The 53797-nt window shown below is 69.8% G+C and carries 60 protein-coding genes and 2 pseudogenes (1 of these 62 cut by a window edge); 29 read left to right on the top strand and 33 right to left on the bottom strand.

Going from position 1 to position 53797, the window contains the following annotated elements; translation table 11 throughout:
* The 3 genes from ACFWUZ_RS28850 to tpg all read left to right on the top strand — a co-directional run.
* Window positions 1-672 carry the 3' portion of a ParB/RepB/Spo0J family partition protein gene (locus ACFWUZ_RS28850; RefSeq protein ID WP_384379087.1) on the top strand. It extends 294 nt beyond the left edge of the window, so 672 of the gene's 966 nt are visible here — the last part of the coding sequence; the start codon falls outside the window, past its left edge; its stop codon occupies window positions 670-672.
* A 154-nt stretch (window positions 673-826) separates the two neighbouring features.
* Window positions 827-3259 (top strand): telomere-associated protein Tap, encoded by a 2433-nt coding sequence (gene tap, locus ACFWUZ_RS28845; RefSeq protein WP_384379084.1) that lies wholly within the window; start codon window positions 827-829, stop codon window positions 3257-3259.
* Between the two features lie 9 nt (window positions 3260-3268).
* Window positions 3269-3823 (top strand): telomere-protecting terminal protein Tpg, encoded by a 555-nt coding sequence (tpg, locus tag ACFWUZ_RS28840; RefSeq protein WP_384379081.1) that lies wholly within the window; start codon window positions 3269-3271, stop codon window positions 3821-3823.
* Window positions 3824-4120: 297 nt separating this feature from the next.
* Here the strand turns inward: tpg and ACFWUZ_RS28835 are convergent, their stop codons facing one another.
* The 4 genes from ACFWUZ_RS28835 to ACFWUZ_RS28820 all read right to left on the bottom strand — a co-directional run bounded on the left by ACFWUZ_RS28835 (window position 4121) and on the right by ACFWUZ_RS28820 (window position 8982).
* Complete coding sequence (locus ACFWUZ_RS28835) at window positions 4121-4498, bottom strand: DUF6009 family protein (protein ID WP_384379078.1); 378 nt, start codon at window positions 4496-4498, stop codon at window positions 4121-4123.
* Between the two features lie 180 nt (window positions 4499-4678).
* Window positions 4679-6295, bottom strand: coding sequence for a phage/plasmid primase, P4 family (locus tag ACFWUZ_RS28830; RefSeq protein ID WP_384379075.1), 1617 nt, complete (start codon window positions 6293-6295; stop codon window positions 4679-4681).
* Window positions 6292-7398 (bottom strand): bifunctional DNA primase/polymerase, encoded by a 1107-nt coding sequence (locus tag ACFWUZ_RS28825; protein ID WP_384379072.1) that lies wholly within the window; start codon window positions 7396-7398, stop codon window positions 6292-6294. The genes ACFWUZ_RS28830 and ACFWUZ_RS28825 overlap by 4 nt, the downstream gene beginning before the upstream one ends.
* Before the next feature lie 921 nt (window positions 7399-8319).
* The gene (locus ACFWUZ_RS28820) at window positions 8320-8982 is read right to left on the bottom strand and encodes a lysophospholipid acyltransferase family protein (RefSeq protein WP_384379069.1); all 663 of its coding nucleotides are present in this window, start codon (window positions 8980-8982) and stop codon (window positions 8320-8322) included.
* A gap of 542 nt (window positions 8983-9524) precedes the next feature.
* Here ACFWUZ_RS28820 and ACFWUZ_RS28815 point away from each other — a divergent pair.
* From ACFWUZ_RS28815 to ACFWUZ_RS28800, 4 genes are all read left to right on the top strand, one after another.
* Window positions 9525-9713, top strand: a complete 189-nt coding sequence (locus ACFWUZ_RS28815; RefSeq protein ID WP_384379067.1) for a hypothetical protein — start codon at window positions 9525-9527, stop codon at window positions 9711-9713.
* Window positions 9710-10099: an NUDIX domain-containing protein gene (locus tag ACFWUZ_RS28810; protein ID WP_384379064.1), complete on the top strand. Its 390-nt coding sequence runs from the start codon at window positions 9710-9712 to the stop codon at window positions 10097-10099. Before ACFWUZ_RS28815 ends, ACFWUZ_RS28810 begins: the two co-directional genes overlap by 4 nt.
* 446 nt (window positions 10100-10545) lie before the next feature.
* Window positions 10546-11748, top strand: a complete 1203-nt coding sequence (locus ACFWUZ_RS28805; RefSeq protein WP_384379061.1) for a ParA family protein — start codon at window positions 10546-10548, stop codon at window positions 11746-11748.
* Entirely contained in the window at window positions 11745-12854 is a 1110-nt protein-coding gene (locus ACFWUZ_RS28800) for a ParB/RepB/Spo0J family partition protein (RefSeq protein WP_384379059.1), read from the top strand. The genes ACFWUZ_RS28805 and ACFWUZ_RS28800 overlap by 4 nt, the downstream gene beginning before the upstream one ends.
* Window positions 12855-12904: 50 nt before the next feature.
* On the opposite strand, the gene ACFWUZ_RS28795 is transcribed toward ACFWUZ_RS28800, so the two are convergent.
* On the bottom strand, window positions 12905-13339 hold the full coding sequence (locus ACFWUZ_RS28795; RefSeq protein WP_384379056.1) for an HIT family protein: 435 nt from the start codon (window positions 13337-13339) through the stop codon (window positions 12905-12907).
* Window positions 13340-13389: 50 nt separating this feature from the next.
* Window positions 13390-14118 carry a helix-turn-helix domain-containing protein gene (locus tag ACFWUZ_RS28790; RefSeq protein ID WP_384379053.1) on the bottom strand — a complete coding sequence of 243 codons (729 nt, stop codon included), beginning with the start codon at window positions 14116-14118 and terminating at the stop codon, window positions 13390-13392.
* Window positions 14119-14339: 221 nt separating this feature from the next.
* On the opposite strand from ACFWUZ_RS28790, the gene ACFWUZ_RS28785 reads away from it, so the two are divergent.
* From ACFWUZ_RS28785 to ACFWUZ_RS28775, 3 genes are read left to right on the top strand one after another with little or no spacing between them, the layout of a single operon-like run.
* Window positions 14340-15011: a DUF4097 family beta strand repeat-containing protein gene (locus ACFWUZ_RS28785; RefSeq protein ID WP_384379050.1), complete on the top strand. Its 672-nt coding sequence runs from the start codon at window positions 14340-14342 to the stop codon at window positions 15009-15011.
* 22 nt (window positions 15012-15033) lie between these two features.
* On the top strand, window positions 15034-16008 hold the full coding sequence (locus tag ACFWUZ_RS28780) for an ATP-binding cassette domain-containing protein (protein WP_384379047.1): 975 nt from the start codon (window positions 15034-15036) through the stop codon (window positions 16006-16008).
* The gene (locus tag ACFWUZ_RS28775) at window positions 16005-16790 is read left to right on the top strand and encodes an ABC transporter permease (RefSeq protein ID WP_384379044.1); all 786 of its coding nucleotides are present in this window, start codon (window positions 16005-16007) and stop codon (window positions 16788-16790) included. Before ACFWUZ_RS28780 ends, ACFWUZ_RS28775 begins: the two co-directional genes overlap by 4 nt.
* A 194-nt stretch (window positions 16791-16984) precedes the next feature.
* Here ACFWUZ_RS28775 and ACFWUZ_RS28770 read toward each other — a convergent pair whose 3' ends face one another.
* Window positions 16985-17764 (bottom strand): hypothetical protein, encoded by a 780-nt coding sequence (locus tag ACFWUZ_RS28770; RefSeq protein ID WP_384379041.1) that lies wholly within the window; start codon window positions 17762-17764, stop codon window positions 16985-16987.
* Between the two features lie 251 nt (window positions 17765-18015).
* Here ACFWUZ_RS28770 and ACFWUZ_RS28765 point away from each other — a divergent pair, with 251 nt between their 5' ends.
* Entirely contained in the window at window positions 18016-18291 is a 276-nt protein-coding gene (locus ACFWUZ_RS28765; RefSeq protein ID WP_384379038.1) for a hypothetical protein, read from the top strand.
* Between the two features lie 80 nt (window positions 18292-18371).
* Here the strand turns inward: ACFWUZ_RS28765 and ACFWUZ_RS28760 are convergent, their stop codons facing one another.
* The 4 genes from ACFWUZ_RS28760 to ACFWUZ_RS28745 all read right to left on the bottom strand — a co-directional run bounded on the left by ACFWUZ_RS28760 (window position 18372) and on the right by ACFWUZ_RS28745 (window position 20699).
* The gene (locus tag ACFWUZ_RS28760) at window positions 18372-18539 is read right to left on the bottom strand and encodes a hypothetical protein (RefSeq protein ID WP_384379035.1); all 168 of its coding nucleotides are present in this window, start codon (window positions 18537-18539) and stop codon (window positions 18372-18374) included.
* A gap of 263 nt (window positions 18540-18802) precedes the next feature.
* A complete protein-coding gene (locus ACFWUZ_RS28755; protein WP_384379032.1) occupies window positions 18803-19342 on the bottom strand; it encodes a hypothetical protein in 540 nt (179 codons plus the stop codon).
* Window positions 19343-19965: 623 nt separating this feature from the next.
* Window positions 19966-20421: a hypothetical protein gene (locus tag ACFWUZ_RS28750; RefSeq protein ID WP_384379029.1), complete on the bottom strand. Its 456-nt coding sequence runs from the start codon at window positions 20419-20421 to the stop codon at window positions 19966-19968.
* Between the two features lie 125 nt (window positions 20422-20546).
* Window positions 20547-20699: a hypothetical protein gene (locus ACFWUZ_RS28745; RefSeq protein ID WP_384379232.1), complete on the bottom strand. Its 153-nt coding sequence runs from the start codon at window positions 20697-20699 to the stop codon at window positions 20547-20549.
* A gap of 39 nt (window positions 20700-20738) precedes the next feature.
* On the opposite strand from ACFWUZ_RS28745, the pseudogene ACFWUZ_RS28740 reads away from it, so the two are divergent.
* A pseudogene (locus ACFWUZ_RS28740) lies at window positions 20739-21031 on the top strand (helicase); the annotation flags it as partial.
* 493 nt (window positions 21032-21524) lie between these two features.
* On the opposite strand, the gene ACFWUZ_RS28735 reads toward ACFWUZ_RS28740, so the two are convergent.
* Window positions 21525-22121, bottom strand: coding sequence for a hypothetical protein (locus tag ACFWUZ_RS28735; RefSeq protein WP_384379026.1), 597 nt, complete (start codon window positions 22119-22121; stop codon window positions 21525-21527).
* A gap of 739 nt (window positions 22122-22860) precedes the next feature.
* Between ACFWUZ_RS28735 and ACFWUZ_RS28730 the strand changes: the two genes are divergently transcribed.
* Both ACFWUZ_RS28730 and ACFWUZ_RS28725 read left to right on the top strand, forming a co-directional pair.
* Window positions 22861-23220 (top strand): hypothetical protein, encoded by a 360-nt coding sequence (locus tag ACFWUZ_RS28730; protein WP_384379023.1) that lies wholly within the window; start codon window positions 22861-22863, stop codon window positions 23218-23220.
* A 318-nt stretch (window positions 23221-23538) separates the two neighbouring features.
* A pseudogene (locus ACFWUZ_RS28725) lies at window positions 23539-23655 on the top strand (ATP-binding protein); the annotation flags it as partial.
* Window positions 23656-23908: 253 nt separating this feature from the next.
* Here the strand turns inward: ACFWUZ_RS28725 and ACFWUZ_RS28720 are convergent.
* Both ACFWUZ_RS28720 and ACFWUZ_RS28715 read right to left on the bottom strand, forming a co-directional pair.
* Window positions 23909-24193 carry a hypothetical protein gene (locus tag ACFWUZ_RS28720; RefSeq protein WP_384379020.1) on the bottom strand — a complete coding sequence of 95 codons (285 nt, stop codon included), beginning with the start codon at window positions 24191-24193 and terminating at the stop codon, window positions 23909-23911.
* 146 nt (window positions 24194-24339) lie between these two features.
* Complete coding sequence (locus tag ACFWUZ_RS28715; RefSeq protein ID WP_384379017.1) at window positions 24340-24969, bottom strand: hypothetical protein; 630 nt, start codon at window positions 24967-24969, stop codon at window positions 24340-24342.
* Between the two features lie 599 nt (window positions 24970-25568).
* On the opposite strand from ACFWUZ_RS28715, the gene ACFWUZ_RS28710 reads away from it, so the two are divergent.
* Window positions 25569-26213 carry a carbonic anhydrase gene (locus tag ACFWUZ_RS28710; RefSeq protein ID WP_384379015.1) on the top strand — a complete coding sequence of 215 codons (645 nt, stop codon included), beginning with the start codon at window positions 25569-25571 and terminating at the stop codon, window positions 26211-26213.
* A gap of 37 nt (window positions 26214-26250) precedes the next feature.
* Here the strand turns inward: ACFWUZ_RS28710 and ACFWUZ_RS28705 are convergent, their stop codons facing one another.
* From ACFWUZ_RS28705 to sigK, 3 genes are all read right to left on the bottom strand, one after another.
* Window positions 26251-26898: an L-threonylcarbamoyladenylate synthase gene (locus ACFWUZ_RS28705; RefSeq protein WP_384379012.1), complete on the bottom strand. Its 648-nt coding sequence runs from the start codon at window positions 26896-26898 to the stop codon at window positions 26251-26253.
* 258 nt (window positions 26899-27156) lie between these two features.
* A complete protein-coding gene (locus ACFWUZ_RS28700; protein WP_384379009.1) occupies window positions 27157-27906 on the bottom strand; it encodes an anti-sigma factor domain-containing protein in 750 nt (249 codons plus the stop codon).
* Window positions 27903-28502, bottom strand: coding sequence for an ECF RNA polymerase sigma factor SigK (sigK, locus tag ACFWUZ_RS28695; RefSeq protein ID WP_384379006.1), 600 nt, complete (start codon window positions 28500-28502; stop codon window positions 27903-27905). The genes ACFWUZ_RS28700 and sigK overlap by 4 nt, the downstream gene beginning before the upstream one ends.
* A gap of 379 nt (window positions 28503-28881) precedes the next feature.
* On the opposite strand from sigK, the gene ACFWUZ_RS28690 reads away from it, so the two are divergent.
* The gene (locus tag ACFWUZ_RS28690) at window positions 28882-29115 is read left to right on the top strand and encodes a chaplin (RefSeq protein ID WP_384379003.1); all 234 of its coding nucleotides are present in this window, start codon (window positions 28882-28884) and stop codon (window positions 29113-29115) included.
* 173 nt (window positions 29116-29288) lie between these two features.
* Here the strand turns inward: ACFWUZ_RS28690 and ACFWUZ_RS28685 are convergent, their stop codons facing one another.
* Both ACFWUZ_RS28685 and ACFWUZ_RS28680 read right to left on the bottom strand, forming a co-directional pair.
* On the bottom strand, window positions 29289-29426 hold the full coding sequence (locus ACFWUZ_RS28685) for a hypothetical protein (RefSeq protein ID WP_384379000.1): 138 nt from the start codon (window positions 29424-29426) through the stop codon (window positions 29289-29291).
* Window positions 29427-29618: 192 nt separating this feature from the next.
* Window positions 29619-30017: a hypothetical protein gene (locus ACFWUZ_RS28680; protein ID WP_384378997.1), complete on the bottom strand. Its 399-nt coding sequence runs from the start codon at window positions 30015-30017 to the stop codon at window positions 29619-29621.
* Between the two features lie 248 nt (window positions 30018-30265).
* On the opposite strand from ACFWUZ_RS28680, the gene ACFWUZ_RS28675 reads away from it, so the two are divergent.
* The 4 genes from ACFWUZ_RS28675 (at window position 30266) to ACFWUZ_RS28660 (ending at window position 34059) form a co-directional block, all read left to right on the top strand.
* The gene (locus ACFWUZ_RS28675; RefSeq protein WP_384378994.1) at window positions 30266-31843 is read left to right on the top strand and encodes a sulfite oxidase; all 1578 of its coding nucleotides are present in this window, start codon (window positions 30266-30268) and stop codon (window positions 31841-31843) included.
* A gap of 89 nt (window positions 31844-31932) precedes the next feature.
* Window positions 31933-32583 carry a fasciclin domain-containing protein gene (locus tag ACFWUZ_RS28670; RefSeq protein WP_384378991.1) on the top strand — a complete coding sequence of 217 codons (651 nt, stop codon included), beginning with the start codon at window positions 31933-31935 and terminating at the stop codon, window positions 32581-32583.
* A 59-nt stretch (window positions 32584-32642) separates the two neighbouring features.
* Complete coding sequence (locus ACFWUZ_RS28665; RefSeq protein WP_384378989.1) at window positions 32643-33131, top strand: hypothetical protein; 489 nt, start codon at window positions 32643-32645, stop codon at window positions 33129-33131.
* Between the two features lie 244 nt (window positions 33132-33375).
* Window positions 33376-34059 (top strand): helix-turn-helix domain-containing protein, encoded by a 684-nt coding sequence (locus ACFWUZ_RS28660; protein WP_384378986.1) that lies wholly within the window; start codon window positions 33376-33378, stop codon window positions 34057-34059.
* Window positions 34060-34336: 277 nt separating this feature from the next.
* Here ACFWUZ_RS28660 and ACFWUZ_RS28655 read toward each other — a convergent pair whose 3' ends face one another.
* Window positions 34337-35410 carry a hypothetical protein gene (locus ACFWUZ_RS28655; RefSeq protein WP_384378983.1) on the bottom strand — a complete coding sequence of 358 codons (1074 nt, stop codon included), beginning with the start codon at window positions 35408-35410 and terminating at the stop codon, window positions 34337-34339.
* A 277-nt stretch (window positions 35411-35687) separates the two neighbouring features.
* Window positions 35688-36422 carry a dienelactone hydrolase family protein gene (locus ACFWUZ_RS28650; RefSeq protein WP_384378981.1) on the bottom strand — a complete coding sequence of 245 codons (735 nt, stop codon included), beginning with the start codon at window positions 36420-36422 and terminating at the stop codon, window positions 35688-35690.
* A gap of 606 nt (window positions 36423-37028) precedes the next feature.
* On the opposite strand from ACFWUZ_RS28650, the gene ACFWUZ_RS28645 reads away from it, so the two are divergent.
* The gene (locus ACFWUZ_RS28645) at window positions 37029-40124 is read left to right on the top strand and encodes a hypothetical protein (protein WP_384378978.1); all 3096 of its coding nucleotides are present in this window, start codon (window positions 37029-37031) and stop codon (window positions 40122-40124) included.
* A 734-nt stretch (window positions 40125-40858) separates the two neighbouring features.
* Here the strand turns inward: ACFWUZ_RS28645 and ACFWUZ_RS28640 are convergent.
* From ACFWUZ_RS28640 to ACFWUZ_RS28625, 4 genes are all read right to left on the bottom strand, one after another.
* Entirely contained in the window at window positions 40859-41530 is a 672-nt protein-coding gene (locus ACFWUZ_RS28640) for an MMPL family transporter (protein WP_384378975.1), read from the bottom strand.
* Window positions 41531-41880: 350 nt separating this feature from the next.
* Window positions 41881-42288: a hypothetical protein gene (locus tag ACFWUZ_RS28635; RefSeq protein ID WP_384378972.1), complete on the bottom strand. Its 408-nt coding sequence runs from the start codon at window positions 42286-42288 to the stop codon at window positions 41881-41883.
* 100 nt (window positions 42289-42388) lie between these two features.
* Window positions 42389-42631 (bottom strand): DUF5713 family protein, encoded by a 243-nt coding sequence (locus tag ACFWUZ_RS28630; RefSeq protein ID WP_384379226.1) that lies wholly within the window; start codon window positions 42629-42631, stop codon window positions 42389-42391.
* 683 nt (window positions 42632-43314) lie between these two features.
* Window positions 43315-44061: a hypothetical protein gene (locus tag ACFWUZ_RS28625; protein WP_384378970.1), complete on the bottom strand. Its 747-nt coding sequence runs from the start codon at window positions 44059-44061 to the stop codon at window positions 43315-43317.
* A 270-nt stretch (window positions 44062-44331) separates the two neighbouring features.
* Between ACFWUZ_RS28625 and ACFWUZ_RS28620 the strand changes: the two genes are divergently transcribed.
* Together ACFWUZ_RS28620 and ACFWUZ_RS28615 are read left to right on the top strand one after the other, a co-directional pair.
* Complete coding sequence (locus ACFWUZ_RS28620) at window positions 44332-45168, top strand: hypothetical protein (RefSeq protein WP_384378967.1); 837 nt, start codon at window positions 44332-44334, stop codon at window positions 45166-45168.
* A gap of 39 nt (window positions 45169-45207) precedes the next feature.
* Window positions 45208-45618: a hypothetical protein gene (locus tag ACFWUZ_RS28615; protein ID WP_384378964.1), complete on the top strand. Its 411-nt coding sequence runs from the start codon at window positions 45208-45210 to the stop codon at window positions 45616-45618.
* An 89-nt stretch (window positions 45619-45707) separates the two neighbouring features.
* Here the strand turns inward: ACFWUZ_RS28615 and ACFWUZ_RS28610 are convergent, their stop codons facing one another.
* Window positions 45708-46025 carry a hypothetical protein gene (locus ACFWUZ_RS28610; RefSeq protein ID WP_384378961.1) on the bottom strand — a complete coding sequence of 106 codons (318 nt, stop codon included), beginning with the start codon at window positions 46023-46025 and terminating at the stop codon, window positions 45708-45710.
* Window positions 46026-46167: 142 nt separating this feature from the next.
* On the bottom strand, window positions 46168-47373 hold the full coding sequence (locus tag ACFWUZ_RS28605; RefSeq protein WP_384378958.1) for a HEAT repeat domain-containing protein: 1206 nt from the start codon (window positions 47371-47373) through the stop codon (window positions 46168-46170).
* Window positions 47374-47562: 189 nt separating this feature from the next.
* Here ACFWUZ_RS28605 and ACFWUZ_RS28600 point away from each other — a divergent pair, with 189 nt between their 5' ends.
* Together ACFWUZ_RS28600 and ACFWUZ_RS28595 are read left to right on the top strand one after the other, a co-directional pair.
* Window positions 47563-48387: an AAA family ATPase gene (locus tag ACFWUZ_RS28600; RefSeq protein WP_384379223.1), complete on the top strand. Its 825-nt coding sequence runs from the start codon at window positions 47563-47565 to the stop codon at window positions 48385-48387.
* Complete coding sequence (locus ACFWUZ_RS28595) at window positions 48384-48647, top strand: hypothetical protein (RefSeq protein WP_384378956.1); 264 nt, start codon at window positions 48384-48386, stop codon at window positions 48645-48647. The genes ACFWUZ_RS28600 and ACFWUZ_RS28595 overlap by 4 nt, the downstream gene beginning before the upstream one ends.
* Window positions 48648-48763: 116 nt before the next feature.
* Here ACFWUZ_RS28595 and ACFWUZ_RS28590 read toward each other — a convergent pair whose 3' ends face one another.
* Together ACFWUZ_RS28590 and ACFWUZ_RS28585 are read right to left on the bottom strand one after the other, a co-directional pair.
* Window positions 48764-49255 (bottom strand): hypothetical protein, encoded by a 492-nt coding sequence (locus tag ACFWUZ_RS28590; RefSeq protein WP_384378953.1) that lies wholly within the window; start codon window positions 49253-49255, stop codon window positions 48764-48766.
* Window positions 49256-49463: 208 nt separating this feature from the next.
* On the bottom strand, window positions 49464-49745 hold the full coding sequence (locus ACFWUZ_RS28585; RefSeq protein ID WP_384378950.1) for a hypothetical protein: 282 nt from the start codon (window positions 49743-49745) through the stop codon (window positions 49464-49466).
* Between the two features lie 209 nt (window positions 49746-49954).
* On the opposite strand from ACFWUZ_RS28585, the gene ACFWUZ_RS28580 reads away from it, so the two are divergent.
* On the top strand, window positions 49955-50866 hold the full coding sequence (locus ACFWUZ_RS28580; RefSeq protein ID WP_384378947.1) for a DUF6420 family protein: 912 nt from the start codon (window positions 49955-49957) through the stop codon (window positions 50864-50866).
* Between the two features lie 2 nt (window positions 50867-50868).
* On the opposite strand, the gene ACFWUZ_RS28575 is transcribed toward ACFWUZ_RS28580, so the two are convergent.
* A complete protein-coding gene (locus tag ACFWUZ_RS28575; RefSeq protein ID WP_384378944.1) occupies window positions 50869-51210 on the bottom strand; it encodes an STAS domain-containing protein in 342 nt (113 codons plus the stop codon).
* Between the two features lie 224 nt (window positions 51211-51434).
* Between ACFWUZ_RS28575 and ACFWUZ_RS28570 the strand changes: the two genes are divergently transcribed.
* The gene (locus ACFWUZ_RS28570) at window positions 51435-51662 is read left to right on the top strand and encodes a hypothetical protein (RefSeq protein WP_384378941.1); all 228 of its coding nucleotides are present in this window, start codon (window positions 51435-51437) and stop codon (window positions 51660-51662) included.
* Here the strand turns inward: ACFWUZ_RS28570 and ACFWUZ_RS28565 are convergent.
* Entirely contained in the window at window positions 51646-51957 is a 312-nt protein-coding gene (locus ACFWUZ_RS28565) for a hypothetical protein (protein ID WP_384378938.1), read from the bottom strand. The genes ACFWUZ_RS28570 and ACFWUZ_RS28565 overlap by 17 nt on opposite strands.
* 19 nt (window positions 51958-51976) lie before the next feature.
* Between ACFWUZ_RS28565 and ACFWUZ_RS28560 the strand changes: the two genes are divergently transcribed.
* Window positions 51977-52315, top strand: coding sequence for a hypothetical protein (locus ACFWUZ_RS28560; RefSeq protein WP_384378935.1), 339 nt, complete (start codon window positions 51977-51979; stop codon window positions 52313-52315).
* 49 nt (window positions 52316-52364) lie between these two features.
* A protein-coding gene (locus ACFWUZ_RS28555) for an IS5 family transposase (RefSeq protein WP_384378932.1) occupies window positions 52365-53203 on the top strand; the annotation gives its coding sequence in 2 pieces (ribosomal slippage) (window positions 52365-52728 and window positions 52728-53203; 840 coding nt in all).
* Here ACFWUZ_RS28555 and ACFWUZ_RS28550 read toward each other — a convergent pair.
* Entirely contained in the window at window positions 53200-53535 is a 336-nt protein-coding gene (locus ACFWUZ_RS28550) for a hypothetical protein (protein WP_384378929.1), read from the bottom strand. The genes ACFWUZ_RS28555 and ACFWUZ_RS28550 overlap by 4 nt on opposite strands.
* A gap of 91 nt (window positions 53536-53626) precedes the next feature.
* Window positions 53627-53797 (bottom strand): transposase (locus tag ACFWUZ_RS28545; protein WP_384379220.1); only part of this gene is annotated, 171 nt, incomplete at its 5' end.

Genomic DNA, 53797 nt, shown 5'->3' with positions numbered 1-53797 from the left:
CTCGGCCGGGCCCCGTACGTGGTCATCGACGGCAACCGGCGGCTGGCCGCGGCCCTGCTGGCGGGCCTGAAGTCGATGCACATCCACGTGAACGACTCCCTGGCCACCTCGGCCGCCGACATCCTCGAATCGGCGCTGATCGCAAACATCCACCGGGTCGACGTGGCTCCCATGGACCAGGCCCGCGCCCTCCGGGAGCTCGTCAAGGTGCACGGCTCCCAGGCCCAGGTCGCCAAGCGGCTGGGCAAGACGGCGGCCTGGGTCTCCCAGCGGCTGACCCTGCTCCAGCTCACCCCGGGGCTCCAGGACAAGGTGGAGTCGGGAGAGCTGAAGGTGGAACCGGCGCGGCGCATCGGGCGGCTCCCGCAGGAGGAACAGGAGGAGGCCGCGGCCGAGGCGACCGCCGGCACCCTCCCTACCCCCCGGCAGCGGACGCGGACGGACGAGACCGCCGCCCCGACCGTTAACGCCGTTAACGGCGTTGACGGCGTTGACGGCGTTGACGGTCGGGGCGGCGTCGACGCCGTCGGAGCCTCCGGCAGCCCGGCCGCAGACCCCCGACGGATCACGATCGGGTCCGACTCCCCGGAGGACATCGCGGAGGCCCTGGCCACCCAACTGTCCCCGGAGGACCTCAAGACCGTGACCGAACTCCTGATCAACAGGATCTGAGGCGCTTCCGTCGACTTGCCGTCGACTTGCCGTTAACGGCGTTAACGGCGTTAACGGCAAGTCGACGGGGGCGCAGACGCGGGCGGCACCCCACGTGCGTTTCATGTGCGTTCAACCGTGCGGTTCACATAGGCTGCTCTCGGAGGTGCCCCACATGCACGAGGAACAAGACGGCCTCTTCGCGGCGGTCGACGCCCTGCTCGAAGAGGCAGCGGCGCAGGACGCGCTGCCGCATCCCGACGAACGCAAGCGACTCCGCGAGGCCGCAGGGCTCAGCCAGGACCAGATCGCCAAGGCCCTGTCCGTCCGCCGGGAGACCGTCACGTCCTGGGAGACCGGCCGCACCGCTCCCCGCCCCCCGAAGCGCGCGGCCTACATCCGCCTCCTGGACGGCCTCGCCGCCCTCCATCCCGTCAACAGCGTCCACACCCCCGGCGCCCCCACCACCGAACCGCAACCGCAGCCCCCTGCGACCCCCGCAACCGTTAACGGCGTTAACGGCGTCAACGCCACGAGCGCCACCAGCGCCCCCGCCACCGAGCCGACACCAGAGACCCCTGCGGTCCCCCCGACCGTTCACGCCGCTGACGCCCCTGCCTCTGAGGCGAGCCCGAACGGGCCTGGGGCCCCCGCAACCGTTAACGCCGTTAACGGCGTTAACGGCAACGCCGCCCGCCCTCCGGCCGCCGAGCCGGAGGCATCTGCGGCCCCGGCAGCCATGAACGGCGTCAACGCCACCGGCACCCCCGCCGCTGAGCCGGAGCCGCCGCAGGCTGTGGCCACCAGCGCCCCGCCCGCCGAGCTGCGGCCGAAGGCGCCGGTCGGCGCCGCGCCCGTTAACGGCGTTAACGCCGTCGACGCCCCGGCGGCCCCACGCTCCCCCACTGCCCGGCCCGCCCCCTGGAGCCGATCCGCCGCCCTGGAAGGGAACGGGCCCCTCGCCGTCCTCGACGGCTCCGGCCGCGCCCACGCCGCCGGCGGGCTCATCCTCGACCACCCCACCACCGGCCTGCCCGACCTCGTCACGTGGGCGCTCGGCCCCGAGGCGCAGCTCCGCTCCCCCCGCCTCCACCGCAACGGCAAGGACGGCGATCCGCTCCTCGTCCTCACCGCCGAGGCCACGCAGGCCCTCGGCCTGCCCCTCACCCTCGACGACCGCCGCGGCCTGCGTCTGCCCGACGACCACCCGGTCCTGCGCCGGCTCGCCAAGGCCAAGTGGCAGCTCACCCGCCGCGGCTTCGGCCCCTGGCCCCGCATCTACCGCCCCACCCAGGGCGGGGCCCGCCAGTGCGTCCAGCTCGCGATCCTTCCCTGGGGCGCCCTCGACCCGCGCGCCTGGGGCGAGGACACCGCCGCCCTGCCCGCGCCGGAACTCGCCGAGCTGCTCACCTGCTACGCCACCCGGGTCCTCACCCCCCGCGGCTCCACCGCCGTCTCCGGCCTGGAGCTCATGACGGCCCTGCGCCCGCCCACCCGCGCCGCCCGCAACCCCGGCACCGGTGTCTGGGAGTCCGCACCCGTCGCCGGTTCCCTCACCCGCCCGGTCGACCCCGCGCCGCCGGAGGCCCCCGACGAGCACCCGGTGGTCGCGGCCCTGTACCCGCGCTCCCACCAGCGCACCCCGGACCAGGTCCTCGACGAGGAGGCGTACGACTGGATCCGCGATCCGGAGCTCCTCACCGATGATGAGTGCGCCCGTACCCACGCCGTCGGCATCGACGTGAACATGGCCTTCGCCGCGGCCGCGAACCGGCTGACCGTCGGCCTCGGCCCCGCGGTCCACACCGAGGCGCCCCGCTTCGACCCCAAGACCCCCGGCTGCTGGCTCGCCGACCTCTCGGGGCTGCGTCTCGACCCGCGCCTGCCCAGCCCCTTCACCCCCCACGGCCAGGCCCCCACCGGTCCCGCCTGGTACGCGACCCCGACCCTCGCCTACGCGCAGGAGCTCGGCCACGAGGTCCGCCCCACCCAGGCGTGGCTGCGCCCGGAGCACGGCCCGTACCTCGACGCCTGGTACACCCGCCTCCGCGACGCCTACCTGGCCACGATGGCCGACCTCGGCGTCACGCCCTCCCTGACCGAGGCCGGGTTCCTCGACGCGATGACCACGTACAAGGAGCAGGATCCGGCGCGGACGGCGGTGCTCTCCGCGATCAAGTCCACCGTCAAGGGCGGCATCGGCAAGCTCCGCGAACGCCCTCAGGGCGCCGGCTACCGCCCCGGCGAACGCTGGCCCGCCCTCGAACGCCCCACTTGGCGCCCCGACATCAGGGCCGCCGTCATCTCCACGGCCCGCGTCAACATGCACCGCAAGATGAACAAGCTCGCCACCGCCGCAGGCACGTACCCGATCGCCGTCCTCTCCGACTGCGCCGTCTACCTCTCCGACGGCCCCGGCCCGCTCGACTTCCTGCCCCGCACCCCCGAAGGCAAGCCGCTGCCCGGAGGCTTCCGTCTCGGGGTCAGCCCCGGCATGGTCAAGCACGAGGGCACCCAGCCCCTCCTCTGGGCCGTCCGCATGCTCGACGAACGCCACAACCCCGCCCGTCACATCAAGGGCCACGACGCCGCGGCCGACGGAGAGTAGCGACCAGCCATGCCCGAGATCAGCGACAGCCTCAGCCGCGCCGACGAACAGAACTTCACCCGCCCCGTCCCCAAGACGGCGGGCGCACAGATGCGCTTCCTGGTGAAGCAGCTCAAGTCCACGAAAGCCGTGGCAACCCTCCTCGCCGTCTCCCAGCGCACGGTCGAGCGCTACGTCAAGGACCAGATCAAGCAGCCGAAGCCGGCCCTCGCGACCCGCCTGGAGACCGAGGTACGCCGCCGCTGGCAGCCCCTGGTACGCAAACGGGCCCGGGACCGGGCGGCCACTACCACCGGACTCGTCATCGAGACGCGCGCCCGCTTCGGTTTCACCGCCGCGCCGGGGACGAGCGACGACGGCCGGATGCGCCGCATCACCCAGCACCTGCCGCCGGAGTACGCGAGCCGTCTCCTCGCCGCCCAGGAAGCCGGCGCCACCGAGTCCCGGCTCCGCGCCATCGCGGCGGAAGGCCTGCAGGAGGTCTATTTCAAGGACGGCGGCGCCCGGGCCCAGGGGCTCCTGGTCGAGTTCACCGACATCGACTACGTCGACTTCGCCTTCTAGCCGCGCACCGCCACGCGCCGGCTCCGCTCGTACCGCAGGGTCCGGAGGGACCGAAGGGACTGAATTTCGCCATTACGTTTCACATGGTTTTCAGCCACGCCATCCGCATCCGATGAGCAGGAAATAAGGACGAACAGGGCAGAACATCCCGAACGAAACCGCAGGAGCAAGGTGCCGAGGGACTGAGTCGCTGCGCCACGGAGCCACGCAGGCGGCGGAGGGACCGAGTCCCCGGAGGGACCGGAGCGAGCGCGTGACCGAACGGGTCGAAGGAATCGAAGGGACCGAAGGACCGAATCAGGCAACCGTCGGCGCGGACAGTCCTCGCTGAGAGCGTTCGGTCTTCCTGCCGACCTGCCGGGGCTCGATCGTGCGCGGGTCGACGGCCTCGCCCGGCGCGCCCTCCCGGTAGAGGCCGCCCGGCTCCGCGTCCCGGTCGTGGGGCAGCAGGTAGAAGACGCGCCGCTTCTGCAGACCGCTGTCGGGGTCCGCTTCCGCCGTTTCACCGAGCTCGGTGAAACCGATCATGCGCCCGTCGCGGTGGTAGCGCGGCCTCCCCCGGCGGCGGGGAGTCTTGTCCAGCGCCTGACGCACGTAATCGAGTTCTTCCGGATCCTCCAGCCACACCACTTTGTCCTCGTGGGTGAGATCGCTTGCTGTCAGTAGCGAGCTCATGGCCTGGGTCCTTCCTCGTTCACGTCGGCCCTTCCGGGCCCCTGGTTCGTCCACGCCGCGAGCGGCGCCGATGCCGATATGCGGCAGGGCCGTGGGGGCCGCCGTCGGCTGGTGGGTCTGTTCATCGTCCTTGTCCATCGTAGGCGTGCCCGCCCCGGGGCGGCGGCACACGTCGGCCGGTCACGTCGTGCTCGCCCTGTTCGCGTCACGCAGCGTCTGCTCCTCGTCGGCCAGGAGGGCCAGGCCGGGGTAGAACTTCTGCCCGTTCGAGCGGAGCATCTCACCGGGTGACGCGACGCCGACCTCGGCGCGGATGCGTGTGGCGAACGCGCGGGTGGTGGCGGGGCGCAGGCCCTCCCCGTCGAGACACCATGCACTGTAAGCCCGGTAGAGGGCCCCCTGCTCCACCTTGAGGTCCCGGGGATCGGGCAGGTCCACCCCGGTGGTGCAGCACTCGGCCAGGAAGCGCCCGATGTGGTCCTCGGTGGTGGCGTAGGCCTGGGTGGCGCTACGGACCACGCTGGGCCCGGTCAGGGCCGGCTTGGTCGCGAGGTAGGCCTTGGCCCCCTGGATCATCCAGTGCAGGATGCCCGGGCCCTCCTCCTGGACGAGCGCCTCCGCCAGGTTGTCGATCTTGCGGTGGTCGGGGACGACCTTCTCGAAGGGGATCAGCCGGATGCGGCGCCAGAAGGCGTGGCCGCCGGTGCCGACTTCGGGCCGGTGGTTGCCCAGCAGCCACAGCTTGTGCGTCGGCTCGAAGCTGAAGAAGTCCTGCCGCATCCGGCGCGCCTTGAGGCGGTCGCCGCCGGTGAGGAGCTTGACGCGGGCCTCGTCGAACTTGTCGTGCGGCTTGAGCTCGCTGCAGACGAACAGGCGCCGCCCGTGGAGTTCCGTCAGTTCGGTGGAGTGCTCGTTGAACTTCCCGCGTTCCATGAGGAAGCCGGGAGGCGCCACGTCCGCGTAGTCACCGAGGATCTTGATGACGACGTCGAGGAGGGCCGACTTGCCGTTGGCGCCGACGCCGTAGAGGAAGGGCAGGACCTGTCCGCCCACGTCGCCGGTGATGGAGTAGCCGAGCAGGAGATGAAGGAAGTTGATCATCTCCTTGCCCTTGTCGTCGTCGCCGAAGGTCTGGTGGAGGAAGCCGTGGAACCGGGGCGTGGGCATGGCCTCGGGGGCGAGGTGGGTGGCGCGCGAGTGCAGGTCCCGGGTGGGGTCGGGCTTGTGCAGGTCGCCGGTGCGCAGGTCCACGACCCCGGCCGGGGTGCACAGGGCGTACTTGTCACCGTCCAGCGTGTCCGGGTCCAGGGCGAGTTCGGGTGACGCCTTGGCCTGGGTGAGCATGGCCTTGACGCCCGAGGTGGACATGGCGCGCTTGCGGTGCTGGGCCAGCTCCCGGTCGGTGAAGACACCGTGCCTGTCGTGGCTGGGCATCTCCTCCGCCATGTCGCCGGCGGCCCAGATCGCGGCCTTCTCGCCGCCGGTGCGCTTCCACCGGTACTCGTCCCAGACGTACCAGCCCAGCCCCTCCACATGCCGGAACCGGTCGTGGTGGAGGTGGGCGAACAGCTTGGCGTTGCCCCGGTCGGTGAGGTTGCGCAGCAGCCCGGCCGAGATGAAGTCGTCCGCGGGGGCCGCAGCGGCGGGACCTCCGCCCTGCTGGGCGGGCAGGCGACGGCCTGGCTTGGCGGCAGCGGCATCTGCGGTGTCCGCGCCGTCTGCGGGCTCCGGGGTGAACGCGGCGAGCTGTTCCGCCGCTGCCTGGGCGTTGAACCCCGTGCTTCCGGCGCTGCTCATGGGCGTTCCTTGGGGAGGATCGGTCGGTCGCTTCCGGCGCGAAGCCCTGCTTCGACGATGAGGACGTTCCGGCGTGGCTGGTGGGGTCGGGCATGGTCGGCGGCTTCGAGCAGCAGCCGGCGGCACTCCCCCGCGTCCAGGTGGCCGGCAGCGGCCAGCCCTCCGGCGGTGAAGGCCGCCCGGTTGAGCTTCTCGCTGAAGGCCGTTCCGGCAGGGCTGGCCCCGCAGGCCCGTACGTCGCCGAGGAGCGAGGCCAGGACGCGCTGTCCGTCCCGCCGGGGCCGGGGAGCCCTCGGGCGTGCCACGGAGCCGCCTGAGGCCCCTTCAGGGCCCGTACGGGCCGCTCCGGCCGCTGGGCCGGTCTCCACGGCATGCCCCGTGCGGGCGAGTTCGGCGGTCAGCCACATAGGCAGGGGCGCGGGCAGCCGGGCTCCGGGCAGTGCCTCGTACACGCCGGCGGCCGTGCGCGTCGTGGGCGCCACGATGTAACCGCCGACGGCTCGGACGTCGACCTGCCAGGCGAGCGCGACCTTGGAACTCGAACCGCTGGAACACCGGAAGCGCGGGCCGTCCTCGGGCGCCCGGTACCAGATGTGCATCCCGCCGGACGGCGTGCGGACGCGCAGGGTCGAGGTGTCCGCACAGGGGTCGGGCTGGGAACGGTACGCGGCCAGGAGCGCCAAGGTGTCGAATCCGCTCTGCAGTCCGGTCAGGTCGACGCGCTCGTGGACGGGGATCCCCGGCAGCAGCTTCTGCCGGTCGGGCAGGGACTCGGCGTGGTCGTCGACGTCGATGACCACGAGCCCGGCAGGCCCGCAGGAGACGCCGATCCCGAAGTCGGGTTCGGCCTGCCACCACTGCCGCAGCGTGCCGAGGTCCGTGGTGGCCGCGTGGAAGCCGTGGCACCAACGCCCTTGGGCACGGCACGGGCAGTCCTGCGGGGAGTGCTGTGCGCTGCGGCAGTCGGGGCAGTTCGGGGCGGGCGTCTTGGTCCCCGGGGCCAGGGGGTGGACCGGGTAGCCGCGCAGGGCCAGCCAGGTCGCCACGTCCAGTGCCGTCCCGCCGCGCACTTCTTGCGGCGGGTACTCGGAATAGGCAGGCACTGGCTCTTCCTTGAGGCGTTGTGAGGGACAGATCCTCCGGCCCCCGGCCTGGTCCCTGACGTGCGCGTTTACCTCGCGCCTCAGGGACCAGAGGGACTGAAGATTCACTATGCCGGAGGTTACCCCAGAGACTGTGTCGGCTCGGAGTGAAATAGCACCGGTATCGAGAGTTCAGTCCCTTCAGTCCCTCGGTCCCTGGAGTTCTCACCCGGTTCCTCCGGAAAGGTTCCTTCTTCCAAGCTGGTACATCCCCGGGCGTGTCGCGCTAAGCGGACTCAGTCCCTCCCGGCCTGCGGGAGCAGTTGCTCCTCGGTCGGTCCTCCCGCTCGGTCCTCCTCCGGAGAAACCTGCCAGGAGAGCGGCGACCCGCCGGTCACTCCTCGGTAAGTCCCTTTCAGTCCCTGCACCCTGCCGAGGCTCCCAGAACGGTCCCAGAGCCCGGTCCACCACCCCAGGTACTGAACGGACCCGATCCCCCTTCAGTCCCTACTCCTTCAGTCCCTCGACAAACCTGCAGGTCAGAGAGGTCTCCCCAGGGACTCAGGGACTGAAGGGACTCAGAATCACTACTTCCAGCCTTTACGTGCGTGCGTGTATGCGCCCGCGTAAGTACTACTGGTAAAGCCTGGGTAGCTCATAACTAGCAAATTCAGTCCCTTTAGTCCCTGTCCGACCGAGAGCAAGCCCCTGAACTGCAGGTTTGTGTTTGGACTGAAGGGACAGGGACCGAAGGGTCCGAACCGGCCTTCAGTCCCCCTGTCCGGGGAGGGAGTACCGAGGGAGGGGGCCGCCCGGAGCGGGCTCAGGGACCAGGGACCGAGGGAGGGGGCCGCCCGGAGCGGGCTCAGGGACCAGGGACCGAGCGCGGGGCGCGAAGAACGGCCCGACTGCCTGTAGGGCGAGGCCCCCAGGAACTGAGATCTAGGCGGCCAGCGCGGCGGGCTCACCCAGGCGGGCAGCCGCCGTCCGCCAAGCGAGGGTCACCGCGGTCCTGGCCCGCGCCGTACGTTCCCGGTGGTCGCCGGTCAGCCGCAGCGGCGTACCCACGTGGACGTGAAGCTCCGGTCGGCGCAACGGTGCGGTGGCCAGTCCGGCGAACTGCTTGACGGCGCTCCCGGAGGTGATGCGGCGGGCCCCGGCCTGCCCCACGGGGACCAGGGGAGCGCCGGTGCGCTCGGCGAGGCGGGCGAGGCCGCTGCGGAAGGTGGCGGGCGCGGCCTCGGAGGCGTCCTTGCGGAGCGGCAGGCCGCCTTCGGCGTAGATGAGGACCAGCCGACCCCGTTCCAGGGCCTCCGCGGCGGCATCGAGGGCCGCCGCGGCCCGCTGGTCCCTGCGGAACACCGGGATGTGGCCCCCGTCCGTGAGGGCGCGGCCGAGGAGCGGGATCCGCCACAGGCCGGCGGCCGCCATGACGACCGGTTCCACGCCGAGCCGGTGCAGCGCGGCCAGCACGATCGCCGGGTCCGCGAGCGAGGTGTGGTTCGCGGCGAGGATGCTGCCCGGCGTGAGCGCGGCACCGGGGTCGGTGGTCACCGACAGGCGCCCGAAGAGGGGCACCAGCGTGGCGGCGGTGCGGCTGAGCATGGACGGTCTCCCCGGTCTCGACGGTTTCGATCTTCATCGTCGGTGCCGGCCGCCGCTGGGGCGTGAGTCGCCGTACTCATCTCGGTGCGTGTCGTACCCGAGCACGAGTGCCCGGGAGCCGAACGGCCCGCCCGTCCCTGAGCGACCGGCCGGACCCACCGCAGCCGGGTACGGGGTTGGGGCCGCCCGCGTAGTGGGTGGGCACGTTGCCGGTGATCGTGACGGTTCCGGCGTGGTGGACGCCCTCGGCAGCCGATACGGCGCGATCGCGGACGCCCTGGGTGCCGGTCAGGTTGACCCGTGCGCCCGCGTCGACGAAAAGGCCTGCACCGCTGCCGGACGCCTCGTTCTCGGTGATCCGACTGCGCTGGAAGGACACGCCCCCCGACCGGTCCCGCTGGTCGCGGCGCAGGCAGCGCCCCGTTGCCCTCCTGCGAGGTGTTCCCCTGGACGACGGCGCTGTCGACCACGGTCGGAGACGTCAGGAAGAGCGCGCCGCCGGGGTCGCGGCGGTGTTGTTTCAGGAGGCGACTCCTGCGGACATGGAGCCCATTCGAGTTGGAGCGGACGGTGACGTCGAGGAGGTCGACGGTCCCGTCGCTCCGGTAGAGGGCTCCGCCGTCCCCGGGGTGGAGTTGTTCTCCAGGACGGAGTTCCTGACCGTGACGGAGCCCGAGGAGGGTCCCCGCACCCTCGTCCGCGCCCGCGAGACCGCCGCCGGAGACGGATGACCTCCGCGGGCCGAGCTGGCCCACAGGAGCGCACCACGACCACGCCGTGGCTGTCCCCCGAGGAGTTCACCGCGACCCTGCCGAAGGCCGGTGGCTTCGGGGCCGTCTTCTTCACGGACGAGGACGACCGTCCCGTGCAGCTGCCCGCCACCCACACCAGCGCCCACCCCCGGCAGTGGCCCGGCGGCGTCGCCGACCCCGGCGAACGGCCCTGGCAGACCGCGGTCCGCGCGTGCCGGGAGGAGACCGGACTCGTCGTACCCGGCCCGCCGCGCCTGCTGGCGGCCGTCTTCGGACTGCCGGGCAAGGAGTGGCCGCTGAGCACCCGGCCCGGGACGAACACGACGAGGTCCACGCCCTCACCGTGCCGCAGTGGCGGGACCTGATGCCGGGCCGGCCCCACGCACGGCTCGAAGCGCTCACGGCCGCCCGCCGCACGGGCGCGCCCGGGTACGTCGACACCGGGGACTGGGAGGCGTAGACGGCCCGACACCGCCACGGGTGCTTACGGCGTAAGCACCCGGAGCACGACGGCGACACCGGACCGCCGCCGATCCCCCGGCGCCGCAGATCCGTGGGGCACGTGCTTACGCCGTAAGCACCCGAGCCTCCTGTCCTCCCGAGAAGTTGAGGCCCGCCACCGACCCAACGGCCCGTCATACGGGCCGTCTTCGGACCTACGCATCCGGGACAGACCGCGCAACCGAAGAGGCCTGCACCCCAGTTCAGACGGCCGGTCCAGCCCGTGGGCAAGTGAACTAACGCAACCCGCAGGCAAAACACGCCGAACAGCACACCAAGAACTCACCCCGGCGGCAGTATGCTGCCGTGCATGTCATCTCCGAACCCGGGAGGCGAGCGGGAGAAGCTGGTCTCCAAGCTGCCCGCCCATCTCCAGCAGGCACTCAAGGTCCGCGCAGCCCAACTGCAGACGGACATGCAGGACGCGGTCACCGCCGGCATCCAGGCCTGGCGCAGCTGCACGGACCAGCTTCCCACCGTCAACACAGCGGGCGCCGCGTCCTTCGGCACCTTCCTCCCCGAAGGCCTTTACGACGCCTTCAAGGAGGACTGCCGCGACCGCGGCGTCTCGTACATCCAGGGGCTGGCCCAGTCGGTCGCGCTCTGGCTCGCGGAACACCCGGCCGCCGACGCGCGACGGGTCACGCGTCGCATCGTCGTCTGCAACCAGAAGGGCGGAGTCGGCAAGACCGCCGTGTCGGCGGGCCTGGCCGAGGCCCTCGCCGAAGGCCCCGCCGAGACCGGCGCCGAAGCACTCGCCACGGCGATCGAGGCGGCGGCCGGCGGCCTGCGGGTCCTGCTGGTCGACTACGACGCGCAGGGTCACCTCTCCCACCAACTCGGCCTCAAGGCGATCCCGGCCGGGGAAGAGAGCCTCATCACCCACATGCTCCACCGCGAGCAGGTCAAGCACTCGCTGCTCGACCTGACCGTGGCCATAGGGGGTGCCCGGTTCGGCGGCCGCCTGCGGATCCTCCCCGCCGCGTTCGACGCCTTCCTCCTCGACTCCGGACTCACCGTCTTCCGCGGCCCGCGCGAAGCCACCCTCGAAAGGGCGCTCACGCCCGTCGAAGAGCACTTCGACGTCATCGTCATCGACTCCCCGCCCAGCCTCGGGCTGGCCATGGACGCCGCGCTCTTCTACGCCCGCCAGCGCGACGACGAGAAGCCCGGCTCCTCCGGTCTCGTGATCCCCGTCGAGGCCGAGGACACCTCCGCACAGGCGTACGGCATGCTCATCCAGCAGACCGACTCCCTGGCCCGCGACTACGACATCGCCATCGAGCAGATCGGCCTGGTCGTCAACAAGTTCGACTCCCGCCGCGGCTACATCGCCACCTCCTCCCTGGAGAAGTGGAAGTCCCTCGGCACTCCCCCGGTCCTGGCGGTCGTACCCGACCTCAAGGAGCAGCGCGAAGCCGTACGCAAGCAGCTGCCGCTCCTGGACTACGCGCCCGACTGCGACCAGTCGCACCAGATGCGGAAGATCGCCCGGGCGGTGAAGGCGACATGAGCAAGGCGGACATGCTGGGGGAGTCGGCGACGTTCGACGCGGTGGCCCAGCCGATCAGCAGCCGTGCGGCCGCCTTCGCCCGGTTCGCCAACCCGGAGGCCTCGGCTGCGGCGTCCACCTCCGAGGTCCCGGAATCGGGGCGCCTTCCCCTCCTGGCCCTCGCGCACAATCCGTACAACCCGCGCGAGGAGCTCAAGGAGGTCGAGGAGCTAGCCGACAGCCTCGCCGCCCGCGGAGTCATCCAGCCCCTCACCGTCGTCACCCGAGCCGCCTTCCTCCTGGCGCACCCCGGGCACGAGGAAGCGCTCGCCGACGCCCAGTACGTCGTCGTCGACGGCAACCGGCGCCTCGCCGCAGCCAATCAGGCGGGACTCGACGACGTGCCCGTCCACGTGGACGACTCCTTCGCCGAGGACGCGGACACCCTGCTGGAGACCGCCCTCATCGCCGCCGTCCAGCACGAGAGCCTCGACCCCCTGGACGAGGCCAAGGCCCTCCACCGCCTCGTCGGCGTCCACGGCTCCCAGCGGGCCGTCGCCCGGGCCCTGGGCAAGTCCAGCGGCTGGGTCACCCAGCGCATGGCCCTGCTCAAGCTCACCCCGGACCTCAAGCAGGCCGTGGAGGACCGGACCCTGCCCGTCGAAGTGGCCCGCCGGGTGGGTCAGATGCCCAGCGAGCAGCAGGAAGAGGCGGCGAACCTGGCCCTGGCCGAGCGCAGGGAGAAGAAGGAACGCCGCCCGGCACCCCCGCAAGGTGCTTACGCCGTAAGCACCCCGGCACCCCCGCAGGGTGCTTACGGCGTAAGCACCCCGGCGACGGCCGTACCCCCGGCACGCCCCTCCGAGGACCTGCCCACGACCCGAGAGACCGCTTTCAGCGCTGCCGTGCAGGAAGAACCCCTCTCGGCGGAACCGCACGCGGACCACGACGACGCGGACGGCTCCGCCCCGGGCGACGAGCCGTGGGTGATGGACATCCGCAAACTGCCCAGGGTGCCGTGGAACGACGGTGACGCGGTCGCCGACCTCGTCTTCGAGAAGATGGACGAAGCACAGCGCGGCGTCCTCCTGGAACGGCTCCTGGCCGCCCACGGTCAGGGCAACTGACACGACCTGTAGAGCACTCGGGCCCGTCCGGTCTTCCGGACGGGCCCGCGTCATGCTCTCTTCCCGGTGCCGGCCATGGCATCGGCGAGCCGGCTGACGGGGTCGCCGACGACCCGCTGACGGGACCGCTCGGCGGGCCAGGTGGAGAAGCCGTCGTCCGGCCAGCGGGGCACCACGTGGAAGTGGAGGTGCGGTACCGACTGCTCCGAGCCGGGGCCACTGGCGTTCAGGATGTTCACGCCCCCCGCCCCCAGCACCGTCCGCATCATTCCGGCGAGGCGCTGGACCAGAGCCATCGTGTGCGCCAACACCTCCGGAGGAGTATCGAAGACGTCCGCCCAGTGGGACGTCGGAACCACGAGGGTGTGCCCGGGCGCGAGGGGGTCCAGCGGAGCGAACGCACTCGCCTCGGGCCCTCGTACGACCCATCGGGCGGCGTCGTCCCGGATCAGATGACAGAAGGTGCAGTCCATGGTGCCGCCCATGGTGCCGGACCCCGGCGGACCCCGGCCACCCGGGCACGTACGGCGGCCCCTCAGGACGTGCCGGACGTCTTCGCCTTCGTATGGAGGATCTCCCGGGCCTGCTCCGCGGCACGGGTGATGCTCTCGGCGACGAAGTCGAGGAAGCGGGCGATGTTTTCGAGACGGTTCGCGGCGGGGGTGTCGGCACCGAGGATGCCGATGCCCTGCCGTGCGGTCTCGACGAGCTGGTCGTTGGAGCGGGCGCTGGCGATCATCGCCTGGTACCAGACGTCGTCGTCGACGACGTAGCGCTCGCGGCGGCGTTCGTCGCGTTCCCGGCGGACGAGGCCTTGGCTGTCGAGGAACGCCATGGCTTTGGAGACGGATGCCGGGCTGACCTGAAGGCGCTGGACGAGCTCGGATGCGGTGAGGCTGCCGGCGTCCGTGAGGGTGAGGCAGGTCAGTACCCGGGCCATCATCTTGGGCATGCCCGAGGCCATGAGGACGGTGGTGAACACCTCCTCGTACTCGCGCACGGCCTCGGCGTCCCGTCCGTGGGCCTGCGGGGGTGGCTCCGCTCCCTGGGGCGCGGCCTGCTTGCGGCGGTGGGTGCGGTGTTCGGTGGCGCGGTGGGCCAGATCGGCGCGGTAGGCGGTGGGGCCGCCGTTGCGCATCACCTCGCGGGTGATGGTCGAGGTCGGCCGGTCGAGGCGTCTGGCGATCTCCGCGTAGGCGAGGCCGTCGGCCAGTCCCAGTGCGATCTGCTGGCGTTCCTGCTGGGTGAGCCTGCCTCCCGGCATTGCGGTCTCCTTCGTCTCCAAGGTGCCCTCAGCATAGCGTTCACTCGCACTCTATTGCAACGCTGACCCACCCCACGTTGCATTAATTTTCTATCCATTGCAACATTTAAAGCCGTCTGAGCTGGTAAAAAGCAACTCGAACGCAACGAATGGATTGCGCAATCCATGAAGGCAACGTAGCGTTTCCAACGTCAGAAAGAAACGAGCTCAAGGAGAGCACCATGCAGAAGTTCGCCACCCCGGCCCCGATCTCCGCCGTCCTGGACATCCCCGCGGGAAGCATCCGGTTCATCGCGGCCGACCGGGCCGACACCACGGTCGAGGTCCTGCCCGCGGACGCCTCGAACAGCCGCGACGTGAAGGCTGCCGAGCAGATCACGGTCGAATTCGGCGACGGGGTCCTGCGGATCGGGGCCGCTCCGGCGAAGAACCGGATCCTCGGCTCCGCCGGCTCGGTCGAAGTGACCGTCCAGCTGCCCGCCGACTCCCGCATCGAGGCGAAGACGGCCAGCGCCGAGTTCCGGGGCGTGGGCCGCCTCGGCGAGGTCACCTTCGAGGGCGCGCAGGGCTCGGTCAAGCTCGACGAGACGGCGAGCGCCCACCTCGCCCTCATGGCCGGCGACATCTCGCTCGGCCGCCTGAGCGGCCCCGCCGAGATCAGCACCCAGAAGGGCGACCTGCACATCGCCGAGGCCGTGCGCGGCACCGTCACCCTGCGCACGGAGGCCGGCGACATCTCGGTCGGCGCGGCCCGCGGCGTCTGCGCCTCCCTGGATGCCAGCACCTCCCACGGCCGGATCCGCAACGCGCTCAACAACACCGAGGGCGCCACCGCCGGCCTGAACATCCACGCGACCACCGCCTACGGCGACATCACCGCCCGCAGCCTCTGACACCACAAGAAGGAGCACCGACATGACCAACGGAGCCATCGCGGCGAAGGGTCTGCGCAAGTCGTACGGCGACAAGGTCGTGCTCGACGGCATCGACCTGACGGTCCCGGCCGGCACGGTCTTCTCCCTCCTCGGCCCGAACGGCGCCGGCAAGACCACCGCCGTCAAAATCCTTTCCACCCTCATCACCGCAGACGCAGGCGACCTGCACGTCGGCGGTCACGACCTGACCGCCGACCCCCAGGCCGTACGGGCCGCGATCGGTGTCACCGGGCAGTTCTCGGCGGTCGACGGTCTGATCACGGGCGAGGAGAACATGCTCCTGATGGCGGACCTGCACCATCTGTCCAGGCGCGAGGGCCGCCGCACCGCGGCCGAACTCCTGGAGCGCTTCGACCTGACGGAGGCGGCGCGGAAGCCCGCCTCCACCTACTCCGGCGGCATGAAGCGCCGTCTCGACATCGCCATGACCCTGGTCGGCAGCCCGCGGATCATCTTCCTCGACGAGCCGACCACCGGCCTGGACCCCCGTTCCCGCCACAACATGTGGCAGATCATCCGCGAGCTGGTCACCGGTGGCGTGACCGTCTTCCTGACCACCCAGTACCTGGAGGAGGCCGACCAGCTCGCCGACCGCATCGCCGTACTGAACGACGGCAGGATCGCAGCCGAAGGAACAGCAGAGGAACTGAAGCGGCTGATCCCGGGCGGCCACGTCCGCCTCCGCTTCTCCGACCCCTCCGTTTACCAGGAAGCCGCCTCCACCCTCCGCGGCACCCGGGACGACGACTCGCTCACCCTGCAGATCCCCAGCGACGGCACCCAACGCGAACTCCGCGCCGTCCTCGACCACTTGGACTCGGCCGGGATCGAGGCGGACGAGCTGACCGTGCACACCCCCGACCTCGACGACGTGTTCTTCGCCCTCACCGGCGGCACCGACCAGCAGCGCAGCCAGCCCACCCTGCCCAGCCAGCCCAAGGAGTCCGTCCGATGAGCTCTCTCGCCCTCGCCGTGCGCGACTCGTCCACGATGCTGCGGCGCAACCTCCTCCACGCGCGGCGCTATCCGTCCCTCACCCTGAACCTCCTCCTCACGCCGATCATGCTCCTGCTGCTCTTCGTCTACGTCTTCGGCGACGTGATGAGCGCGGGCATCGGCGGCGGCGACCGCTCGGAGTACATCGCCTACCTGGTCCCGGGCCTGGTGCTCATGACCATCGGCAGCACCACCATCGGGACCGCGGTGTCCGTCTCCAACGACATGACCGAAGGGATCATCGCCCGCTTCCGCACCATGGCGATCCACCGCGGCTCGGTCCTCATCGGCCACGTCATCGGCAGCGTGCTGCAATCGCTCGCCAGCGTGGTCCTCGTGGGCGCCGTCGCCGTAGCCATCGGCTTCCGCTCCACGGACGCCACAACCCTGGAATGGCTGGCGGCGCTCGGGCTGCTGACACTGTTCGCCCTGGCACTCACCTGGATCGCCGTCGGGATGGGCCTGATCAGCCCGAACGCCGAGGCCGCCAGCAACAACGCGATGCCGCTGATCTTCCTGCCGCTCATCTCCAGCGCCTTCGTCCCGGTCGACGCGATGCCGGGCTGGTTCCAGCCCATCGCCGAGTACCAGCCCTTCACCCCGGCCATCGAGACCTTGCGCGGCCTGCTCCTCGGCACCGGGATCGGCCACAACGGATGGCTCGCGGTCGCCTGGTGCCTGGCCCTCACCACCCTCGGCTACTTCTGGTCTGCCTCGAAGTTCAACAGCGACCCGAAGTAACCGCCCCAAGCCCCCCGCACCCCACCCCGCCCAGGGCGGCGTCACCCGACCCCAAGTCGGCACACGCCGCCCCGCCGGCGTTCTCCACGACCGACCCCCCGAGTCAAAGCTGAAGGTCTCCACCTCCCGCCGCCGCCCCAGGAACCCCCACCCGGTAGCAGATGAGGGTGCAGGCAGGCTGTTGGTCGCACCCCTCAGCCGGCCGAAGTGTTCTGTGTCGCCTCGCGTGCCTCGGTGAGGGCTCGCTGCCGGAGGTTCTCGCCGAACAACTGAATCGTGGTGGCGGCCAGGATGTCATCCCTACCGATGGTCCGCCTGTCCCCCCTGCGGGCGGACAGGGCCCGGGGGAAATCCTTGTGGAAAGGGGGTGGGGCCGGTTCGACCGACATCACGAGGGTGACCGTACCGAAACGTTTGACCCCGCCCTCGCGGACGACCATGGCCGCGTCCCGGGCGAGGTCCGTCAGGAACACGCTCGCGATTCCGTCCAGGTCGCGGACCATCGCCGGGACGGCCGTCGCCCCCTGGCTCCACAGCAGCTTCTTGACCCCGGCCTTGAACCTGTGGGCGCCGACCACAGCACTCGGTTTGCGCGACCTGCTGCGCTGATGAGGAGGCCCGATGACACCCTCGGCGTCGCACTGCACACCGGTCAGACCTTTGAACGTCGGGCTGTGGTCGTACCATTTGTGCCCCACCTCGAGCTCGACGTTCCGGTCGATCGCCGAGAGAAGGTCCCCGGGAGTCAGTTTCTTCCGGGCCTCCTCCGCCGCCGCTCTCCTCGCGCCATCGATGATCTCCGTCAGCACTGTCCGCGTCACCGATGCGGCGGCCCACGTGGCCGACCGAGAGACGTGCATCGGGGTCACGTCCCTGAACACCGCTTTGACGAGAGAAGGCGTGAACGGCGAGACATCCATGACCGAGGCGGTCTCGGGACCGCTGCGCTCAGGGCGGGCGGGCTGTGCGGTCATCGGAAGAAACGCTCCCTGCTGTCGGAGTTATCAGAGGCCCACACTTCAGCCACCGCTTCGACGGAGGTTCTTCCACCGGCCCGCCGGGTCACGCTCATTGACGTAGAGATCACTGCCAGCGCGGTTGGTGATGACGATCCGGCGGATTGCAGGGAGGCCGCTGGACACCGCCCGGCTCTCCCGGTGTACGAGCGGCGCGAGCTCGGCCGGCGCGAGACGCAGACCACCGGGGACAGAGAGGGGGCTCCGTCGTGCCGGATGATGGCTTCCTTCAAGGCATCGGCGCCCAGGACGACGCAGTCGTCGACATCGGCGCCGTGTACCTGGGCAAGTGCCTGGCCCAGCTCGGTGCCGTCGCCCTGGCGGGCATGCAGCATCCCGAGCGAGGCCCCCTTGCCCGCGCCGGGTGGTCCCGGTTGTCCCGGTGGGCCGGGAGGGTGTGCGCGGGGTCGTGCTGGGTCTCCTCCAACGGCCGGGCCGCCATCCGCGCGATCATCTCCTCACGGTCGACGTCACCGGCCGCGTAGGCCGCAGGTAGGCGCGCAGTGACTGCATAGCGGTTTCCCTCTTCGTGGTGGTGTCTTGAGTCACGGCTGTGACTCCTCAATCAGTCGACGGGCTCGGCAGCGTACGTGCCGTCGCCGAGCGGGACGTCGGTGAGCTCGAAGCGCTGCGTGCGTCCGTCGACGTGGTGGGTGATGACGGTGCCGCCCGGCCGGGTGGTGTCGTACCGGCCCGGGCCGCTGGTGCGGAGCAGGGTGTACCGGCGGAGCATGCGTGCCCCCTCGGACGGGGCAGCGGTCGCGGGGACTTGACCACGTGCAGTCCAGCGGTTCCGCAGCCGGCGAGGAGCGGTGGTGGCTGCGGCCAGGAGTGCGGTGGAGCAGGTTGCGATGAGTGCGCCGGACAGGATGTCGGTGAGCAGTTCGGGGAACACGACGGGCCTTTCGCGGTCGGTGTGGTCCGCCTGTCCGGCGGGCCGCGCCGACTATCAAGGACGGCAGGGTTAGCCGCGCAACCCCCTTCTCACCTGGGCTCTTACCCGGGGCCGTCGAGGAGGGCGCGGGGTACGTCGTCACCGGCTCCCCAGCCCGGGGGCAGGTCGAACGCGGACGGCACGTCGTCGCCGCCCCAGGACGGGGCGGGGGCAACGCCCAGACGGGCGAGGGCGTCCCGGAAGACGAGGACGTTCTCCTGGTCCATCTGGTAGGCGATGTTCTTGTGCCAGCTGGGGTTGTCCGGGTCCCATACCGGGCTGATCGGGGCGCTGATGCCCTCCGGCCACCAGCCCTCGCGTACCCCGCGTGGGATCGCGCGGGACAGGGCGACGGTCGGGCCGTTGAGCTTGCCGAGCGTGCTGCGCAGCTGGTCGGCGTCGATGTAGCCGTTGCCGTCGAGGATGACCAGCTCGGCGAACCGGCGGGCGCCGGCGGTCAGGTTGCGGAGGTAGCGCTCGGCCCGGTCGACGGTCCAGTTGGTGTCGACGGTCGTGACGGTCAGCTCCGCGTCGTGCGCAGCGGCGAGTGCGACCAGCTTCTCGGCGAAGGCCTTGTCCGCACCCTCGATCGTGATCTTCACGTTGCCTCCGACAGATCGTTGCCCGGTTCTCCGGGGTCTCCACGAGTATGGCCAGCCGAACCTCTCCCCGTACAGGTCCCGGAAGAACTGGTCGGATTTCTCCATCAGTTCGGCTGATGTGGTGGCACGGTGCGACTCGGCTCGGGCCGCCCGCAAGGCCCTCAAGCCGCTCAAGCTCGACAAGGGCCGGCAGGCCCGCGGCCGCGGCAAGGCAGCAGTCATCTCCCCGGATGACGGTCTGGACATAGTCCCCGATCAGGCCCCCGAACTGAGAGGTGGTGCACGGGTAGGGCGGTTCCGGTCTTGGGCTTGGCAGGCCCGCATCGGTGTTGCGTATTCAGGGCGGATGCCCACGAGTCATGACGCTGGGTAAGTAGTCGGGCCGGGTGATTGAGGTCTGGCATGGTCGCGCGGTGAGTGATGCGAAGGTGCTGGCCGCGGAAGCGGTTGAGTTCCGGCGGTCACCGCGTGTGATCTCCAGGGGGCGGCCCAGGCGGAAGCCGAAAGGCTTCGCGGCGCAGCGCCACCCTGCTCGGACAGCACGGCCCGCGGGACCGCGGCACGAGCCGGGCCGTAGCCCGTGCCCGTGCCGCCTCGTGGTTGCCGGAGTAGGCGCGCTATACCTACGGCAGCTTCAGCCAGGGGCTCTTGAGGGGCATGGTCCCCGTCTGGCTGCCGGTCCACATGATGGACGTGTAAGTCGCGTACGCCCTGCCGGGCACAGCATTGTCACCGCGGAAGTCCGGTGCCGCGAAGCGCTGCATCCGAATTCCGCCCGAGGGGCAGTTGTAGGTCTTCGTCGACATCACCTTCGAGTCGCCCGTGCGCAGCACCCGGACGACGATCTTGCAGGCGGGGTGCCCGGAGCGCAGCGTGACGTAGGCGTCAGGACGTCCGATGCCCGCCCGCGGAGCGCTGAGGCAGGACTTCCAGTCCACGTAGGTGGCCCGCTCGTACCCCTCCGAGTACTGGGCACAGCCGCCACCGCTCGCGGCCTGTGCGGTGGGGGCCGTGATCAGTGATGAAGCAACGATTCCGGCTGCACCCAGCACGCCCACAGCTGTTCGAGACAATCTCATGGTTGAACTCCCCCGTACTATCCGCCGAGTTGGCGGATGATCAGGCAATGAAACTAGGCAACTGATCAACAGGCTGTCCATCGATTGGACGGCCTTCAGAGGATTACTTGAGGTAGCGCACGTCATCACCGACCCGCACAGTGCGGCGTGGCGGGCGGGCCAGGGACGCCGGTGATCTCCAGCAAGGCCAGCCGGTTCGCGGTCGTGGCCGTGTCCAGGAACGTGCCGTCGGGGAGGGTGGTGCGCAGGTGCTTCGCCTCGCTCTTGGTGGGCGGCACGTCGGACTGGGGTACCTGGAGCACTGCTGTCTTGCCGGCGCGCGGATCATCGTGCCGGTCTTCCTGGAGAGCCGAACGAGGACCCGACCGACATGGTCGCCAGCGCCTCGTTCCGCCCTCTGGTAGCGGTCCTCCAGGGCCTGCGTTCGCACGATGGACGTCTGGTCGAGCAGCTCGCCTCGCGCGCACTCACGAGCGGGAAGCACAAGGTCCACGTCCGGCGTGATGACGATGGGAAGATCGTCGGGGCCGGCGGCGAGGGCGACGGCGAGGACCAGGACGACGACCCACAGGCCGCCGCCGAAGCCGCCCTGCTCCACTTCGCCTCCCCGGTGGGGCTTGCCCACCCCTCGGGCCCGTGACCGGTGGCCGGTCGGCGCGCCGAGCATGACCGATCCACCTCCCCCGATCGGTCAAACGGCACGTCAGCGCCGTGACCGGTCCATGCAACCACCCGGGCCGGATCGGTCACTGGCCACGTTGGCTCCGGCGGCGTGGCGGCCTGAAGGCGGTCAGCTTCGGCGGCGGCTTCCTCGCGGGCGACGTCGTCGGCGTGGCAGGTGCCGCACACGGCCACGTCCCCGGCCGACCACGCGCCGCCGCTCGCGGTGAAGCACTGAATGACACGGGCGCATTCCACCTGTCACCCCCCACCACAGACCTCAGCGAGTTGCTGAGCGTAGGCGGCGGCAGCCTGCACCCCCTGCCCGAATTGCTGCTGGACCTTGCCGCGTTCGCACTCGCTCAGGTGTCGGGGTACTCCTGTGAGTGCTCCATCAAGTACGGAGATACGTGCACCAGCAGGGAGTCTGTGAGCCGGTCACGTCATCCCGCGGGCACGGCGGTGGCAGGGCGATGAACCTCCAGGATGACTGCGGTGCCGGCCACGGTCCGGTCCTCGTGCATGGTGATCTGCTGACCGGGCTGGAGGTGCGTCCAGTGGGAGGGGGTGAGGGGCACGAGGCGAACCGTGGCTCGCCCGCCGGGCTCCAGAACGGGCATGTTTTCAACCCAGAGCGCGGCGATGCTGACCGCACGTCCACCGGTCGGTGAGAGGTGTCCGATGTCCCACATGGGTCGCAGAACTCCGGCGCCGGAGATTGCCGTGGTGCGTCGCGCCTCAGCGACAGGACGGAGTGCCAGATCGGCCCGGATCACGCCGTTGCGGATCTCGGAGCACCGCCACTGGCACCAGGCCGCGCTCCGCTCAAGCCGGAGCTGCTCGGCCGCTTCGGCGAGCTTCTCCCAAAACGCCAGAGGGAGCGAGCGAGCGTCCCCGAGCTCCTCCAGCAGGCCCAGGGCGATCTCCCACTCGTCGTGGACGAGGTAGTCCCAGATGTCTCGCACCGTGAGGTCGTTCTCGGTGGCGGTCTCTTCCGGAACCAGCAGGGAAGCTGATTCGAGCAGCTCAGGGACGTCCATGCGCTCATTGTCGACCACATGAACTACTAGGCTGCGAGGATGGCGGTGACCAGGACCTCGTCACCGAACACCTGTCCCCATTCACTGAAGGTCACACCGTTGCCCTGTCCACCAATTCGGCTGGAATTGCATAGGCATTCAGCGTCCTCGGGTGTGGTGGACCATGCCCTGGCGGTTCGCTCCCGTTCCTTCCGGGAGGTCGAACGCTTCGGGCTCCGCGGGGGTCCGGAGAACCGGTCCCGGGGCGCCTGGCCCGTCCAGGTGGTCTGAAGGAGGCGTGGGGTCCCTGGAACGTCACAGCCGGGAGAGCGGTCCACCGGAGGAATCGTGATGATCCGCCGCGACAGCGACGAGGTCGTCTGGGGCGGATAGCGCGGGCCGGCCACGACGTACGCCACGCTGACGGGCGGGGACCGGGAGCTGGCCGAGTCCCTCGGCTACGCCTTGCCCCGGTGGAACTGGTCATCACGCACCTGGCGTCGGCGCCCGGGCTCCACGTCTTCCCGAGCACCGAGCTTCGGCCAACCGCTGCGCCTGCACATCGCAGTTGGGAACGCCAAGGCCGCTGATCGGCCGTAAGTCACAGAGGGTAGCCTGCGCATGGTCGTCGCTGCGACCCTTCCCTTGCCGTATCTGATCCATGGGGGTCACCATGTCAACACCGCCGTCCTACCAGCAGCCCTATGGGCAGCCCCAGCAGCCGGCGCCTGGGGGACCGAACCGGCCGCGGCAAGGGAACGTGCTCCAGCTGCTCCTCACTATGGTCATCTTCCTGGCGATAGTTGGTGGTGTCGGCTACTGGGTGTACGACTACAACACCAACCCCAACGGCGGCCAGGCGAAGAAGGAAGCCGCGGCTGTCGCCCAGCACGAAGAGGACAAGACTCACGAGCCGAAGGTCGGCGACTGCGTCAAGGTGCAGGACCCACAGGGCAAGCCGGTGCCGACGATCGTCGACTGCGGTTCGGCGGAAGCCCAGTACAAGACCGGCGAGATCCTGCCCGGCGAGGGTAGGAAGTGCGGGCCGTCCTTCGACTACGGCATCCAGCACACGGCGTCCCGCGGGTTCGACTACACCATGTGCTTCACCAAGCTCTGACCCACCGGTCCGGGTTCCGGCCGCCGCCCGCTCCCGTGGGCGCCGGTCGGAAGCATTTCTGCGATGGAGTCAGCTGCAGGTCCCGCAGCCTGGGCGCTCAGACCGGCCGCTGACGAGTGGTGAAGGAGGACCTCCGCGTTTCAAAGGTGGTCCCTTGTGAAACAGCCCGGCCTGAAGGGTGCACGCTGGGCTTTCTCTGTTTCATGGGACGTTTCAAAACTCGTGCCCGCCGTCCCGGACTGCGGGGCGCGACGGACGCCGTGGCCGACGAGGCGAGCTGCGGTGGTTGGTTCCCGCAAACACGCACCGGCCCAAGGCGCCACCGCCATCCTGGACCGACTCCTCCACCACTGCGAAGTGATCTCCATCAACGGCCCCAGCTACCGGCTCAAGAACCGCCTCAAGGCCGTCGAGTGGGACACAGACGTAGCGTGATCAGGCATTTTGCGCTCCAAGCCGACCTGGTCTGGAGCGTGACAGTAAGCATGAGGGCGTGTTCAGACGCGAGTGGCCGGAGCCACCGGCCCGCGCTACCACAGCCACTTACTGGCGCAGGACATCGCGGTCCGTCGCGACGGCCCCGGCCCATCCGTGCCAGGGCCGTCGTGAACCACGACGGAGACGAGGACCTGCCGAAGCCGATGGGAGCGGCTCGGCCGCACGCGTGCCGAGTTTGGGTGTTGCCTGTTCAGGTGCCGACGGCGGTGACCCCGAACATCAGAGTGCGGCGGCTGACGTCGTAGTGCACGGTCGGTGTGTTGCGCAGGAGGTCCTGGAGGACGTCGGCGTCGTCGGTGTCGACGGTCAGCACTTCTTCCCAGGCGCCTTCGTCGAGTACGAGCTGCAGGGTGAGGGTGCCTCGGGCAGCGGGTTCGCCGGCAACCCAGCTGAACTGGTAGTGGCTGAGTTGGCGCACCTTGATGCTGTCGTCCGTGACGGGCTGCGTCACCTTGGGCGTGGTTGCTCTGGGCATGGAATCTCTCCTTGCGTGAATGATGTCCGGTGCGGACAGTGGGCTGGTCGTCCCCTGGCCGGCGGGCAGCTCGCAGCCGGCTCGCAGGGTTGCGGGACGGGCCGGAGGATCAGGCCGTCGTTTTCTCCCGGGCCTGGCCGGTGAGCTCAGCAGCGGCCCGTCATCGGGATGTGGTAGCTGGCACGGCGTACGGCGGCCATACCTGTTCCGCCCGCCATGGCCAGAGGTGAGGCAGCCCGGCGCAGCATGCCCGCCTTCTGCTGCTCGGGGCGCTGCTGCTCTCCGTGCAGGGCGTTGAGAACCAACACTCCGGCGGTCAGCGCCGGCAGGGCCCACTGCAGCATTGCGAGGTGGCGCTGCGCCTGGTCCAGTTCCACGGGGTGGTCGGCGGCCGCCTCCTGATCCCCGGAGTCCGGGGACGAGGCAAGTTCGATCTTCTTGCCCAGGACCCGGCTGTAGGCGGTGGCAGCGAGCGCGGCTCCGGTGAGAACCGTCTTGGCGAGGGTGGAGGCACCGACGCCCTTCTGGTAGGCCACCCGGGCACTGTTGGCCCCCAGCAAACCGGCGCCGCCCACGAGGTGGGCGCCGATCGCGGCCGCGTTCACCGGGGCCCAGGCAGCCCAGCCGGCGCTGGCGAACCGCGAGGCGAGGGCCGGCTCCTGTCCGGCGTTGCGCGTCGCTCCGTTCAACCCGACGGCCCCCATGAGAGAGCCGCCGAACCAAGCAGCCAGGCCGATGTCATGCAGACTGCGCATGACCGTGTTTCTTTCAGACATCTGAGTCCTTCCAGACGCACGCGTCCCTGCAGGCGCAGGGCACCGGACTCAGACTCAAGGTGATCGAGGGCACCTGCCAGACGAGGCGCGCAGTCGGACGAATCCCACCCTCCGCAGGCCCTGTCCCACTGCACAGCTGCGACTGGCACCAGGCCGCACCGAGGCTGCCACGGGGACGGTGGGATCGGGTTTCTTCCAGCTCAGCCCGTACCTACCCGAACCGTGACGGAACCCCGATCGTACGGGCTCACCGCCTTCTGCGACTGCGTTGCCCGGGTTGGCGTTGTGCAGGGCGACCGGCGCACCTGTTCCGACACGGCGGGACTCGTGTGGGTGTTGGCCCCGACCTTGCTCCCTGCGTCGGGGCCGTCGTCATTCCCACCCCCCGATCGAGGCGCTCGGGGGGTGGGCTGCTGCACCTCGGCGCCCGTACTCGGTCTCCCATAGCCACCGCCCGTCACTGGTACGACACCCGGCGGGGGCGGCTGAACCTTCGCGCTTGTCCCCTCGCAGCCCTCCCGTGCGGGGCGAACGGCAGGACGGCTACGCAGAGGCGAGCCGATCGCCCGGCTCACGGGAGCGAATCATAGGCTGAGCCCATGACAGAACGCCTGATGACCACGACTCCCGACGACGCCTTCGAGATGCTGGTGGCCGGCAACCAGCGGTTCGTCACGGGTTCCCCCCAGCACCCCAACCAGGACGCCGCGCGCCGCACCGAGACCGCACCTGCCCAGAGGCCCTTCGCCGTGCTGTTCGGATGCTCCGACTCCCGGCTCGCCGCCGAGATCATCTTCGATCAGGGGCTGGGTGACCTGTTCGTGGTGCGCACAGCGGGCCACGTCGTGGGGACGGAGGTGCTGGGCAGCATCGAGTACGCGGTCAGTGTGCTGGACTGCCCCCTGGTCGTGGTCCTCGGCCACGACTCCTGCGGGGCCATCGCGGCCGCCTGCGCCGCGCTGGAGGACGGCAAGGCGCCGGGCGGATTCGTCCGCGACGTCGTCGAGCGAGTGACCCCGAGCGTGCTGTCGGCCCGCGCCGCCGGACGTGAGGGAGCCGACGAAGTCCTGCACGAGCACATCCGGCACACCGTCGACCTGCTGCTGGACCGGTCCCGTCTCCTGGCCGAGCGGGTGGCCGACGGCCGGGTCGCCGTGGCAGGCCTTTCCTACCGGCTCGCGGACGGAACCGCGCAGCTGGTCGTCTCCCACGGCATCAGCAAGCCCACCGCCTCCGCCCGGTAACGGTCGACCCCGCCGGCGGGCCGGTCCGCGCCCGGTCTCAGCGTTCCTGAAGGGTGGGCACGATCTCCCGCAGCTGGGCGGCACTGACCGCGCCCGCCCGCAGCAATACGGGCGACGAGGCGGTGACGTCCACGATCGATGACGGTACCGGCGCCGAGGTGGGGCCGGCGTCGAGGTAGACGGACACCGCCTCGCCGAGCATGAGGTGGGCCGCGTCGCAGTCCTGCGGAGAGGGCTCGCCGGTCAGGTTGGCGCTGGAGACGGCCAGCGGCCCGGTCTGGTTGAGGAGGTCGAGGGCCACCGCATGCGCGGGCATCCGCACCGCCACCGTGCCGTGCGTCTCGCCCAGGTCCCACTTCAGTGACGGCTCGTGGCGGGCGACCAGGGTCAGCCCGCCCGGCCAGAACGCCTCCACGAGTTCCCGGGCCTGCTGGGAAAGGTCGATGACCAGGCCGTCCAGGGCGCCCGGGGAACCGATCAGCACCGGCGAGGGCATCTGGCGGCCACGGCCCTTGGCCTGCAGCAGACGGGCCACGGCTTCGGCACTGAAAGCGTCCGCGCCCACCCCGTACACCGTGTCGGTGGGCAGCACGACCAGCTCTCCCCGCCGCACAGCGGCGGCGGCCGCGTGCAGCCCCTCAGCGCGGCGTGGGGAAGCGGCCGAACAGTCGAAACGAAGCGCCATCCTTCTCCCTCCGAGCGGGCCCTTGTTCCCGCACCAGTTCTCGCCCGGGAAGGCTACTCACGCGCCCTTCGACGGCTCAAATCCCCGCACCCTGCAACCCCAGCCGCTTCATGCGCCGGACGCCACCTCCTCCACGGGCAACGCAGTGCCCCGGCTGGTCCAGCAGCCGGCCTTGAGCACCCTCGGCCCCCAGGCCGACCAGAGCACCCGACGGATCTGCGGGGGCAGGCCGCCAAGAGCGCACCCCGGCCACTTCGATCAGGCTGGCAGGTTCATCAGGAGCAGGGGGGTGGTGGTGGGCTGGGGGGACCCTCCGGTGGGTTCGAGGGTGAGGCCGAGGGCGCTTGCGCCGGTGAGGTCGCCGTCGACGAGGACGGTGCCGTTCTGGTGGACGAGCCCGGCCGGGCTCATGGTGCCCTCGTGTGCGAGCCAGAGCTGGTAGGTCTTGCCGGGGTCCGGTGCGGGCAGGCCGGTGACGGTGAAGACGGCCTTGTTCTGCTGTTCGGAGGCGACAACGGTCGTGAAGGCTCCGTTGCGGGTCTTTCCGTGGGCCGTGCGGGCGTCGGGAGCGGCGAGGACCGTGCTGACGTCGTCCAGACGGTGTTCCGCCTGCCGGGCCCGCTGCTCCAGTTCCTGGCGTTCCTGGTTCTGCCAAGCGGCAAGGCCGGCGAACGTGGCGGCGACCGCCACACTCGCGGCCACCGCGAGAAGGCCGGCCTTGCGCCGCAGCACGCTGCGGAACGCGAGCGGGGTGACTGCCGGGACGCGCGGCGGGAGTTGACGGACCTCGTCGATGGCCGCCATGGTGTGCTGCTTCATGGACACGGGCGGGGCCTGGGCCGCGGCGGCGGCCATGCGTGCGGCGGTGGCTTCGAACTCCGCCGTCTCCTGGCGGCACGCTTCGCACTGCTGGAGGTGGTCGGTGAACGCCTGGCGGTCGGCGGGTTCGAGGGCGCCCAGGGCGTAGGCGGCGGTGAGGGTGTGGATGTCGTTGTGGTGTTGTTTCATGTGGTCACCCCCATGCAGTCGCGGAGCCGGATGAGCCCGTCGCGCATGCGTGTCTTGATGGTCGGAAGCGGTGTGCGCAGGGCTTGGGCGACTTCACGGTAGGTCAGCCCGCGGTAGTAGGCCAGGGTCACCGCCTGGCGCTGGAGTTCGGTCAGGCCGCGCAGACAGCGGCGTACCTGCTCGCTCTCCAGCCGGGTCTCGACCTGCTCGCTGACCTCGTCGAACGCGGTCTCGTGCTCCCGGGCGGCCCGGGTGTGCTCGCGGTCGGCGGATGCCTGGGCGGAGCGGACCCGGTCCACGGCCCGGCGGTGGGCGATGGTCGCGGCCCACGTGGTCACGCTGCCGGCCTCCGCCCGGTAGCGGGCGGCCTGCCGCCATACGTCGATCATGACCTCCTGGGCGACCTCCTCGGACTGCGCCCGGTCGCGTACGACTTTGATCACGATGCCGAAGACCAGCGGCGCGAGAGCGTCGTACAGGGCGGAGAAGGCGTGCTTGTCGCCGTGCGCGACCTTCTGCATGACCTCGGCCAGCTCGGCGGCACGGCCGGTGTGGCCGGTGTGGCCGGTGTGGTCGAAGGGGAGTGGTTGGTTCACCGGCCGGCCTCCGGCCATGGCGACCAGCCGAAGCGGCGGCCGGTGCCGGCCGGCCGGGGGCGGGGTGTCCATCGCATGGGGGTCCTTGTCCGTAGAGCGGGGCCGGACCGCCGCCAGGGAGGATCCGGCCCGAGCCGTGTGATGTCTCTGAGGGTTCTTCGTAGCGGACGTGCGTGCAGATGGGAGGCGGTTTGGTCACCAGGGCAACCGCTGTTCCCTCCTTCGAGGGAACCGGTCCGCCGCGGCCCAGCCGCCCCGCGGGCGGCTGCGAAGGACAGGGCGAGGGGGCCGGCCGGGGTTCACCGGCTCCCCTCGGCCGCCGCGCGGGTCTTCCGCGCGGCGGAGCAACCAGGCTCTTGGAGGCAGTGCAATGGTTCGTGTGTGCAGGAGCGTGTCGGTGGTGGCGCTGGCGGTCGGCGCTGTGGTGGTCGGGGGTGCGTCCGTGGCCGCGGCCGACGCCGGAGCGCGGGGCGTGGCCGCGTACTCGCCCGGTCTCGGCTCGGGCAACCTCATCCAGGTCCCCATCCACATCCCGGTCAACGCGTGCGGGAACACGCTCAGCGTCATCGGCTTGCTGAACCCGTCCTTCGGCAACACCTGCGTCAACGCCTGACCGGAAACCGCTGAAAGGCTCCGGTCCGCCGCCGTAAGACGGGGTGGCGCGGACCGGTGACCTGCCCTGGCCACGGCGCGGAGAGATCGCTGACACCTCCCGCACAGGGGCCCGGACAGGTCGGCTGCGGGTGGCCGTCGGCACAGCCACCCGCAGCACCCACCCATGGGCGGTCAGCGGTCGGTCCAGGTGATCACCGCGATGACCTGCCGGACGGCGTTGGTGGCCAGCTCGGAGACGATGAGAACGATGTCCTCGGCGGTGCTCTGCGGGCAGTGCACCGCGGGGGATGTCAGCGTCCGCGCGGCCATGTGGCGGGCTGTCTGGGCGACTTGCGGCCCCGGTGGCAGCGAGCAGTGCACGGTCGTGGGCGCAGAGGGCGCGATTGCGGCATTCATAACGGTCCTCGCTGTCCGGGCGTCCCCACGTACGTCAGGGCCGCGCGGAGGATGGACAGGGTTCCGGGGCGGTGGCCCCAGAACCCGTTGCATGCCGGGCCGGCGCTACCACTTGTCGTGGCAGTTCCAGTGGCCGGCAACCCAGTGGTCGACCCAGTGGCCGGGCACCCAGTGCTGCTTGTGGTAGCCGTTGCCCCACCAGCCGTCATGCCACTTGCCGTGGTGGTCCCAGTAGCCCTGGTGCCAGGTGCCGTGGTGCCACTTGCCTTCCCAGTGGCCCTTGACCCACTTGTGGGCCCAGTGACCCTTGACCCAGGCGCACCGCTCGTGACGGTCCCAGCGGTCGTGCCGGTCGCGGTCGCCGGTGAGCGCCGAGCTCACCGCGGTCGAGGACGCCGGGGCGGCGTTCGCCGTGCCGGACAGTCCCAGCAGCGAGACTCCGGTCAGGAGTCCGGCCGATGCGGCTCCCGCGACCAGACGGCGCATGTGCAGCGAAGCGGTCATCGCACTCACCTCCCTTCTTCAGGTAGTCGGCTGTGCCAGCTCCTCCAGCAGGAGCGTCACCAGAGATTCGCCGCGACCGGAAGGAAGGATTGGAAGCCGCCGCCGATCCGGCAGAACCATCCCGTCCGTCCAGAACGACCAGGGTCCGAGCGCACCGGGCCCGGCGGGGACACCCGTACGGCAGCCCGCCCGGCCACTCATTCGGGAAGTGGACCAATCCGCATGCCGTGTGTCGCCGAATCGAGGGTGTGAGCAACCTCCGCAGCACCATCTCCCGGGCCGGTCTCGGCGCGCCGGCCGGTCTTCTGGCCGCGTTCACCTCGCTGGCCGCAGCCGAGCTGGTCGCCGCCCTCGTACGCCCGGCCGCCGGGCCGGTGACGGTGGTCGGGGGCGCGGTGATCGACCGGACCCCGGCTGCGGTGAAGGACTTCGCGATCCGCACGTTCGGGGAGAGCGACAAAGTCGTCCTCCAGCTGGGCATCCTCGCCCTGCTGGCACTCTTCGCGATCGTTTTGGGCGTCCTGGCGCTGCGGCACCGGCGCCTTGGCGCGGCGGGTGTCCTGGTATTCGGCATCGTCGGCGCGGCCGCCGCCCTAGGCAGGCCCGACTCCGCGGGAGCCGGTGACGCACTGCCCTCCCTCGCAGGCTCGGTCGCCGGTGCTTTCGTGCTGTACGTCCTGGCGGGGAAAGCCACCTCCGCCGGCTCGCCGTCGGGTGATGACGGGACCGGGGGCGGTTGGAGCCGGCGGGGGTTCCTCACCGCGGCGGCCGTGACCGCCGGGGCCGCCACGGGGGCCGGGGTGCTGGGACGCGCCTTGTCCGGGCAACGTGGTCAGGGCGCAGTCGCTTCCCGTACCAGCGTCGTCCTGCCCCCTCCTGCCTCGCCTGCGCCGGTGGTTCCGGCCGGAGCGCAGCTCAAGGTCGCCGGGATCGGCCCGTTCACCACACCCAGCGGTGACTTCTACCGCGTGGACACCGCGCTGGTCGTACCGAAGGTCGATGCCGGCACCTGGCGGCTTCGGATCCACGGCAAGGGCGTCACCCGGCCCCGCACCTACACCCTCGAGGACCTTCTGGCCCGGCCGCTGATCGAACGCGACATCACGCTGACCTGCGTCTCCAATGAGGTCGGCGGCCCCTACATCGGCAACGCGCGCTGGCTCGGCGTACGCCTGGCCGACCTGCTTGCCGAATGCGGCGTCAAACCCCCTTCCAAGGGCGGCAAGGCCGACCAGCTGGTGGCGCGCTCCGTGGACGGCATGACGCTCGGCTCACCGGTCGAAGACGTCATGGACGGACGCGACGCAATCCTCGCCGTCGGCATGAACGGCGAACCGCTGCCCTTCGACCACGGCTTCCCCGTCCGCATGCTCGTACCCGGCCTCTACGGCTACGTCTCCGCCTGCAAGTGGATCACCGACATCGAGCTCACCACCTTCGACACCTACGACCCCTACTGGGTCAAACGCAAGTGGGCCCGCAAGGCCCCGATCAAGACCCAGTCCCGAATCGACACCCCCAAGCCCTTCGCGCGCCCCGCCTCCGGCACGGTCATGGTCGCCGGCGTCGCATGGGCCCAGCGACGCGGCATCACCCGCGTCGAGGTCCGCATCGACGAGGGGCCCTGGCAGGACGCCGACCTCGCCGCACAGGACACCGTCGACACCTGGCGCCAGTGGTCCTTCCCGTGGAAGGCCACCCCCGGCGGCCACACGATCACCGTCCGCGCCACCGACGGCACCGGCCAGACACAGACCGAACAGCGCACCCGAACCGTTCCCGACGGAGCGAGTGGCTGGCACAGCGTCTTCGTCACCCTCCCCTAGACCACCGGACCGGCCTCTCCCCGCCGACCCGGAAGCACCACCCCAAGCCTTTCCCGGCTCAAGAAGCAATCCCCTTCAAGGAGTAACTGATGAACAGCATGCGTATCCGCCGTACCGCGATCGCCGTGGCCGCCGCAGCGATGCTGCCCCTTTCCCTGGGCGCCTGCTCCGACTCCGGCAGCGACACCAAGGCCGCCCCCACCGCAGCCGCCGAGGACGCGGCCAAGACCGGCGAGAGCACCCCGACCGACGACGCGATGACGAGCGACAAGCCGTTCGGTCCGGCCTGTGCCGGCGTCCCGAAGGACGGCGCAGGTTCCTTCGACGGCATGGCCAAGGACCCGGTCGCCACCGCCGCCTCCAACAACCCGGCCCTGTCCACCCTGGTCACCGCCGTCAAGCAGGCCGGCCTGGTCGACACCCTCAACAACGCCCAGAACATCACGGTGTTCGCCCCGACCAACGACGCCTTCGCCAAGATCCCCAAGGCCGACCTCGACAAGGTCCTCGCCGACAAGGCCATGCTGACGAAGATCCTCACCTACCACGTGGTAGGCCAGAAGCTCACCCCGCAGCAGCTGGAGAACGGCTCCTTCGAGACTCTGCAGAAGGGCATGGTCACCACCGCGGGCAAGGCCACGTCCTACAAGGTCAACGACACCGCCAGCGTGGTGTGCGGCAACGTCAAGACCGCCAACGCCAACGTCTACATCATCGACACCGTCCTCATGCCCAAGTAACCGCCCCACGTCCGCCCCGACCACGGCCGGTGGCCCGGCATCCTTCGAAGGGGAGAAGGATGCCGGGCCACCGGCTTTTCCAGCGCAAGCAGGTCTTCGCCCTTAGCCTTGCAGCGGCCACCTGCGGCAACTGCGGCACGAGCCTGTCCGCCCAGTGGGAACGGCCCGGCAACGCCCTGGCCGTAGGCACCCCGCTGATGAGCGGAGACGACGTGATCGACGCCGTCACCGCCCTGCTGCACTACGCGGACGGCTGGCACCGCGCGCAGACCGTGCTCGGCCGGGCCCTCCGCATTCTCATCCAGGGCCAGCAGCTGGCCCTGGCCCTGCCTGGTCTCTACGACGAGGTGCCGAACCTGCGCACCCTCGACGCCGTGGCCGCAGCGGTCGCCGCCCACTACGCGGCCGCCGCCCGGTTCGGCCTGACCGACGGCGAGGTCGCCGAGATGTCCGCCGACCGATTCCACCGGGAGATCGAAAGGCAGCGCTTCGCCTCCGTGCGCGCCATGCGCGCCGCCATGGCGGGCCTGACCGCGCAGGCGTCGTGACAGGCAGAGGAGACATAGGTGGCGCCCCGGGCCAAGGTCCGGGGCGCTCCTGTGCGTTACGCGCTGCGCGTCGTCTGGAACGTGTCGGGGGCCAGCGGTCCGACTCCCGGAGGAGACGGCGGTACCCACTGGCCCCCACCCGTCAGCAACTCCACAGAAGGGAGTGCGACATGTCGGGCAGTCTATCCACAGCACCCGCCCCCAAGGGCCTCACGCGGCCCCGTGCAACCTCCAGGAGCACACCGTGATCCCGCGCGGCCGACCCGCCATGACCGAAGCCGACATCGCCGCCGAGCGGAAGGTGGTGCTCAAGACCTGGCAGCGAAACGAGGGCGCGAACATGCGCGATCGGGTGCCGCTGGTCAACGAGGGCGGGCGACTGCGCCTCTACGACGAGGAACAGGTCCGCGCGTTCCTCGCGGGCGCGTCCTGGCCCCCCGGGGCGTCCGGGCGCGGCGCCGCGAAGGCGGCCACCGGCACGGACGGCGACGGCATGTGGCCCCCGGCGGTGCCGCCGGGGGAGAAGCACCCGGACGACCTCCTCACCGACCAGGAGGCCGCGGCCGTGCTGGACACGCGGGCCTCCACCGTCCGGGACTACGGAACGGACGGTTACCTGCCCGTCGTCCAGCGGCACGGCCGTACCTGGTACCGCCGAGCCGACCTCGAAGCCAGGCTCAGCGCGGGCGATCAGCGCCACCATCCCCACCTCACCGGGGCAGGCCGCCCGCAGGGCTCCAAGGACCGGGCCCCCCGGCGCCGACCGGACCCCCGTGTCGCCGAGATCGCCGCCGGGCTCGCCCTCGCAGCACGGGAAGGCACGCAGCCGGCCACATCCGCCGAGATCGCCGCGGGGTACGGCGTTGGGGAACGCACAGCGCAGCGACTCCTTCTGGCTGCCGGCGAGCACGAGGCCGACTCCGCCTGACGCCGCCGCCGTTGCCGCCCGCGCCCCGCCGGGCGGCAATCGGAGCTGCGGCATCTCAGTGCCGCACGTCCGGCGCCGGGGAAGCCGTTCCACCCGATCGCGCTGTGACTCGCAGCGATATCTGTCACCGAACGGGTGACCTGACCTGGTCCTCTTGGTCAAGTGCACAGCGATGGTTGTAACTAGTTGTTCGCGCTAGTTGTCACAAGGTCCGTGCTCGCAGGCGGGTTGTCACCGATTTCGAAGCGTGCTGGCGCGGCTTGAAAGGCATGGCGGCTCATTGAATCAGGTCGGTGTGCGGATGCTCGGGGGAGGTCGGGCAGACGTAGATCTGCATGTTGTCAGTGCTACCTACTTCTACACTCGTCGGCTGCGAGGGATCCTGGCCCGCGTAATGAGAGCCAGCGGCGGCGGCCTGGTCCTCCTGCGGCGCCCAATTGCGACCTTTACCACCGTCCCATTCCCAGGAAGCGATCGTCAGTAGCGGGACCATCTGCACCTCGCACACGGCGCAGTACCGGGGGTTCGGGTCGGTTCGGCCCCATGGGGGCCAACCACCGACCTTCCAGCCGGGTGCGTTGCCCAGATAAGTGGAATAGAACTCGCGCGGATACTCCGCATAGGAGCTGTCCACGCCGGCGCCGGCTGCCTGCCACCTGCTCCAGTCATCCAGCATGAGCTGCAGCTCCGGGCTCAGATCCAGGCTGTTCGGGTACTCGGTGATCGCTTCTGGTGCCAGCACGCATGGCTCTGGCACGTAACCGGGATAGTCCGCCTCGTACGGTTCCGGTGGTGTGGCGAGGACGTCGCCGACCTCCGCGGCCGACCGCCAGAACAGTGCGGTCGCCGGCTTATAGTCCGGATCGTGCTCGTACGGGCACCAGAGAACCTGCAGTAGATCGGCCTGTCCGGGCGGCCGCAACAGGGCTATGTCACGCAGGAAGAGCTGAGCCACGGGCAACATCGGGACTGGACTTTCGGCGGGCCCGGGAGGGCCGGCGTCGAGCCGTTCCGCGAGCCACGCAGCATTGCGCTCCTGGAGCGCCTCCTCCTCGGGCGTGAGCGTGGCAGCCTGGCCGTCAGGGCGCCATCGGAACTGCAAGTGTCTCTTGAGCCGCACTTCGGTCGGTGACTGGCGGAATCCACTGTCCACGTGCAGGTGCGCGTCTTCACAGCGCGGCCACGGCTCCCCTGCCGGCCACAGCAACGGCCCACCGACCGAGCTGTCCCTGACCGAAGGCGACCCCGGACGCGGATGCAGTCGCATCGCAGGTCGCGCCAGGGGAGCCAGCTCGGGAAAGACCGCGGTCACATCCACAGGCCGCGGCGGAGTAGTGCGTACGAAACTCATGTCGGTGATCTTGCCACCAGCTACCGACAGCCCCCTACCGCCTCAACCTGCGTCAACGCTTGCCCTGTCGCACCGCGGCTGTCAGATGGTGGGCCTCTGACGAGCCGGGATGCCAGGTCGTTTGCGACCTCGGAGGCTCGGGGTTCTCAAGCGACCTGGCTTTTACGGAAAGTCTCGTTCGCGATGGAGGCGGGCCACGGCCATGGAGACATCGGTGTGGCCCGCCATGCCGCCTGCTGGTCTCGGCCGTTTCAGCCTTGGTTTCCAGGCTGGAGCCTCAGCTGTTGGCCAGGGCTCGGTCCAGGAGGGGGAGCAGGCGATCCCAGTGGCGCTTCAGCCCGGAGACGCTAAAGGCGTCGGTGTCGGACATGGTGAAGCCGTGGATGGTGCCGGGGTAGATCTCGGAGGTGTAGCCGACACCTGCCGTATCCAGGGCCTGGTTGAGGTCGCCGAGGGCCTCGGGTGTCATGTCGCCTTCGGCGTGGCCGAGGTGGACCTGGGCGGTGAGCTTGGAGAAGAGGCTGGCCCCATCGACACCCACGGGGGCGTGGAACGCGGCGACGGCCGCTACATGGTCGGGGTGGGCCGCGGCGGTGCGCATCGCGTAGAGGCCGCCTATGCAGTAGCCGGTCACCGCGACCGGTCCGGCGCCGACCTCGGGCTGAGTGGTGAGAAACCTGAGGTAGGCGTCGGCGTCGCTCAGGACACGTTCGGCGGTGTGCGCCTCGATCAGGGGCATCAGCTGGGCGAAGACCGCGGGCCGGAACTCTTCTCCGATGTACTTAGGAAGCTCAACCAACGGTGCCGGGCCGTGGCGGTAGAAGGAGTTGGGGACGAGCACGTAGTAGCCGTGCCCGGCCAGTTCGCAGGCCATCTCCCGCAACACGGGCCGGATGCCGAAGCCGTCCGCGTACATCAGTACCCCTGGGTGCCGCTCGCTGTGGTCGGGGAAGGCGGCGAAGGCGTCGGCCTGGCCGTCCGTGGTGGGAATCCGCAGCGTCTTGGTGCGCATGAATGCTCCTGTCGTGGTTGATGTGCAGTGCCTGTGATCAACACGACAGAGGCGGAGCCCGCGCAGCAGCACAAGAGCCTCGATCAAACAGCGGGCCCGAACCAGCCCGTACGGCGCTCAGAAGAGCCCCGGGTCACCGATCCGTGTGTGGCGCAAGGCCGTCCCGGTATTCATAGCCGCACAGCGTAGCCCACCGGACACGAGCCGACGCCAGCACTCCAACCCGAGCGGCTCGATTGGATGAGAACCGACACGCTCCGCATGGGACACAGTGAGAATCCGACAGCTTCAGTGCGACAGGACACCTCGGCTCGTGCGCCGCTCGGCGGCTACGACCGACTGGTGACAGAAATCCCTGCGAAGTGACAGTTATCGCTGCGAGTAACTGTCGGGCGCAGAGCAGACGTCAGTGGGACGCAGGATGTGTCAGTGGCCATTCGGCCGGCCCTGGCGGGGCTCTGCCGCCACCGCGTGGAGGGACCGCGCGGGAAGCGTGGTGGCATCAGCTGGTGTGACGGCTAAGGCGGATGGACTGAGCGGGTCCTGTACGACCTTGTGTATGGCGCGCATCGATACGAATGGCGCTCAGGTGACTACGTTGCGTGCATGTCGAACGCTCAGGCGCAGTTGAAGCTGCGAGAGATTTCGCCCTGGCCGGTGTGGTTGTGTCTGTTCGGGCTTGCCGCCGGTCTCTTCATGATCCTCTGGTACGGGGCGGATCCGCCGTTTCGGGCCAGGCCCTCGGGGGACGGGGAACTGCTGCTGCAGTTCGCAGCGACGGCGAAGGAGGCCCGCGTCATCGTGAAGGACGGAGGCGAGTCCAAGCTCTTCCAGGACGGCCTCGTGCTCGACTGGCGCTGGTTCATTCCCGGGTACGGGGCGGCCCTCGCCGGGGCTTTCGGACTCGGGCACCTGCTCCTCTATCGAAAGTCCACACGCCTGTGGGCCCGCCGCGCCCTCATCCTCACCCCCGTGGCGGTGGCGGCGGACTGCGTGGAGAACATCTTCCTCTGGAAGGCCCTGGACCGGATCAAGACCGACCCGGACGGTCCTGTATTGCCCTGGGTCGGGGTCCTGCGGCCGGCCGTGGAGCGTGATCTGGAGCGGAACCTGCAGTGGGCGACCTATTTCGCCCAGCTGAAATGGGCGCTCGTCGTCCCGCTGGTGGCAGCGGCCGTCCTAATCGTCGTCACCCTCTTCTGCCGGTGGGTGCTGAAGCCCTCCCTCGTGCGAAGTGCGCGGAAGGACCGTCCCCGTCCCGTCGTGGCCCACGCCCACAGGATCACGGGCGGGACGGAGAGCCAGTGGAGCGACCCCGACGTGATCCTCCCGCCTGCCGCGCCCCACGACTGGGAGCCCCGGCCCGAGTGGACCGCCCCCCACCCGGCCAAGGCCCAGGACCCGAAAGCCAGTGCGGTGACCCGCTGGCGCACCCGCGCGTACCAGCCACCCGGCCGGCATCCCGCGGAGGTCGGCTTCTGCGTCTCCGGCGGCGGCATCCGGTCAGCCTCGATCACCCTGGGCGCGCTGCAGGCACTACGGGGGCAACTGCTCAAGGCGACGTATCTGGTGTCGGTGTCCGGCGGCGGGTACACCGCCGGGGCCCTCCAACTGGCCCTGACCGATGCCCGGCTCAAGGACGCAAGCGGGAACCCTTCTGTGCGGCCCGGCCTCGCGGAGCCCGCCGACGCGTTCGCGCCGGGCAGCCCGGAGGAGGACCATATCCGCCGGCACGCGAAGTACCTGGCGGACACCCCTAAGGAGAAACTGAACGCCGCGGGGGCGGTGCTGCGGGGCATGGCCGTTTCCTTCGGCATGCTGGCGCTGGTCTTCGCGGTGGCAGGCCAGTTCCTGAACGCGTTCTACTCATGGCTTCCGCTGACCGACCTCCACCGCTTCACGCCGCAGACGAAGGTGTTCGAGCCGACGTGTGAGACCCCGGAGATCCCGGAGTGTCCCGGGCCAGCAGAGGTGTTCCTGCCGTCCCTTGAGCTGTACCCGAACGCCGGGCACCCCATCCTTGCCCTGTTCGGCCTGGCCGGCCTGGTGTCCGTGGGCCTCGCCTGCGCAAGGGCAGGGAAGACGAAGTCCCGCCCGGCATGGCTGCGGAGCACGGTGAACGCGATCGTGGCAATGGCCCTGGCGGTCGCCCTGATCTCCATCGTCCTTCCGGCAGTGATCTGGTTCTTTGCCTGGCTGGCGCACGAGCAGGGAGTGGTGGACAACGATGGCAGGGGATTGTCGATGCTCGCCGCGCTCACCGCAGCGGCGACCGCGATCGGCACCTGGTTCACCGCCGTCCACAAGACAGTGAAGAAGCTGAAGCCGGACGGCGAGAAGGCAGGCGTGTTCGGCAAGCACAACACTTCCCTCGTCATGCAGGTCGGCGGCAGCTGGGTGAAAGTCGTGGTTTGCTGGCTGGTCCTGCTCCTGGTCGCGTTCTTCTGCCTCGCCCTCATGTCCTGGGCGGCCGTCTACGCGGGCGGCTGGCCCGCATGGTGGAAATGGACGGCGCCGATTGCCCTGCCCATGTTGGTGCTCGCGATCGACCAGACCACGTTCAGCCTGCACCCCTTCTACCGACAGCGGTTGGCCAACGCCTTCTCCGTGCGCCGCGCTGTATTGAAGGACGGCTCGGTTGGCGCCCTGCCCTACGACTACAACAACGAGCCGACTCCGCTAGACCCGTACGCACAGCAGGTGAAGGGCTTCCCTCAGGTCATCTTCGCCGCCTCCGCAGCCGTATCGCTGCGCAACCGCACCGCGCCCGGCCGCCCCGCCGTGCCCTTCACCTTCGCTTCCGACTACTGCGGCGGCCCCGATACGGGCTGGGTCCGCACCGACACCCTGCAGAAGACGGCCCCCGCACTGATCAGGCGCGACCTGACCGTACAGTCCGCCGTCGCCGTGTCCGGAGCGGCCTTCGCGTCCGCGATGGGCTCACAGACGATGTTCATGGAGCGGCTGCTCGCACTGTCCAACATGCGGCTGGGCACCTGGGTGCCCAACCCCCTGTACCTCGCGGAACTGGCGAAGTACGGGCCCAACCGGATCATGCCGCGGCTGCCACGGGTACGGCGGCTGCGGTACCAACTCCAGGAGCTGGTGGGCCGGTACTCGGACACCACTCCCCTGCTGCTGTGCACCGACGGCGGGCACTTCGACAATCTCGGTCTGGTCGAAATGCTCCGGCTCCGCTGCCGGACCATCTACGTCATCGACGCTTCCGGGGACACGCCGCCGCTGGCTACCACCCTCGCGCAGGCGATCACACTCGCCTACGAGGATCTGGGAGTGAAGATCACCTTCGAAGAGAAGGGCCAGAATTTGCTCGACCTGGTGCCCGGCAGCGCAAAACCGCTCTCGCCCGAGGAGCCGATGGCCGCCCTGAACGCCCGGTTCTCCGCCACCTGCGTGGTGCGCGGCACGATCGAGTACCCGGAACCAGTCCTGTTCTCGCCCGACGCACCAGCCGCCACAAAGGGGACGATCATTTACGTGAAGGCCAGTTTGACCCCCGACATGCCGTACGAGCTGCTCAGTTACGCCCTCCGGGAGAAGGCCTTCCCCCGCCAGGCCACCTCCGACCAGTGGTTCGACCACGCCCAATTCGACGCCTACCGGGCGCTCGGACACCACCTCGGCACCGAGGCTGGGAAGGTGCGTCCCGGCCGACGCCGAGGTGCCGCGCGATTGGGGTGACCGAATCCTTGCTGTAGCGCCGGCGAAGGGCGACGGCGAGCATGTCACCGTCGGACGGCCCACGCCTCCCGGTCACCATGGCGGGCGGCCGTCCCGGAATCGGTCGTTTCCGGGACGGCGTTGCGCCTCGACGGCGACGACGCCAGAGTTCGCCCGGCACGGTGAGCCGGGCGGCGCAGCGCACCGCGGGCACGGTTCGCGCTCGACGAGCTCGGCGCGGGCGAGCTCGTCCAGGTAGCTGGTGGCGGGTCCAGGACAGGGCGGCCGTGAGGGGGTCGGCTGCGAGGGGGCCATCCGCGTACGCGAGCGCGGTGAAGACGGTGAGCGCGTCGTGGCACTGAGTCGCGGCGTCGCTGCGGGCTCTCGCGGCGAAGGGAGCGGCTGGAGGAGATCGGCTCGGTCACAGGCGACTGCGCATATTGTCACTGAGGACGATGAGGTCCATGCCCCGGTAGTGCATCCACCCGGCGGCCGCGGCGTCCTGCCCAGTCTCGTCGCCGTGGCGGCAGTCTCACCGACGGACGAAGCCCCACGCATCCGTACGCGGCCCGATCCAACCCGCCGAGGCCGAGATCCTCCTCCGCGTCTGGTCGACGGCGGAACCGACCCCCACGACGCCGCCCAGCGCTCACCCCAAAGACCTGGCCGCCGCCGAGGGTCACCCGCGGCGACATCGATCGCTTCCACGACAGCGTGCTCTACAGCCTCCGGGATGCTTCCCGAGCCGTCACTGCCTACTGACACGAACTCTGCGATCCCACTGTCATAACCCTGCGCATCCCACTGACATCCACCCTGCGCACGACACTCCGCACGGAGGAGGCGGCAACAGGAGTGCGGCGACCGCACCGCGCTCCGTGGGGCCATGACCCGGCCCGGCCCCTGTTCCCAGCGATCGACGCACCGTGTGAAATACTGCCCGATTGTCCAGGTTTGCCCAGCACCGTCATGGTGGCGACCCCGATGGTCAGCCCGAAGACCGCCATGCCGATCGGCAGCGCGGCGGCGACGAGCGAACCGAACGCCAGAAACAGGATCGCGGCCGCGGCAAGGATGCCGATCAGCTCGCTTGCCCCGCCGTTCGGGTCGAGAAGGCGTAAAAGAGGTTCCCGCCCACGTGCGACAGCCGCTTCACCTCGGACTGCAACCGCGTGAGAGCGGTGCGCGCGCCGTCGTCGTCGAAGAACGTCGCACCGCCGTCGAGAGGGGTGACGACCACTTGGGCGGTCATCCCCTCCTGGCCGGTGCCGGCCCGCTCGATCAGTTCCGCGGCCCGTCGGGAGTCCAGCCCCGAAGCGGTCATCGAGTCCGCGGTCCGACGACGACGCCGCCGGCGAAAACCACAGGCCTCCCCGCCGTCGCCACCGCTCCAGCGCGTAGTCGATGCCCACTCCGAGCCCGACCATGCTGCCCAGGGCGCAAGGTACTCCCGGTGCCTGGCGAGCACGAACGCCACCCCGTAGCGGTGGCTGCCGAGCGGGCTGGTCGTGCCCTTGCTGAGCACCTCTCAGTTCCATTCCACTTCGCCAGCCCGGACACGCCCGACGATGAGGCTCCGCGCTGGCAGCCCTGAGCGATGATGAGGGGCTGTCATCCTGTCCCCTGCCCGCTGTGTGTAGTGCGTCGGGACAACGATTCGGGTGCCTCGGTCGCGTTGGACTCGGGCGGTGCTGGTCGTCCAGGCAATCGACCAGTACGCGCTCGAACGCGCGAGGTGTACTGAGGCGCTACGCTCAGCGACGGAAAGGAGGCGCCGTCACACCGTCTCGGCACTGATGACGATGTCAACGGCCCGAGCCCACCCCTGCGCTTCGTCGACTGACACCCGGACCCGCCGCCGGCCCGGCCTGCCGAGCAGGGAGGTGGTGAACCGGCTCTCACCGACGACGTCCCCCACGACGAGTCGGCCATCGCTCAGCAGAAGAGGTCCGTCGAACACCGTGGTCAGACTTTCCAGATCCCGTCCCTGGCCATCCGAACCACCGTGATCTTTGAAGATCCGTACCTTGACCAGCACGGTCTGGGCCTGCACGCGGACGATGAGATGGGTGTCGCAGGAAGCAGCAGGCTCGTTGTTGAGAGCCAGTGTCGTGGGGATCCACTCGGTCGAACCGATGGCCATCACTGGGTGATTCACGTACAGGTCGATACCTGCAATCTGCATCGTCCGACTCCTATGCCATCCGCGACCTCCCCGGAGGATAGGACCCCGCACTGACAGCGACATGAGGCAGGTGACCGAAGGGCGTCATTCTGGCACTCGCTCACCAGTCTCGGCCGGCGATCAGCTCCTCTGCATCCGCGTCTGTAAAGCCGTATGCCGACGCGACAAGCCAGAACTCCTCAGCGATCCATTCACGCGCAACCGTCTCGATCTCACTCCCGGCTGCCTCGAACTCCGCTTCCAAAAGGTTGAACTCCTCCGTCGCGGCCTGGGTAAGCGCGTACAGGGCCTCCAGATTCGGCGGCTGCTCAGCCTCAATCCGCTCGCACAGTCGCAGCAGGATCGCCCTGCCCTGGTCTACGAAGTGATCTGGGAAGTACGAGTCCTCTTACATCGGCCGCAAAAACGCGTGCCCTGTCACCTGCTGGTTTGTGATCCGCATGCGCTTCCCCATCTCCGCAGAACACTGACGCGCCGATCATGCACGACACCACTGACAGCTACGCCGCCCATGTATGCCAGATCACTCGTGACCAGCACTTTCCTAACAGGCGTAGTGAGGTCAGCGTGGGGTGCTGTGGAGCTGGGTCATCAACTCTCGGTTAGTGGCTCGGGATGCCTGGAGGTCTTCTTCGCGTTCGGAGAGCTGGTCGCGGAGCTCGGCGACCTGTTGTTCAAGGTGGTCGGTCTTCCGCTGGACGGTGTCTGTGTCGGTGGGAGCACCGAGGCCAGAGGCCGGACGCCGCGAGCATCGCCGCGGCGAACGGACGGCGGGAGGGGGTGCGTCGCATGTGGGGGTGCTTCTTCCAGCTCAGGGACTCGGATGGCAACGCCACCCCCGAGCCCCGGCTGGAGGCCCCGTCCCATACGCCGTCCGGCGAGTCCACTCGTTCGGAGCCACCCGGGGCTCCGATGCGGCCTCGGCCGCGGGCCCTGGCGACCTCCGGTTCGGCCCTCCCGAGTACCGCACCGGCTCGCTCCGGTCGGGCGGCGAGCAGTGCGCGGCGGGTCGCCTGCGGGCGCCGCCTACGGCCGCAGCTGGGCCGCGAGTGCCTCGGCGACCTTCCTGAGCGACTCGCCGGCCAGGGCCGGGTCCGCCTTGGTGACGGGCCATCCCTGGGAGACGACGAGCGCCAAGTCGCCCTTGCCCGCCACCGCCACCCGTGCGACGGCGACCGTGCCCCGGCCCGGGGTGACCCTGGTCTGGCCGATCCCGGGCTTGTCCTTGGAGAACGCCATCACCTCTTCGGCGCGGAGGTTGCCGAGGGAGGCGATCTGCGGCAGCGCCAGGTTCACCGCCACCCCGCCCTCGGACGCCGCCACGAGGTCGATCTCCACCGGGGCTTCCGAAGCCGTGAAGTTGCAGACGACGGACGCGTTCGGCGGGACGGCGGGGTTGGAGGGGACCCCGGACGGCGTGGGTTGCCCGCTGGGCCAGGCCTCAGCCGGCCGGCCCGGGTCGACGGTCCCCTGAACCGCGGGGTGGCCGCCGGACGCCGCCGGGGTGACGGTCCGTTCGGCACCGGCCGCCTTCAGCGCCGCCGCCGGGTCGAGGCCGAACGGGCAGGCCGACGTACCCGTCAGCTGCTTCGCCGTCGAGGCGACCCGGTCGTAGGACAGCTTCTCACCGCCCGAGGCGGCCCCGCCGGAACTCCCGGACGAGGAACAGGCGCTCCCGGCAAGGGCCATCCCGGCCGCGCCGGCCAGGGCGAGAATGCGGCGGTACTTGGCTGCAGCGGACGGGCGCGGGTCGACCAAGCGATCAGCTGTCATCCGGTCAGCCTAACCAACTTGCGAGCCGACGACCGACTCCTGGTGCCGACCCTCACTCACGAGGGCAACAGCTCTTTCGTCACCGCAATAGGACGTCGATACCGCGGTCCATGAAGATCTCTGAACCTGCGCTCCGGGTGCTGCCCTGCCCCGGAACCCGCCGCTGTCGGTATCCCAGGCCGTCACCTGATCCGCTCGCGCCACTTCAAGAACGTCACTGACCCCGATGGTCACCACCTGTCGGCCGGCGAGGTCCGCGCCGTGCCCTGGGTGGCCATCACGCCGGTCGTCAACGCCATCCGAGTGCTGGAGAAGATGCTGCCCGAAGGCGATCTTCTTTTCAGCTCCGCCCACCACTCCGGCCAGCACAGCGGGGTGCTGAAGTCGGGCGGTCTGAATATGCGGATCAAGGACTTCGTGAGCTGGGTCAACCGTGAGGCCGCCACCCACAACCTGGCCGGCCAGTTTGTCCCCGACGACCCGCACGGACCCCTCCAGGTCAGCCGCTTCCGAAGGACCCTGGCCTGGCACATCGCCCGACGCCCCGGCGGCTTGGTCGCACTCGCGATCCAGTACGGCCACATGCGCACCGTCCTGGACGCCCGCACCTCCAGCCGCTACGGTGCCCGCAGCCGCGGCGGCATCCACACCGTCCTCGACGTCGAAACCGCTCTGGCCGCCGCCGACACCGCCGCCCGCCTGCGAGACCGGCTCGCCGCCGGCGAAGGCCTCTCAGGACCCGCCGCCCGCCGAGCCCTCACTGCCACCGCCCAAGCCCCCCGCTTCGAGGGCCGCATTGTCCCGCGCACCTTCGTACACAAGGCCCGCGCCTACCTCGCCCGCGACGGCATCGTGCTCCACGACAACCCCGAGGCTCTGCTGATCTGCGCCTTCAAGCACGACGTGGCCAGGTGCGAACCCGACCCCGGTGCCACGCACCCCGCCAGTACGACTGCCGCCCCGGCTGCGCGAACACCGCCCGCACTGACGGCCACGCCCTCCTGCTCCGCGAACGCGCCGACGAACTCGACCAGCTCGCCGACCGCCTGCCCCCACCCCTCGCCCGCCGCTGCGGACCCACGCCGCCCGCCTGCGAGCCACCGCTGACAACCACGACTCCACCGCCCAGACCACCGAGGCCCTGCGGTGAACCCGACCCACGACGACGACGAGCGCACCCGCATCCGAAAGGCCATGGACCGCCTCCTGACCGGTCAGGCCACGCTCTCCAACGGCAGCCTCACCGCCACCGCCCTGGCCGTCGAAGCAGGCGTGCACCGCATGGCCCTCATGAAACGCCACGCCGACCTGAAGAACGAGTTCTACGAGCGCGTCCGCACCGAAACCCGCCAGGTTCCCGAGCCCGAGAAGCGCCTCCGGGAAACCGTCGCCGGGCTGAAGAAGACCATCTCCGACCAGAACGCCGAGATTCAGGACCTCCGACAGCAGATCACCCGGCTCACCCTTGCCGCGGCAGTGCTCACGCACGACCAGGACCGACCGGGACCAGCCCTGGAGGGCATCGGTAACGTCGTCCACCTGCGCCCGCCGACCTGAAACCCGAGCTGCCCGTCCACGCCGCCCCAACATCCCTGAGCTTGTCGTTTATGGTCCGGCTTGGTGGATGGGAAGGAAGCGAACGTCCTTCAGATCCAGTTGCCCCAGCCGAACGTTGCTGTGTAGGCCCGCCGCATGGCGTCCCAGCCGCGGCCGCTGCCGATGTGGATCACTGCCAGCGCAAGAAGGAACCAGGCGGTCAAGATGCCGGCAATGATCAAGGGCCATCGAGGGCTGGACGTGGTGGCGATCACGATCAAGACGATGACGGTCAGGCCCAAGCCCATGTGGGCGGCGGGCAGATCCGAGCGCAGTGCCTCACGCACAGAGTGGCGCTCTGCCTGCATGTCCGGGCTGTATCGAGAAGCCAAGCTGTTGCCGTTCTCCCGCTCAGAGCTGTGCTCCATGAGGCCCCCTGTAGATCCGGCTGTGTCTGCAACCCGAGCAGCCTATTCAGTGCCGTGACCATGGCCATCTGTCGACGGTCGGTCAATTCCCCATATCAACGTCAGACAATTCCCCACCGTCTCACGCCCAGCCGCTGTACGGTCAGGTCGACCGACGGGGTTCAGAGTGAACGTCAGTCGAGACGAGCGTCGAGCTCAGGTCGATGTGGTGCGCGCGCGAATGCGGTGCGCGGTCCGCCCAGTCCCTGCTTGGCGGCGGTTGCCACGAGGCCGCCGAGGGTGGTTCTGGCGAGGTCGTGGCGGCGAGGCGTTCCAGCGCTGGCAGGGCGCGGTCGTCAGCGGTGGAGCCGAGAGCGCGGCAGGCCAGAGCTCGGAGGTCCGGGTCGGGATCGGTGGTGAGGGCGATCAGGTCGTCCACCACCGGCGGGCCGAATGCAGCGATCGCCGAGGCGAGATGACTGGCCTTCGGGTTCCGGCGTTCCATCATGGCCTGCCAGAGCACAGCGAGTGCCCGGTCGCCGCCGATTTGGCTGAGCGCCAGGGCGGCCCTGCTGCGTACCCCGTTGGTCTCGTCGTTCAGCCGGGCTGTCAGGGCGGGCACGGCGGCGTGTTCCTCGAGGAGGCCGAGCGCCTCGCAGGCACCCTCGCGGACCATCGGATCGGGATGCTCCAGCAGGGCGGTGATCAGCGGAACGGCCCGGCGGAAGCCGAGTTCGGCACAGGCGAGCGCCGACCACCGCACCCCGCGGTGCCCGGTGTCGGCGAGCGCGCGAAGTAGGCTCGGTTCGACGCTCGCGTCGCCGAACAGGGCGATCCGGTTGAGTGCTTTGGTCCAGACGGTGACATCCTGCGTCCGGTGGTCGGAGGCGACCTCGGACAGGACCGCCCGGGCCTGCGGATGGCCGAGCTCGGCCCACTCCAGCAGGGCGTCGATCGCCCGCAGCCGGATCGTGCGGTTCCTGCTCAACTCGGCGGCGTGGACGGTGACGAGGGATGTCGGCCCGTCCGGCGGGTGGCCGAGTGCGTCCCCGAGCGGGCCGGCGAGCGGTGGTTCGAGCTCGCCCAACCACAGGGCCAGTGGGCCGATTCGGGTGCCGACGTCCGCGTCGTAGCGGCCGTCGCCGCGCAGGTTCGCGGCCAGCTTGGCGACCGTACGGAACAGCAGCCATGCGCGGTCCGATGGGGAATCAGCGAGGGCGTCGAGTCGGCCGGACATCGCCGCGGTGACGGCGGTCGGCGGGCGACCGGTGGCCTCCAGGACCGCCTCCGCCCAGGCGAGTGGCTCGCCCTGACGCTCGTAGAGCTGGCGACCCCACAGGCGGAGGACGGCGCCACGGTGGTCGGTCATCTCAGGATCGTTCCAGCAGGGAACACTGACAGCCGACGGGGTCCCTCGCGGTCGGTCGGGTGCCAGAAGGTTTTTTGCTACGAGCACCATCGACGGTCAGCTTCCCCCTGGGGAATCGTGACCGCCAGGGTGGTGAGGTACCTGACGTAGCGCGGAGCGGGCCGCCGGTTCTTCGAGCCGGGAGGGCGGCTGGGGCCGGGACGGCTGGGTTTCGGTGCTGGCTGGCGTGCCTGTCTTCGCGCGCAGGTTACTGAACCCCCGCCGGCCCATAAACGACAAGCTGAACACAGCAACTTGGCAGGGAACGCGACGAACTGCGAGACGTCCGTGCGCGCCGACCTGATCGCCACCGCCCGCTGCCACGGCGTGCCCACGGTCGCTCTGGTCGTCCCGACCCCGGCCGACGTGTGCGTGGAGCGCCAGGAAGGCCGGCCCGCGACCCGGCGGGTGCCCGAGCACGTCGTACGGGCGCGGCACGCCGCCATGGTCGACGCGTTCCCCGGCCTGTCCGACGAAGGCTTTGACCACGTCGTCGGCGCCGAAGGGGTCTCCCGCCTTCAGGCGCTGCTGCAACGTGTCAGCGACGCCCGGCACGCGGATCTCGGCTGGGACGGAGGCGAGGGCCTGGGCGATCTGCTCCTGGTCCGCCGGTACTTCGGCCCCGAGATCCTCCCGCTGTGGCGCTGGCGGGACACCTCGGCCCTCGCCGACGGCGACCGCGTTGCCGAGGTCCACCTCGGAGCGGACAGCCTGTACCTCGCCCAGCGCACCGACATCGACGGCGAGGGCGACGTGGGCTTCGAGGTCCTGGTCGGATGCGCGGCCGACGACGCGTGCGAGGGCAAGTCGTGGGCTCCCGCCTACAACATCACCGACCTGCTGCGCGCGCTGACCGGCGAGCTGATGAACGACCCGGAAGTGCGCTGCACCATCCACGGCCCGGGCGGCGACGAGGACCAGGACGCCGACCCCGAGGGCTGCGCGCAGGTTCACGGCCTCACCCGGGCACGGTGACGGAGTCGTTCGAGGACGGCCCGCACCTCGTACGCGGCAAGGACGTGAAGTGGCTGGACCCGGCCGGCTACGCCCGCTGGGTCGACGTCGGGCTGCGCGGACTGGGCTTGCGGGCCCTGCGGGAGGACAACGGCCGGCTTCGCGAGCGCGTTGCCGTCTATGCCCAGGTCATCCACGAACTCCGGGCCGAGCTGGACCGGCGCACCGACAACAACACCCAGCGCCTTCCCGTCCGGAGCCTCCCCACCAGCATCACCTGATGCGCGGAAACGGCAGTTGAACGGTGATCGCTTGACGGCTCTGTGCTCGTGAAGATCCGGCCAGGGGACATGTCCCCTGGCCGGATCTTCACGAGCACAGAGCCCACTTGCTGGCCCTATTTCTCGATGACGAAGTAGATGGCCCGGTGCTCATCCACCTTCTCCAGCAGGCCACTGTCCGCCAGTCGTCGGTACACCTCCCGGATGTACTTCTCGGAGGGGTGGTAACCGGCGTCTCGCAGGGTCTGCATTCCGCGGCTCGGGTCCCAGGTTCCGCCGAGCGCGCGAACGGACTTCTCCAGGGACTCTCGCTGGGTGTTCTCAGCCTTCTGCACCTTGGCCATGTGGTTGCGGATGCTTCCAGGGGCGCCCTTGTAGTCGCAGTGGTCGCACTTCTTCCAGGCGCCCGCTTCGACGGCTGCGTCGGTGACGGGGTTGTCGGGGCCGTAGCCCTGGCTCTTGAGGAGTTCGGCGACGGAACCGTCGTGGTGGACGGCGAGGTAGGCGGCTTCGGCGATCTTGTCATGACCGGCGGCGAAGGTGCGTCCGTAGCCGATGGCGGTCTGGCAGCCGCAGTAACAGCGGTTGGTGGTTGCTGTGTCTGTCATGCCGTCAGGTTAGCCACCCCGGAGACTCCTAACAAGGCTTGGAAACCCTTGGATTTCTAGGGTGAGAGAAGGTGGGTGGCGCTCCGTACCCCACGCTGGGCGCTACACGCGGCGAGCAGACCGATCAGCGCCAGTTGTTCCAGCCCCGAATCCTTGCGCTGCCGAGGGAGCCGACTTCGGCTGGTCCGCCGGGCGGGACGCCGCTGGCTCACCGGCCATTCCCGGCGCTGGGGAAGACGATCGGGTAGGAGACGGTCGGCTGAGGCCGCACCACCGGCTGATCCCAGCCGGGCCATTTGATCGGATACACCGTCGACTCCGGCACGGGACGCTGCTCCCCCGGAGCCCCGCCCATCGGCTTGCTGCCTAACACGAACGCGGCGAACACGAATAACCCGAGGAGCATCACCTGCTTGCTCGACCCCGCTGGGTTGCGCCAGTGCGCGCGAACCTTGAATCCGTTGCGCTCATGCTCCACGACAGACGGCACGCGGCCCCCTCATCAGTCAGGTTGTGCCTCCATGCACAACTGACCAATGAAAGCACCCAACACGAACACTTCGTCACCGTTCGCAACGATTAGTGATCATCAGGTCATCCCGGGTTTTCTGTACGGGTTCGGCTGTGAAGATGAACGCCGGATTGCTCCGAGGGTGGGTCACCGGGCAGGCTGCGCGTCCGGAGGAGACGGGGACAAGTGTGTCTGAACGCGACGGCGCACAGGCGGTGGCGCTTAGGAAGGCCGAGGAGCTGGGCGGCGATGGCGCGGGCGCATACGGCCAAGCCGCCCAGGAGGCGGGCCGGATGCTTTCCGGTGGCGCTGGGCAGGAGTGGACGCCGGAGCAGGGAAGAACACTTCGTGATCCGTGCCCACCACCCGGCCTCAAGGGCGGCGCCACCCAGCTCGGCGTCGGCGGCCCCGGCCTGCCCGGCCCGTTCGGCATCTGGCCTGCCGACGACTACTACGACGACGAGGACCAGGAGCGAGTTCGTCGCCGACTGCACGAGGGAGGCGAGTACCTGATGACCACCGAGCACCGCGGCGTCGCCGGTCCGTACACCGAGTACGACGGCCTGCCCGCCCTGCACGCCACGGAGACTGACCTGCCGCTGCTGCACCCGTACGGGCCGGTGCCCGAGGACGGCCGATGTGTCACTCCGGGCGGAGGGCGGCTCACCGTCCGCTCCAGCGGCCGCCACCAGCGGATCACGCTAGACCACCTCGGGTGTCCCGCCCAGGACACCGAGGAGAAGGCCGGGGTCTACCGGCGGCTCGCTCTGGCCGGGGAGGGGCACTGCCTGCCCGCCGGGTGCCGCCACGAGGCCGCCCACCAGGGCGGGATCCTACGGAGCTTCGAATTCCCGGCCGGGAGCATCGAGACCATCACGTTCGTCCGGGCGCTGCTCGCCGTCGAACTGGGCGATGAAGGCCCCGCCACCCGGCCCTGCGGGAAGCCGAGGCGCTGGCCGGCCCGGTGCGCCCGCTGGACGAGAGCGGCGGCGAAGGGCTGCCCGAGGCCGGATAGGTGGGGGGCCCAGCAGGGCGACAGAACCTGTCCGAGCGGGCCGTGCACCGCCGTGGTTGGCTGCGGCGCACGGCCCTCGCGGTGAGGTCAGGCCGCGGCCGGCGGCGAAACGGGGAACAGCTGATCCGCCCCGGTCATCTCCAGCAGTCGGACCACCTGCGGGTTCGGTCCTGCGAGCCGCAGCTGACATCCGAGGTCCACGGCGGCTTGCCGGGCACCCAGGAGTACGTTGAGCCCGGAGGAGTCGCAGAAGGTGAGGGCGGTCAAGTCCACGACGATCGTTGCCGGATGGTCGGCGAGTGCTTCGTCCAGGGCCGTCCGGAACTGCCGGGCGCGGTCCATGTCCATCTCGCCGACGACACGAACCACGGTCCCCTGCTGGCTGCGGGTCATCTGGATCCGTGCCGCGGCGCTCTCGTGTTCTTCCATGGGCCGAGCGTAGGACCAGGCCGCCACGTCGTACACGGCGCACTCGCCGCTGACGACGCGGAGACCGGCGTCGGGACTGGTAGGCCCGCATGTTGAGGTGTCGCGTATTCCATATTGGACGGCTCTCGTTGGTCACTCTGGGTGGCGAGGCCAGTGTTCGTGGTCCGTCCTCGGACGGATAGGTTCACCGTGGTGTGTTCGAGCCACTTCTGGAGGGGTCACTGGTGGACATTGTCGCGATCATGGAGGCGCTCGCCGAACAGGGCATAACCGTGCTGTTCAAAGCTGATGCTGAGCGGATGGCAGAGAGGCGGAAGCCCTGGACGTTCGTGGCCAGTGGCGCCCCGTTGCGTGACGACATCCTCGTGCGTACCGATGCTGCGTCCGTGGAGCAGTGCCTCGAAGCCTGCCTGCCCCGCCTCCGCGAACTGGGCTTCACACTTCCCGAGTGACGAGGCATGCCAGCAGAGTCGAACGCGGCCGTGGCGCCGGGTGGGTGTCTCGCGTGCGAGACAGGCCGGGGCCGGCGGCGACGGCGCCGTCGATCGGGGCCAGGGCGCGGGCGACGTCGAGTAGCCGGTACGCCTGGGCGCGGCTGATGCCTAACTCCGCGTCGCAGTGCGACTCCCAGCTGCTGTGCTCGAGGGGGATCCAGATGCGGGCGGCGTGGGCGTCACGGACCCGGGCGGCCAGCACCGCCACGGAGCGCCGGACGTCGTCCATCGCCTCGCGCAGTCCGGCCGTCACCTCCCGGGCCTGCCCCGCGGTGAGCGGCGGCCGCGCCGGTTCGACGTGGAACCGAAGGTGCGCGCACCTCCTGGACCTGGCCCGCCGTCACCGCCGCCCGGCCGTCGCCCTGCGCCTCACCACCGACCTGGAGACCTGCCTGGAGCGCAACGCCGTCCGATCGCCGGACCGCCGGGTCCCGGACCAGGTGCTGCGCTGGCAGTACGCCCTCGCGCTGGAGGCCACCACCGAAACCTTGTTCGCCGAGGGGTTCACCGCCGTCCTCTCCCCCACCCCGACAGACGCCCCCGCGTCCACCGAGGCCGTACCCGACATCCGCTTCGTCTGCGTCACCTGGCCCGACGGCCAGCACGCCTAAGAACTCCTAACGAAATGATCTTCAAGGTGGTTGGATCACTCCGGAACTGATGATCCGGGGGTGCGGGGTGGTACGGCCGAAGCCGTGGGAAGTCGACGACGAACTGTGGTCGGTGGTCGAGCCGCTGTTGCCGAAGGTCGAGCGTCGGGCCCGGCATCCTGGACGCAAGCGTCACCCTGACCGGCTGGTGTTCCAGGGGATCCTGTTCGTTCTGCACACCGGGATCGCCTGGGAACACCTGCCGCAGGAACTCGGCTTCGGCTCGGGCATGACCTGCTGGCGCCGCCTGGCCGAGTGGACCGAAGCCGGTGTGTGGCCCCGGCTGCACACGGTCCTCCTTGCCGAGTTGCGCGGTGTGAACGCTCTGGACTTCTCTATGGCGGCGGTCGACGGCTCCCACATACGGGCGTTAAAGGGGGATCCCAGACAGGACGAAGCCCTGTTGACCGGGGCAGGACGGGCAGCAAACATCACCTGATCACCGACGCCACCGGCATTCCGCTCGCCGCCACTTTGACCGGCGGCAACCGCAACGACGTCACCCAGCTGATCCCGCTCCTTGAGGCCGTGCCGCCGGTGCGGGGCAAGCGCGGCCGGCCCCGGCGCCGCCCGGACGTGGTGCTGGCCGACCGTGGCTACGATCACGACAAGTACCGCCGACTGGTCTGGGACCTTGGAGTGAAACCGCTGATTGCCCGCCGCGGTACCGAGCACGGCTCCGGCCTCGGCACCCAGCGGTGGGTCGTGGAACGCGCGTTCGCCCACCTGCACTGGTTCCGCCGGCTGCGGATCCGCTGGGAGATCCGCGACGACGTCCATGAAGCCTTCCTCAGCCTCGCCTGCAGTCTCATCTGCTGGCGACGATTGAGGAGGCTGCCGACGTCCTAGCTCTCGCTGCCTGAGGAACCCCGAAAGCCACGATCTTCAACAACCGGGAAGGCCCGCTCGGCGCCCGCAGCCCAGGCATCGATCTGCGCATGGGACGACCTGATGGCGTTGATCAGTTCCTCCACCACGTCAAGCTTCGGCTGGTGGACGTTCAGCCTCAGATCCTCCATCGACACCTCTTGGTACGGCATGCTCAGCTGCCACCAGAACCGCATGAGGTAGCGACACTCCTGCGGGTCACGGTCGTCTGCCAGTCGATCATGAATGACCGCCCGGACACGCCGTCTCTGTTCGTCGTCACGGAAGCCGTTGCTGAGGTCAGTCAGGGTCACGCTCGGACAGTAGCAACCACATGCATCACCCATCACCGGGCCCGTGAAGACGCCAAGCGGGTCATTCCGTTAGGAGTTCTAAGACCGTGTCCTATGTGGTGAGGCGGACGAGGCGTTTGTAGCAGCACAGGGCGGCGGCGAGGCCGAGAAAGGCCAGGTAGTTGCGAGGATGGCGCTCGTAGCGGTGGTTGAGTCTGCGGTAGCCGGTCAGCCAGGACATGGTCCGCTCAATCACCCACCGGCGCCGCCCGAGTCGCTCTGA

The organism is Streptomyces sp. NPDC058646, assembly GCF_042716875.1.
Classification (GTDB): domain Bacteria; phylum Actinomycetota; class Actinomycetes; order Streptomycetales; family Streptomycetaceae; genus Streptomyces.
This window is presented reverse-complemented; position numbering and strand designations above follow the sequence as displayed.

Coding starts and splice junctions, on each gene's coding strand:
- ACFWUZ_RS28790 (WP_384379053.1), bottom strand. CDS start 14,118: ATGCCGGGAGGCAGGCTCACCCAGCAGGAACGCCAGCAGATCGCACTG.
- ACFWUZ_RS28815 (WP_384379067.1), top strand. CDS start 9,525: ATGGAGCCCATTCGAGTTGGAGCGGACGGTGACGTCGAGGAGGTCGAC.
- ACFWUZ_RS28775 (WP_384379044.1), top strand. CDS start 16,005: ATGAGCTCTCTCGCCCTCGCCGTGCGCGACTCGTCCACGATGCTGCGG.
- ACFWUZ_RS28705 (WP_384379012.1), bottom strand. CDS start 26,898: ATGGCGCTTCGTTTCGACTGTTCGGCCGCTTCCCCACGCCGCGCTGAG.
- ACFWUZ_RS28715 (WP_384379017.1), bottom strand. CDS start 24,969: ATGTCTGAAAGAAACACGGTCATGCGCAGTCTGCATGACATCGGCCTG.
- ACFWUZ_RS28640 (WP_384378975.1), bottom strand. CDS start 41,530: ATGGTCGGGCTCGGAGTGGGCATCGACTACGCGCTGGAGCGGTGGCGA.
- ACFWUZ_RS28750 (WP_384379029.1), bottom strand. CDS start 20,421: ATGAGATTGTCTCGAACAGCTGTGGGCGTGCTGGGTGCAGCCGGAATC.
- ACFWUZ_RS28810 (WP_384379064.1), top strand. CDS start 9,710: ATGACCTCCGCGGGCCGAGCTGGCCCACAGGAGCGCACCACGACCACG.
- tap (WP_384379084.1), top strand. CDS start 827: ATGCACGAGGAACAAGACGGCCTCTTCGCGGCGGTCGACGCCCTGCTC.
- ACFWUZ_RS28650 (WP_384378981.1), bottom strand. CDS start 36,422: ATGCGCACCAAGACGCTGCGGATTCCCACCACGGACGGCCAGGCCGAC.
- ACFWUZ_RS28610 (WP_384378961.1), bottom strand. CDS start 46,025: ATGGAGCACAGCTCTGAGCGGGAGAACGGCAACAGCTTGGCTTCTCGA.
- ACFWUZ_RS28635 (WP_384378972.1), bottom strand. CDS start 42,288: ATGCAGATTGCAGGTATCGACCTGTACGTGAATCACCCAGTGATGGCC.
- ACFWUZ_RS28575 (WP_384378944.1), bottom strand. CDS start 51,210: ATGGAAGAACACGAGAGCGCCGCGGCACGGATCCAGATGACCCGCAGC.
- ACFWUZ_RS28685 (WP_384379000.1), bottom strand. CDS start 29,426: ATGGCCGCGCGGACGCTGACATCCCCCGCGGTGCACTGCCCGCAGAGC.
- ACFWUZ_RS28785 (WP_384379050.1), top strand. CDS start 14,340: ATGCAGAAGTTCGCCACCCCGGCCCCGATCTCCGCCGTCCTGGACATC.
- ACFWUZ_RS28805 (WP_384379061.1), top strand. CDS start 10,546: ATGTCATCTCCGAACCCGGGAGGCGAGCGGGAGAAGCTGGTCTCCAAG.
- ACFWUZ_RS28760 (WP_384379035.1), bottom strand. CDS start 18,539: ATGCTCCGCCGGTACACCCTGCTCCGCACCAGCGGCCCGGGCCGGTAC.
- ACFWUZ_RS28605 (WP_384378958.1), bottom strand. CDS start 47,373: ATGACCGACCACCGTGGCGCCGTCCTCCGCCTGTGGGGTCGCCAGCTC.
- ACFWUZ_RS28795 (WP_384379056.1), bottom strand. CDS start 13,339: ATGGGCGGCACCATGGACTGCACCTTCTGTCATCTGATCCGGGACGAC.
- ACFWUZ_RS28800 (WP_384379059.1), top strand. CDS start 11,745: ATGAGCAAGGCGGACATGCTGGGGGAGTCGGCGACGTTCGACGCGGTG.
- ACFWUZ_RS28670 (WP_384378991.1), top strand. CDS start 31,933: ATGAACAGCATGCGTATCCGCCGTACCGCGATCGCCGTGGCCGCCGCA.
- ACFWUZ_RS28665 (WP_384378989.1), top strand. CDS start 32,643: ATGCCGGGCCACCGGCTTTTCCAGCGCAAGCAGGTCTTCGCCCTTAGC.
- ACFWUZ_RS28770 (WP_384379041.1), bottom strand. CDS start 17,764: ATGACCGCACAGCCCGCCCGCCCTGAGCGCAGCGGTCCCGAGACCGCC.
- ACFWUZ_RS28735 (WP_384379026.1), bottom strand. CDS start 22,121: ATGGACGTCCCTGAGCTGCTCGAATCAGCTTCCCTGCTGGTTCCGGAA.
- ACFWUZ_RS28680 (WP_384378997.1), bottom strand. CDS start 30,017: ATGACCGCTTCGCTGCACATGCGCCGTCTGGTCGCGGGAGCCGCATCG.
- ACFWUZ_RS28780 (WP_384379047.1), top strand. CDS start 15,034: ATGACCAACGGAGCCATCGCGGCGAAGGGTCTGCGCAAGTCGTACGGC.
- ACFWUZ_RS28590 (WP_384378953.1), bottom strand. CDS start 49,255: ATGACAGACACAGCAACCACCAACCGCTGTTACTGCGGCTGCCAGACC.
- ACFWUZ_RS28820 (WP_384379069.1), bottom strand. CDS start 8,982: ATGCTCAGCCGCACCGCCGCCACGCTGGTGCCCCTCTTCGGGCGCCTG.
- ACFWUZ_RS28655 (WP_384378983.1), bottom strand. CDS start 35,410: ATGAGTTTCGTACGCACTACTCCGCCGCGGCCTGTGGATGTGACCGCG.
- ACFWUZ_RS28710 (WP_384379015.1), top strand. CDS start 25,569: ATGACAGAACGCCTGATGACCACGACTCCCGACGACGCCTTCGAGATG.
- ACFWUZ_RS28830 (WP_384379075.1), bottom strand. CDS start 6,295: ATGAGCAGCGCCGGAAGCACGGGGTTCAACGCCCAGGCAGCGGCGGAA.
- tpg (WP_384379081.1), top strand. CDS start 3,269: ATGCCCGAGATCAGCGACAGCCTCAGCCGCGCCGACGAACAGAACTTC.
- ACFWUZ_RS28625 (WP_384378970.1), bottom strand. CDS start 44,061: ATGACAGCTGATCGCTTGGTCGACCCGCGCCCGTCCGCTGCAGCCAAG.
- ACFWUZ_RS28720 (WP_384379020.1), bottom strand. CDS start 24,193: ATGCCCAGAGCAACCACGCCCAAGGTGACGCAGCCCGTCACGGACGAC.
- ACFWUZ_RS28835 (WP_384379078.1), bottom strand. CDS start 4,498: ATGAGCTCGCTACTGACAGCAAGCGATCTCACCCACGAGGACAAAGTG.
- ACFWUZ_RS28700 (WP_384379009.1), bottom strand. CDS start 27,906: ATGAAACAACACCACAACGACATCCACACCCTCACCGCCGCCTACGCC.
- ACFWUZ_RS28645 (WP_384378978.1), top strand. CDS start 37,029: ATGTCGAACGCTCAGGCGCAGTTGAAGCTGCGAGAGATTTCGCCCTGG.